The 57,671-nt window shown below is 34.6% G+C and carries 58 protein-coding genes and 2 pseudogenes (2 of these 60 running past the window's edge); 27 read left to right on the top strand and 33 right to left on the bottom strand.

The genetic code is table 11. The annotated features are described in order from the left end of the window. Window positions 1–64, bottom strand: partial view of a DMT family transporter gene (locus ACFSTA_RS01935; RefSeq protein WP_377554874.1) — the 5' end (the start) only. 830 nt of this gene lie to the left of the window's left edge; only the first 64 of its 894 coding nucleotides appear in the window; its start codon is at window positions 62–64; its stop codon lies beyond the left edge, outside the window. 383 nt (window positions 65–447) lie between these two features. Then, window positions 448–1,521 carry a GNAT family N-acetyltransferase gene (locus ACFSTA_RS01940; protein ID WP_377554875.1) on the bottom strand — a complete coding sequence of 358 codons (1,074 nt, stop codon included), beginning with the start codon at window positions 1,519–1,521 and terminating at the stop codon, window positions 448–450. Window positions 1,522–2,132: 611 nt separating this feature from the next. Here ACFSTA_RS01940 and ACFSTA_RS01945 point away from each other — a divergent pair. Genes ACFSTA_RS01945 through ACFSTA_RS01955 form a run of 3 tightly spaced genes read left to right on the top strand, consistent with a single transcriptional unit; the run spans window position 2,133 to window position 4,258 of the window. After that, the gene (locus tag ACFSTA_RS01945; protein ID WP_377554876.1) at window positions 2,133–2,690 is read left to right on the top strand and encodes a GbsR/MarR family transcriptional regulator; all 558 of its coding nucleotides are present in this window, start codon (window positions 2,133–2,135) and stop codon (window positions 2,688–2,690) included. A gap of 4 nt (window positions 2,691–2,694) precedes the next feature. Beyond that, the gene (locus ACFSTA_RS01950; RefSeq protein WP_377554877.1) at window positions 2,695–3,351 is read left to right on the top strand and encodes a cysteine hydrolase family protein; all 657 of its coding nucleotides are present in this window, start codon (window positions 2,695–2,697) and stop codon (window positions 3,349–3,351) included. A 16-nt stretch (window positions 3,352–3,367) separates the two neighbouring features. Beyond that, on the top strand, window positions 3,368–4,258 hold the full coding sequence (locus tag ACFSTA_RS01955; protein ID WP_377554878.1) for a glycine betaine ABC transporter substrate-binding protein: 891 nt from the start codon (window positions 3,368–3,370) through the stop codon (window positions 4,256–4,258). A 235-nt stretch (window positions 4,259–4,493) separates the two neighbouring features. Here ACFSTA_RS01955 and ACFSTA_RS01960 read toward each other — a convergent pair whose 3' ends face one another. After that, a complete protein-coding gene (locus ACFSTA_RS01960) occupies window positions 4,494–5,039 on the bottom strand; it encodes a sigma-70 family RNA polymerase sigma factor (RefSeq protein WP_377554879.1) in 546 nt (181 codons plus the stop codon). 327 nt (window positions 5,040–5,366) lie between these two features. Here ACFSTA_RS01960 and ACFSTA_RS01965 point away from each other — a divergent pair, with 327 nt between their 5' ends. Continuing rightward, window positions 5,367–5,813 carry a GNAT family N-acetyltransferase gene (locus ACFSTA_RS01965; RefSeq protein ID WP_377554880.1) on the top strand — a complete coding sequence of 149 codons (447 nt, stop codon included), beginning with the start codon at window positions 5,367–5,369 and terminating at the stop codon, window positions 5,811–5,813. Between the two features lie 171 nt (window positions 5,814–5,984). Further along, complete coding sequence (locus ACFSTA_RS01970) at window positions 5,985–6,197, top strand: hypothetical protein (protein ID WP_377554881.1); 213 nt, start codon at window positions 5,985–5,987, stop codon at window positions 6,195–6,197. A 143-nt stretch (window positions 6,198–6,340) separates the two neighbouring features. Here ACFSTA_RS01970 and qoxD read toward each other — a convergent pair whose 3' ends face one another. Genes qoxD through qoxA form a run of 4 tightly spaced genes read right to left on the bottom strand, consistent with a single transcriptional unit; the run spans window position 6,341 to window position 10,174 of the window. Continuing rightward, window positions 6,341–6,625: a cytochrome aa3 quinol oxidase subunit IV gene (qoxD, locus tag ACFSTA_RS01975; RefSeq protein ID WP_377554882.1), complete on the bottom strand. Its 285-nt coding sequence runs from the start codon at window positions 6,623–6,625 to the stop codon at window positions 6,341–6,343. Between the two features lies 1 nt (window position 6,626). Next, entirely contained in the window at window positions 6,627–7,223 is a 597-nt protein-coding gene (gene qoxC / locus ACFSTA_RS01980) for a cytochrome aa3 quinol oxidase subunit III (protein WP_377554883.1), read from the bottom strand. Continuing rightward, a complete protein-coding gene (gene qoxB / locus ACFSTA_RS01985; RefSeq protein ID WP_377554884.1) occupies window positions 7,220–9,169 on the bottom strand; it encodes a cytochrome aa3 quinol oxidase subunit I in 1,950 nt (649 codons plus the stop codon). The genes qoxC and qoxB overlap by 4 nt, the downstream gene beginning before the upstream one ends. Window positions 9,170–9,229: 60 nt before the next feature. Further along, window positions 9,230–10,174, bottom strand: a complete 945-nt coding sequence (gene qoxA, locus ACFSTA_RS01990) for a cytochrome aa3 quinol oxidase subunit II (protein WP_377554885.1) — start codon at window positions 10,172–10,174, stop codon at window positions 9,230–9,232. A gap of 437 nt (window positions 10,175–10,611) precedes the next feature. Here qoxA and ACFSTA_RS01995 point away from each other — a divergent pair, with 437 nt between their 5' ends. Further along, window positions 10,612–11,193, top strand: coding sequence for a DUF4256 domain-containing protein (locus ACFSTA_RS01995; RefSeq protein WP_377554886.1), 582 nt, complete (start codon window positions 10,612–10,614; stop codon window positions 11,191–11,193). Between the two features lie 73 nt (window positions 11,194–11,266). Here ACFSTA_RS01995 and ACFSTA_RS02000 read toward each other — a convergent pair whose 3' ends face one another. From ACFSTA_RS02000 to ACFSTA_RS02010, 3 genes are all read right to left on the bottom strand, one after another. Next, complete coding sequence (locus tag ACFSTA_RS02000) at window positions 11,267–11,440, bottom strand: hypothetical protein (RefSeq protein ID WP_377554887.1); 174 nt, start codon at window positions 11,438–11,440, stop codon at window positions 11,267–11,269. Between the two features lie 519 nt (window positions 11,441–11,959). Next, on the bottom strand, window positions 11,960–12,250 hold the full coding sequence (locus ACFSTA_RS02005; protein ID WP_377554888.1) for an RNA polymerase alpha subunit C-terminal domain-containing protein: 291 nt from the start codon (window positions 12,248–12,250) through the stop codon (window positions 11,960–11,962). Window positions 12,251–12,334: 84 nt separating this feature from the next. Then, window positions 12,335–12,586: a hypothetical protein gene (locus ACFSTA_RS02010; protein ID WP_377554889.1), complete on the bottom strand. Its 252-nt coding sequence runs from the start codon at window positions 12,584–12,586 to the stop codon at window positions 12,335–12,337. 456 nt (window positions 12,587–13,042) lie between these two features. Between ACFSTA_RS02010 and ACFSTA_RS02015 the strand changes: the two genes are divergently transcribed. Then, window positions 13,043–13,522 carry an SRPBCC family protein gene (locus ACFSTA_RS02015; protein ID WP_377554890.1) on the top strand — a complete coding sequence of 160 codons (480 nt, stop codon included), beginning with the start codon at window positions 13,043–13,045 and terminating at the stop codon, window positions 13,520–13,522. 203 nt (window positions 13,523–13,725) lie between these two features. On the opposite strand, the gene ACFSTA_RS02020 is transcribed toward ACFSTA_RS02015, so the two are convergent. Then, window positions 13,726–14,460, bottom strand: a complete 735-nt coding sequence (locus tag ACFSTA_RS02020) for a DUF4181 domain-containing protein (RefSeq protein WP_377554891.1) — start codon at window positions 14,458–14,460, stop codon at window positions 13,726–13,728. Between the two features lie 706 nt (window positions 14,461–15,166). Here ACFSTA_RS02020 and ACFSTA_RS02025 point away from each other — a divergent pair. Then, the gene (locus tag ACFSTA_RS02025) at window positions 15,167–15,331 is read left to right on the top strand and encodes a hypothetical protein (protein WP_377554892.1); all 165 of its coding nucleotides are present in this window, start codon (window positions 15,167–15,169) and stop codon (window positions 15,329–15,331) included. A 4-nt stretch (window positions 15,332–15,335) separates the two neighbouring features. Here ACFSTA_RS02025 and ACFSTA_RS02030 read toward each other — a convergent pair whose 3' ends face one another. Then, window positions 15,336–15,476, bottom strand: coding sequence for a hypothetical protein (locus ACFSTA_RS02030; protein WP_377554893.1), 141 nt, complete (start codon window positions 15,474–15,476; stop codon window positions 15,336–15,338). 210 nt (window positions 15,477–15,686) lie between these two features. Between ACFSTA_RS02030 and ACFSTA_RS02035 the strand changes: the two genes are divergently transcribed. Further along, a complete protein-coding gene (locus tag ACFSTA_RS02035) occupies window positions 15,687–15,884 on the top strand; it encodes a hypothetical protein (RefSeq protein WP_377554894.1) in 198 nt (65 codons plus the stop codon). 465 nt (window positions 15,885–16,349) lie between these two features. On the opposite strand, the gene ACFSTA_RS02040 is transcribed toward ACFSTA_RS02035, so the two are convergent. Then, window positions 16,350–17,165, bottom strand: a complete 816-nt coding sequence (locus ACFSTA_RS02040; protein ID WP_377554895.1) for a nuclease-related domain-containing protein — start codon at window positions 17,163–17,165, stop codon at window positions 16,350–16,352. 227 nt (window positions 17,166–17,392) lie between these two features. On the opposite strand from ACFSTA_RS02040, the gene ACFSTA_RS02045 reads away from it, so the two are divergent. The 3 genes from ACFSTA_RS02045 to ACFSTA_RS02055 all read left to right on the top strand — a co-directional run bounded on the left by ACFSTA_RS02045 (window position 17,393) and on the right by ACFSTA_RS02055 (window position 20,660). After that, a complete protein-coding gene (locus ACFSTA_RS02045) occupies window positions 17,393–17,716 on the top strand; it encodes a phosphoribosyl-ATP pyrophosphohydrolase (RefSeq protein ID WP_377554896.1) in 324 nt (107 codons plus the stop codon). Continuing rightward, entirely contained in the window at window positions 17,716–20,142 is a 2,427-nt protein-coding gene (locus ACFSTA_RS02050; protein WP_377554897.1) for a DEAD/DEAH box helicase family protein, read from the top strand. The genes ACFSTA_RS02045 and ACFSTA_RS02050 overlap by 1 nt, the downstream gene beginning before the upstream one ends. 119 nt (window positions 20,143–20,261) lie before the next feature. Then, window positions 20,262–20,660 (top strand): (deoxy)nucleoside triphosphate pyrophosphohydrolase, encoded by a 399-nt coding sequence (locus ACFSTA_RS02055; protein ID WP_377554898.1) that lies wholly within the window; start codon window positions 20,262–20,264, stop codon window positions 20,658–20,660. Window positions 20,661–20,740: 80 nt separating this feature from the next. On the opposite strand, the gene ACFSTA_RS02060 is transcribed toward ACFSTA_RS02055, so the two are convergent. Next, window positions 20,741–23,902 (bottom strand): DEAD/DEAH box helicase, encoded by a 3,162-nt coding sequence (locus tag ACFSTA_RS02060; RefSeq protein WP_377554899.1) that lies wholly within the window; start codon window positions 23,900–23,902, stop codon window positions 20,741–20,743. A gap of 319 nt (window positions 23,903–24,221) precedes the next feature. Here ACFSTA_RS02060 and ACFSTA_RS02065 point away from each other — a divergent pair, with 319 nt between their 5' ends. Next, window positions 24,222–26,537 (top strand): hypothetical protein, encoded by a 2,316-nt coding sequence (locus ACFSTA_RS02065; RefSeq protein ID WP_377554900.1) that lies wholly within the window; start codon window positions 24,222–24,224, stop codon window positions 26,535–26,537. A gap of 409 nt (window positions 26,538–26,946) precedes the next feature. Then, on the top strand, window positions 26,947–27,798 hold the full coding sequence (locus ACFSTA_RS02070; protein ID WP_377554901.1) for a DegV family protein: 852 nt from the start codon (window positions 26,947–26,949) through the stop codon (window positions 27,796–27,798). 113 nt (window positions 27,799–27,911) lie between these two features. On the opposite strand, the pseudogene ACFSTA_RS02075 reads toward ACFSTA_RS02070, so the two are convergent. The 3 genes and pseudogenes from ACFSTA_RS02075 to ACFSTA_RS02085 all read right to left on the bottom strand — a co-directional run bounded on the left by ACFSTA_RS02075 (window position 27,912) and on the right by ACFSTA_RS02085 (window position 32,640). After that, a pseudogene (locus ACFSTA_RS02075) lies at window positions 27,912–29,165 on the bottom strand (MFS transporter). A gap of 1 nt (window position 29,166) precedes the next feature. Next, on the bottom strand, window positions 29,167–31,704 hold the full coding sequence (locus ACFSTA_RS02080) for a ThiF family adenylyltransferase (RefSeq protein ID WP_377554902.1): 2,538 nt from the start codon (window positions 31,702–31,704) through the stop codon (window positions 29,167–29,169). A gap of 723 nt (window positions 31,705–32,427) precedes the next feature. Continuing rightward, entirely contained in the window at window positions 32,428–32,640 is a 213-nt protein-coding gene (locus ACFSTA_RS02085; RefSeq protein ID WP_377554903.1) for a zinc-binding dehydrogenase, read from the bottom strand. Between the two features lie 24 nt (window positions 32,641–32,664). Here ACFSTA_RS02085 and ACFSTA_RS02090 point away from each other — a divergent pair, with 24 nt between their 5' ends. Next, on the top strand, window positions 32,665–32,772 hold the full coding sequence (locus ACFSTA_RS02090) for a putative holin-like toxin (protein ID WP_377554904.1): 108 nt from the start codon (window positions 32,665–32,667) through the stop codon (window positions 32,770–32,772). A gap of 321 nt (window positions 32,773–33,093) precedes the next feature. Continuing rightward, complete coding sequence (locus ACFSTA_RS02095) at window positions 33,094–33,780, top strand: GntR family transcriptional regulator (protein WP_377554905.1); 687 nt, start codon at window positions 33,094–33,096, stop codon at window positions 33,778–33,780. On the opposite strand, the gene ACFSTA_RS02100 is transcribed toward ACFSTA_RS02095, so the two are convergent. Beyond that, window positions 33,756–34,946, bottom strand: a complete 1,191-nt coding sequence (locus ACFSTA_RS02100) for a saccharopine dehydrogenase family protein (protein ID WP_377554906.1) — start codon at window positions 34,944–34,946, stop codon at window positions 33,756–33,758. The two genes, ACFSTA_RS02095 and ACFSTA_RS02100, sit on opposite strands and share 25 nt — an antisense overlap. 19 nt (window positions 34,947–34,965) lie before the next feature. Beyond that, the gene (locus ACFSTA_RS02105; RefSeq protein ID WP_377554907.1) at window positions 34,966–36,378 is read right to left on the bottom strand and encodes a Na+/H+ antiporter NhaC family protein; all 1,413 of its coding nucleotides are present in this window, start codon (window positions 36,376–36,378) and stop codon (window positions 34,966–34,968) included. Window positions 36,379–36,756: 378 nt separating this feature from the next. Between ACFSTA_RS02105 and ACFSTA_RS02110 the strand changes: the two genes are divergently transcribed. Beyond that, window positions 36,757–37,149, top strand: coding sequence for a VOC family protein (locus tag ACFSTA_RS02110; protein WP_377554908.1), 393 nt, complete (start codon window positions 36,757–36,759; stop codon window positions 37,147–37,149). A gap of 191 nt (window positions 37,150–37,340) precedes the next feature. On the opposite strand, the gene ACFSTA_RS02115 is transcribed toward ACFSTA_RS02110, so the two are convergent. The 5 genes from ACFSTA_RS02115 to ACFSTA_RS02135 all read right to left on the bottom strand — a co-directional run bounded on the left by ACFSTA_RS02115 (window position 37,341) and on the right by ACFSTA_RS02135 (window position 41,141). After that, entirely contained in the window at window positions 37,341–37,703 is a 363-nt protein-coding gene (locus ACFSTA_RS02115) for a hypothetical protein (protein ID WP_377554909.1), read from the bottom strand. A gap of 155 nt (window positions 37,704–37,858) precedes the next feature. Continuing rightward, window positions 37,859–38,140, bottom strand: a complete 282-nt coding sequence (locus ACFSTA_RS02120) for a hypothetical protein (RefSeq protein WP_377554910.1) — start codon at window positions 38,138–38,140, stop codon at window positions 37,859–37,861. A gap of 192 nt (window positions 38,141–38,332) precedes the next feature. Beyond that, a complete protein-coding gene (locus ACFSTA_RS02125; protein ID WP_377554911.1) occupies window positions 38,333–38,605 on the bottom strand; it encodes a hypothetical protein in 273 nt (90 codons plus the stop codon). 4 nt (window positions 38,606–38,609) lie between these two features. Continuing rightward, window positions 38,610–39,260, bottom strand: coding sequence for an ABC transporter ATP-binding protein (locus ACFSTA_RS02130; RefSeq protein ID WP_377554912.1), 651 nt, complete (start codon window positions 39,258–39,260; stop codon window positions 38,610–38,612). A 72-nt stretch (window positions 39,261–39,332) separates the two neighbouring features. Beyond that, window positions 39,333–41,141: a hypothetical protein gene (locus tag ACFSTA_RS02135; protein WP_377554913.1), complete on the bottom strand. Its 1,809-nt coding sequence runs from the start codon at window positions 41,139–41,141 to the stop codon at window positions 39,333–39,335. A gap of 168 nt (window positions 41,142–41,309) precedes the next feature. Between ACFSTA_RS02135 and ACFSTA_RS02140 the strand changes: the two genes are divergently transcribed. Continuing rightward, window positions 41,310–42,569 carry a tetratricopeptide repeat protein gene (locus tag ACFSTA_RS02140; protein ID WP_377554914.1) on the top strand — a complete coding sequence of 420 codons (1,260 nt, stop codon included), beginning with the start codon at window positions 41,310–41,312 and terminating at the stop codon, window positions 42,567–42,569. A gap of 399 nt (window positions 42,570–42,968) precedes the next feature. Further along, window positions 42,969–43,670: a DUF2161 domain-containing phosphodiesterase gene (locus ACFSTA_RS02145; RefSeq protein ID WP_377554915.1), complete on the top strand. Its 702-nt coding sequence runs from the start codon at window positions 42,969–42,971 to the stop codon at window positions 43,668–43,670. Window positions 43,671–43,726: 56 nt separating this feature from the next. On the opposite strand, the gene ACFSTA_RS02150 is transcribed toward ACFSTA_RS02145, so the two are convergent. Beyond that, window positions 43,727–44,329, bottom strand: a complete 603-nt coding sequence (locus ACFSTA_RS02150) for a hypothetical protein (protein ID WP_377554916.1) — start codon at window positions 44,327–44,329, stop codon at window positions 43,727–43,729. Between the two features lie 292 nt (window positions 44,330–44,621). Further along, window positions 44,622–44,815: pseudogene (rpsN, locus tag ACFSTA_RS02155) on the bottom strand (30S ribosomal protein S14). A gap of 338 nt (window positions 44,816–45,153) precedes the next feature. Here rpsN and ACFSTA_RS02160 point away from each other — a divergent pair. The 4 genes from ACFSTA_RS02160 to ACFSTA_RS02175 all read left to right on the top strand — a co-directional run bounded on the left by ACFSTA_RS02160 (window position 45,154) and on the right by ACFSTA_RS02175 (window position 47,764). Beyond that, on the top strand, window positions 45,154–45,441 hold the full coding sequence (locus ACFSTA_RS02160) for a hypothetical protein (RefSeq protein ID WP_377554917.1): 288 nt from the start codon (window positions 45,154–45,156) through the stop codon (window positions 45,439–45,441). A 5-nt stretch (window positions 45,442–45,446) separates the two neighbouring features. Beyond that, complete coding sequence (locus tag ACFSTA_RS02165; RefSeq protein WP_377554918.1) at window positions 45,447–45,815, top strand: hypothetical protein; 369 nt, start codon at window positions 45,447–45,449, stop codon at window positions 45,813–45,815. Between the two features lie 308 nt (window positions 45,816–46,123). Continuing rightward, on the top strand, window positions 46,124–47,296 hold the full coding sequence (locus tag ACFSTA_RS02170; RefSeq protein WP_377554919.1) for an MFS transporter: 1,173 nt from the start codon (window positions 46,124–46,126) through the stop codon (window positions 47,294–47,296). Between the two features lie 324 nt (window positions 47,297–47,620). Further along, window positions 47,621–47,764: a hypothetical protein gene (locus ACFSTA_RS02175; protein WP_377554920.1), complete on the top strand. Its 144-nt coding sequence runs from the start codon at window positions 47,621–47,623 to the stop codon at window positions 47,762–47,764. Window positions 47,765–48,082: 318 nt separating this feature from the next. Here the strand turns inward: ACFSTA_RS02175 and ACFSTA_RS02180 are convergent, their stop codons facing one another. Together ACFSTA_RS02180 and ACFSTA_RS02185 are read right to left on the bottom strand one after the other, a co-directional pair. Next, window positions 48,083–49,321 carry an MFS transporter gene (locus ACFSTA_RS02180; protein WP_377554921.1) on the bottom strand — a complete coding sequence of 413 codons (1,239 nt, stop codon included), beginning with the start codon at window positions 49,319–49,321 and terminating at the stop codon, window positions 48,083–48,085. Between the two features lie 12 nt (window positions 49,322–49,333). Beyond that, window positions 49,334–49,894, bottom strand: a complete 561-nt coding sequence (locus ACFSTA_RS02185; protein WP_377554922.1) for a flavodoxin family protein — start codon at window positions 49,892–49,894, stop codon at window positions 49,334–49,336. Between the two features lie 127 nt (window positions 49,895–50,021). Between ACFSTA_RS02185 and ACFSTA_RS02190 the strand changes: the two genes are divergently transcribed. Further along, entirely contained in the window at window positions 50,022–50,933 is a 912-nt protein-coding gene (locus ACFSTA_RS02190; RefSeq protein ID WP_377554923.1) for a LysR family transcriptional regulator, read from the top strand. A gap of 132 nt (window positions 50,934–51,065) precedes the next feature. On the opposite strand, the gene ACFSTA_RS02195 is transcribed toward ACFSTA_RS02190, so the two are convergent. The 4 genes from ACFSTA_RS02195 to ACFSTA_RS02210 form a co-directional block, all read right to left on the bottom strand. Then, entirely contained in the window at window positions 51,066–51,812 is a 747-nt protein-coding gene (locus ACFSTA_RS02195) for an SDR family NAD(P)-dependent oxidoreductase (RefSeq protein ID WP_377554924.1), read from the bottom strand. 152 nt (window positions 51,813–51,964) lie between these two features. Further along, on the bottom strand, window positions 51,965–53,368 hold the full coding sequence (locus ACFSTA_RS02200) for an MATE family efflux transporter (RefSeq protein ID WP_377554925.1): 1,404 nt from the start codon (window positions 53,366–53,368) through the stop codon (window positions 51,965–51,967). Further along, entirely contained in the window at window positions 53,369–53,812 is a 444-nt protein-coding gene (locus ACFSTA_RS02205; RefSeq protein ID WP_377554926.1) for a MarR family winged helix-turn-helix transcriptional regulator, read from the bottom strand. Window positions 53,813–53,946: 134 nt separating this feature from the next. Next, complete coding sequence (locus tag ACFSTA_RS02210) at window positions 53,947–54,654, bottom strand: TMEM164-related integral membrane acyltransferase (protein ID WP_377554927.1); 708 nt, start codon at window positions 54,652–54,654, stop codon at window positions 53,947–53,949. 459 nt (window positions 54,655–55,113) lie between these two features. Between ACFSTA_RS02210 and ACFSTA_RS02215 the strand changes: the two genes are divergently transcribed. After that, window positions 55,114–55,572 carry a putative iron-sulfur cluster-binding metallochaperone gene (locus ACFSTA_RS02215; RefSeq protein WP_377554928.1) on the top strand — a complete coding sequence of 153 codons (459 nt, stop codon included), beginning with the start codon at window positions 55,114–55,116 and terminating at the stop codon, window positions 55,570–55,572. 262 nt (window positions 55,573–55,834) lie between these two features. On the opposite strand, the gene ACFSTA_RS02220 is transcribed toward ACFSTA_RS02215, so the two are convergent. Next, complete coding sequence (locus tag ACFSTA_RS02220) at window positions 55,835–56,743, bottom strand: glycine betaine ABC transporter substrate-binding protein (RefSeq protein ID WP_377554952.1); 909 nt, start codon at window positions 56,741–56,743, stop codon at window positions 55,835–55,837. 441 nt (window positions 56,744–57,184) lie between these two features. On the opposite strand from ACFSTA_RS02220, the gene ACFSTA_RS02225 reads away from it, so the two are divergent. Together ACFSTA_RS02225 and ACFSTA_RS02230 are read left to right on the top strand one after the other, a co-directional pair. Beyond that, a complete protein-coding gene (locus tag ACFSTA_RS02225) occupies window positions 57,185–57,526 on the top strand; it encodes a hypothetical protein (protein WP_377554929.1) in 342 nt (113 codons plus the stop codon). A gap of 137 nt (window positions 57,527–57,663) precedes the next feature. Beyond that, window positions 57,664–57,671 carry the beginning of an RluA family pseudouridine synthase gene (locus ACFSTA_RS02230; protein ID WP_377554953.1) on the top strand. Its footprint extends 676 nt past the window's final position, so 8 of the gene's 684 nt are visible here — the first part of the coding sequence; its start codon is at window positions 57,664–57,666; its stop codon lies off the right edge, out of view.

Consider the following 57,671-nt stretch of genomic DNA (forward strand, 5'->3'; position numbering starts at 1 on the left):
CAAAAGAAGAACCCATTAAAAATGTCGTTAAAAGTATTAATAGCGGAAATTTGAAGGTATTCATTTTTTATCTCCCTATATACTATTTTGATCAATCTATAGTTATTATAACTGCTGGATATTTCAGCTATAATCGAAATATGGAATGCAAATGGAGTAGATTTGAAATAAAATTTGATCAAAAGCAAATTGCAAACGTTGATTTTAGCTTACATATTTTATAAAAAAGGATCACCTTTAATATTATAAATTCAATTATGGTACATTAGCGTTCTTCAGTCCATTTTTCGACTTGTGATGTTCTTGCTCGTTTAGAAATAAAAACGCCCCCATAGATAATATATTCTAAGGGGGTGTTTCTTAGCGACTTTATTTCAAATCCACTATAGCTAGCTTGTTAAATGAAAAAATAGTTCGATACTTTGTTCATCACTTTGATTCAAGGTATTAGTTGCTTATTTTTTTTATAAAATTTTCCCACTCTACTCTGTCTTGAAAAGTTGCAAATCCTTCAAAGTCTAAAAAGTCTTTACTTAAAGATTTTGGCTTTGTTTCTACAAGACATTTAATGTTCTCCATGGACTTTTCCATATTGTTCGCATGTCCCCAACACTCCGCTGCTTGCTCATAATATACGGGTTCCATTCCATTCATTTTTTCATAATGAAGTGCCCATTCACTCCACTGTTCATTATTTAAGTCAGTCACATTTTCAATTGGTGGATATGGAGTGAAACAACTATATTCCTTTATTTTCTTGAATCCTACCCCTTCTGCGATTGTGTAAGAACCTACATTTGAATCAACACAATGCCACCCAATTTCCTTTATCCCATTAGATCTACTAGCACTAACAGTAGCAGCCAAACAGATAGATCCTAATCTTTTTCTTCTAAAATCTTTGAGTGTCGTTATTCCTATTTCAATTCTATCCTCTACGATACAATCCACTAAACACCAGCAAACAATCTTATTGCCTTTTCTAATATAAGAGCCTAAACAATAGTCTTTTACATCATCCATGTTACTGAAAACGAACCAATCTTTTATTTCTTTGCTATTTTCATATTGCAACTCAACTAATTTATCTAAATAGACATACTCCAAAGTGTATTGTTCATTTAAAGTTTCGGAAAAATTTTCAAATAGTGGTTCATCAAACTTGTAATATTTTCTATTGTATTTCTTGATGGCTATATTACAATGGATATCAGGAATTTTTCTTTCCCATTCTATAGTGTCACATGTGACGGTATCAAAAAAATCGAGTTTCTTTTTAATTTCTGCATTAAAAAAATGATTGTTTGCATCACCTGCTACAACATTAGATACTGGTGTCATAATTAGTGTTGATGAAGGGTTCGTTACATTATCTACATAAACTTCTCCTGGTACATTTCCCGTAATTACTGCATAAATAAACAATTCATGATTTGTATTTTTAATCAACTTGGATATTTTACTGTAGACACTATTTTCCAATTGATAAATCATATTAACAACCCCTTTATAGTTTTCCATGCTAAGATAAATCCTTCATTCTTTGATATATCACCTCTCTTCAGGAAGAGAAGAATAACACCGAAGTTTTAATATGTGAACACATTTTACTTTTCAACTTATAGTTAAAATGATAGACATAAAAAAGCCACAGAATTATATTAATAACCCTGTGGCTAAATGTTTAAAACAAAAGCCGTTGCACACAATTGCCAAGAATCTTGTAGTTAAAATTAAAGTATCTTACTTATTCCGCATGAGTGAGAGGCAATCAAATAAACTTCCAAGGTTATTTTCTCTAAAAAATTTCATTGTTTCCTCTCACTCCCCTCACTAATATTAAGAAAATTATACCAATTATTTATATTTAATTCAATCATCAGAACCCTGTACTTTCAAGACCAATTCGTGGCATGAGCTAGATTATGTTTCTGCATGAGAAGATGCAATAGCAGGTAATAATAAGGGGATGATATAACCATGATATATAACTTATTTAACAAGGACCCAAATTAAAAATACTCTCTTGTAGCGAATTCATTCCTATTTTTCAGAGGCGGTTGCATTTATTGTTCATTTAGTTTAATATGTTTAATATAAATTAAATGAATTGTACAAACTGAACAAAAGAGGTGATATTATTGTCCAAAGATATGGAAGCAATAGAACAATCCAGAGATATGATGATCAGTGCAATTGCACAATCCATGGTTATTTATGGAGTGACTCCATCTGTTGGTCGGATTTACGGTGTTCTTTACTTTTCCACTGAACCATTAACCCTGGATGAAATTAAGGATCAAGTAGCGATGAGTAAAGCGAGTGTAAGTAATGGACTAAGAGAACTACTTGAGACAGAAATGGTCACAAAAGTTTGGAAAAAGGGTGACAGAAAAGATCATTATATTGCAGAGAAGGATTTCTTAAGGAATTTCATCACATTCTTTATTAAAAATATACGTCAAGAACGCAACTTAATCATGAAGGCGACCGAACAAGTAGAGCCTACCTTAGAAGGTATTGTTAGTAACACGACAGACCAACATGTAAAAGAAAAGGCAAACAACGATCTCGCTCTCATTCAAGATTCGTACAACTATTTTGATTGGACGATGCGACTTGCAAACGCGATGGAGTCCGGGGATATTTTTGAATATTTGCCTAAAACACCTGAAGGTAAAGGAGAATAACAACATGAAGAAACAAAACACCGCCTTGGTACTCATAGATCTTCAGAAGGAAAGTAATTTTGGACTCCAGCAAATGGACCAAGTAGTTACCAATGCAAAAGAACTCATTGATGGGTTCAGAGAACAAAACATCCCAATCATTTATACGCGTCAAATTAACCGTGCGGATGGGGTTGGCCTTTCTGTAGGTGAACCCTTAAATGAAGATGGGACACCATACTATTACAACTCTGCCAACGAAAGCATCGAAATTTTTGACGAAATAAAACCGCAAGATGGTGACATCGTCATCGATAAATACCGTTGGAGTGCTTTTTACGAAACGAGCCTAGATTTAACACTTCGAAGTCTAAATATAACAGATGTTGTCATTGGTGGAGTGGTGACCGATGGTTGTCTATTAACATCTGTATTCGATGCCTACTTTAGAGATTATAATATTCATCTTGTCAAAGACATTTGTGCCGCTTCCAATGAGGGCTCCCATATGTCATCCCTTATGATGATAGCAAATTGGGTATATAATCTTAAAATCTATGATACTACCAATATCCTCAAACGTATGAGTGGAAAAGAGTATGAATTATGGGAAGCAGAAAAGGCAGATTCCATGCATTATACTCCGGAAAATATGCGAGAAATTTATAATAAATTCAACTAAGAAGGAGACATTTATGATGAAAAAATTCTTATTATTTTTTATAGCGTTCACTTTACTGGCAATATCTGCTTGTAGCAATGATAGCGGGGAAAATAATGCAACAAATGATGATACAGAAAATGAAGAAAAAGAAACCATTGTGTTTGGACAAACTCCATGGTCAAGTACCGCACCACCAACACAAATTGCGAAACAAATCTTAGAAGAACAAGGATATGACGTTAAAGTGCAACAAGTTTCCCAACCAGTTATTTGGGATGGTATGAGAAATAAAGAAATTGATTTCTTTATGGATGCATGGTTACCATATACAGAAGCCGCTAAATGGGAAGAGTTTCAAGATGATTTAGTAAAAGTAGCAACAAGTTATGAAAATGCACAGCTTGGTTGGGTAGTACCATCGTATGTAGAAGAAAACTCTATTGAAGAATTAAAACAAAATACAGAAAAATATAGTGGAGAGGTCGTCACCATAGCTGAAGGTGCAGGAATTGTTGAACTATCAAAAGAACTAATGGCAGGAGAAAACCTAGAAGAACAAGGGTTTGAATTAACCCCTTCTAGTGAAGGTGCAATGATTTCTGTTGTACAAGATAAAATTGATGATGAAGAGCCTGTTGTATTCACTGCATGGAGACCACATTCCATTTTCGCACGTAATGATTTGAAATTTTTAGAAGGACAAGAAGATTATTTCCAAGCAGATAATGTTTATGTACTGTCTTATAAAGGGATAGAGGAAGAGCATCCAGAAGCATATGAGATTTTATCCAATTGGAGCATTTCTATTGCTGAATTAGAAACGATGATTAGTGAAAATGAAGAGAGCGGTACATCCTTTGAAGACTTAGCAGCTGAATGGATTGAAAATAACCGTGATAAAGTTGATCAGATGATCGGCGAATAACCATTTCCCTTAACGATGTCTTCATGAGTATGGACGGGATATCATACCAAATGAACTAGACAGGATATACAAGAACAGATTGGATAAATTATCGTTATTAAAGTAAAAGTAGCCTTCAAGAATATCTTGGGGGCTACTTTTTTTAATTCCTCCAGCAAATTCACAAAACAATAGGTTCTAAGATTAATAGAAAAGAAACCGAATTTTGCTCATATCGACTCCTTTTCCAGTAAAGTTATCGTACTTGATAGATGCCAGAAGCTCTTAATTTCTTCCTCGCTTCCCTACCCCAGCTTTTTACCATATCCACACTAACTCCTTCAATCTCTGCAATTTCTTTCTGTGGTAGCTCTTGAATGATTGCATAATAGATCCATTTATATTGGTTGTCGGTGAGCATTTCCTTTACTTGTTCCCATATCGTATGATCTTCTACCGTAATCTCCTTTGGAGTCACAATAGGCAGGTATGTTGCTGCATGCCGATTACCATGATCTTGATTGATTGTTTCCTCTTGGATGATTATCTCCGCCTTTTCTATGTCTCTACCTTTCGTCCGAATTAAATCGATCATTCGATTTTTAATCATATAGTTGAAATACGTAGACATTGGACCTTTATCCGGTTGATATTTTTTATAAGCCAACCACATCGCATATAACCCTTCCACATAAAATTCTTTATGCGTATCATTGATCTCTAGTTTATGAATGTAGTAGTGAATCCGATTTTCATTTTGTTTGAAGATTTCTTCGAAGGTAAACTGATTATTATTCTTCACTTACACCTCTCCAATTCGCTTTTTTTGTGCCGGCAAATAAAGCATAGTGGAAAGTAAATAACCTGTCACATTGCCTAACTTTACGTTTATTGACTTAAAATTGAAGTTTCTGTGGAGAAAATTGAATTTTTGATGGGTAAAAGTTGGGGAAATTGAAGTTTCTTGGGAAAAACGTGAAGTTAGGTGAAAAATTACATATCGTATAAAAGATCACTTGCTAAGAATACGTAGCAGGCAATAAAGTCATCAAATCTATTACATAAATAAGTTATAATAGTAGTAATATTAAAATTGATGTGCAAATGCGATCTACAAGGAGGACTACTAATGAAAACAACTCGTTTACCAGAAGAAAAATATGAGGAATTGAAAGCATTGTTCCTAGATGTGTTCTCGAATGAACCATGGTTAGACGAATGGGAAAACGAGCACCAATTGGATTTGTACATGCGTGATCTAGTTGATAACAAGAATTCATTGCCTTTAGTGTTGATCGATGAGCATAAGTATCTTGTCGGCGGATCCCTAGGATATGTGTTTAATTGGTGGGAAGGAAAAGAATATTATATAAAAGAGTTATTCATTTCAAGAGACAAGCAAAATCAAGGATTAGGAAAGGTATTTCTTCAACAGATCAATGACTACTTAAAAAACGAAGATATACAACATATTACCTTAATGACCGAACGAAATGTTCCAGCCTATCACTTCTATCAAAAAAATGGATTTATCGAATTGGAGGAATCTGTGTTTTTCGCACGGAAAATAAAGTGAATCTGATGTGGGACAAGGGGTCAGTCCCCTCGTCCTGGGACGGGGGGACTGACCCCTTGTTCCACTTTCCCCTTTTGTCAAGATGTTTATATGTTTTTCATATAATGTTAAAATTAATTTGACAAATTTGTGTACAAATTGAATAATATATAGTAAGGAGGATTGATTATTATGCAATCTAATCCACGTATATTACATGTAACGAAATATGTTTGTGCACCAATATTAGCAATTGGGACTATTTTATTTTTCTATGGATTTGTAAACGATTTCTCTAACATAATTGGAATTGGCTATGGTGCTATTATGGGTGGAGTATTTATTTTTATCATGGGATTATTCTTAGTAGCAACCGAAGAGGTTTTGGAGCGGAATAAAAACTGAAAAATGTAATGAATAACGGAATGAGGACCCTCCAAATTACCCGGCAGATCCTTATTCCGTTAAAAGGAAATATTCCTAGACTATAAAACAAGGCTTAGAGATAGCATCCTCTAAGCCTTTTTACTGTGATTGTGTTGTTTATTTTACATGTATCCCCATACCATTGCTAAAAGGGAACCGAATACGGTAAATAATGCAATAATAATTCCGTAGAGCGTACTTGTATATATAGCACTTTTATCTTCACTTTCTCCTGCATGCATAAATATGACCAACTGAACGGTAGCTTGAATAAATGCTGTCACAAGTAAAATGGTCATCCCTAACTCAAAAGACAGATCCAAGAAATAAACGCTAAGCGCAATAACAGTAAGCAGTAATGAGAATATAAACCCATTTACTTGTTTCAAAGGAAATAATTCTTTCATTTTACATCATTCCTTTCAAATAAATGAAGCTGAAGATAAAGATCCAAACAACGTCTAGGAAGTGCCAATACAATGAGAAAATAAATGATTTATTCGCCGTTTCTGGAGTTAATCCACGCTTTCTGATTTGCAGGATAATGAATAATCCCCAGAAAAGACCAAACGTTACGTGTGCACCATGCGTTCCTAATGTGGTCAACAGGATGGCAGTAAATGCACTTGTTTGCAATGTTGCTCCCACGTGATAGTAATGGGTAAATTCATATATTTCAATGCCAAGGAATGCAGCTCCAAGCAGTAGCGTAATGCCTAAAAATACTAGCATTGCTTTTGTTCGTTGGATACGCATCGCATGAATGGCAAGCCCAATCGTAAAACTACTTGTCAACAGGATAAACGTTTCGAATAAAACAGGTGTGATTCCAAAAATTTCTGCTCCTGCTGGGCCACTTCCGATTCGATCCTCATAAACAAAATAGGACGTAAATAGGGTCGCAAAAAGCATAATTTCTGCACCAAGGAATATCCAGAACCCTAGGATATTCATCTTGTTTTGTTCGGTGCTATATTCAAGAGGCTGCGAGTGATCTATCTTCATTTCTTAGCACCTCCAAATTTTTCTTCTGTCTCTTTTACTTCCTTCACTGGGATATGATACCCATCGTCTTTTTCAAACGAACGGTAAGCCATACAAGTTAGAATCCCTATGCCTGAAATGATGACACCACCCCAAATAAAGAAGACAAATGAGAATCCAAAGATAAAGAATAATCCAGCCATAATAATTGGTAAACCACTATTATTTGGCATATGAATATCTTTTAAATCTTCCTTAAATAACGGATACCCATGTTTCTTGGAATCCCAGAACGCCTGTGATGAATCCACTTGCGGAGTAATCGCAAAATTATATTCTGGTACTGGATTATGGGTTGCCCATTCCAATGTACGTGCGTTCCATGGATCATCTCCAACATTTCTAGGAGCATGACGGAAACTATAATACACGTTATATACAATAAGGATAAAACCAATTGCCATGATTCCAGCACCTGCGAATGAAAGCATATTTAATGGACCGAATCCAGTCGCTTCCGAATACGTGTACATACGACGTGCCTGACCGTCTAAACCAGTGATATACATCGGGAAGAACGCTAAACAGAATCCGATAACAAGATTCCAAAATCCCCATTTCCCGATTCTTTCATTGAGCATAAACCCAAACATTTTTGGCCACCAGTAGGTAAGTCCAGCTAACATAGCAAATACAACACCTGGAATAATTACGTTATGAAAGTGAGCTACCAAGAACATCGTATTATGATATTGGTAGTCCGCACTCGCCATTGCAAGCATGACCCCAGTAACCCCACCAATCGTAAATAGTGGAATAAATGCTACAGAATACAGCATAGGAACAGTAAACGTAATTTTCCCTTTCCACATCGTCAGAAGCCAGTTAAAGATCTTAATCCCTGTAGGAACTGCAATCGCCATCGTTGTAATGGAGAAAATACTGTTAGTAAGTGCTCCATGTCCCATCGTAAAGAAATGGTGTACCCAAACTAAGAAGGATAACAGAGATATAATCACCATCGACCATACCATCGATTTATAGCCATATAAATTACGGCGTGAGAAAGTTGAAATAATCTCACTGTATATACCAAATGCCGGTAAAATTAAAATGTACACCTCCGGATGTCCCCAAACCCAGAATAGGTTTGCCCACATCATGTCCATACCACCATTTACAGATGTAAAGAAATTCGTTCCAATTTGGCGATCGAATGTCCCCATAAGAAGTGCAATCGTTAGTACAGGGAAAGCAAATACAATAATAATGTTTGTGATGAGAGCGGACCACGTAAACATTGGCATTTTCATCAATTTCATGCCTGGTGCTCTCATTTTAAGGATGGTAACAATAAAGTTAATCCCAGTCATTAGCGTACCAATTCCGGAAATCTGCAATGCCCAATTATAATAGTTGACACCAACAGAAGTACTAAAATCAGTACTTGCCAGTGGGTAATAATTCGTCCATCCTGCATCAGGCGACCCGCCGATAACAAAGGAAATATTAAATAGCATTGCCCCAGCAAAATATAACCAAAAGCTAATCGCATTCAAGCGTGGAAATGCTACATCCCGTGCTCCAATTTGAAGTGGAACGACAAAGTTCATTAACCCAATTACAAATGCCATTGCCATAAAGAAAATCATGACAACCCCATGCGTTGAAAAAACTTCATTATAATGCTGTGCATCTAAAAATGCATTATCTGGAACCGAGGTTTGCAAACGCATCATAACGGCGTCTGCACCACCTCGGAAAAGCATCAGTAAAGCTGAAATGATATACATAATTCCGATTCGCTTGTGATCTACGGTTGTTAACCATTCTTTCCATAGATATCCCCATTTTTTAAAATAAGTAATACCTGCGAAAATCGCAATTACGGTTAGCCCAATCGCAACCATTGATGCATAAATCAATGGACTTGGATGTGGGACGGCAAATCTGTCAAAAAATTCCATGTTCCATACTCCTTTCGAGGTATCGATATATAGTCCATCTAGTTGTCTCAAACTCGAATCTTAGTGGTTACTTCCATGATCGTCATGTCCGTGATCTTCATGACCTTCATGATCTTCGTGATCTTCGTGATCTTCTTGGCTTGAATCTTCTTCATTAGAACCATGATGATGTCCACCATGTTCTCCCTCAGGAGCTGGTGAGAAATCTAAATGTGTTCCTGTAAACGTCATTTGCCCCAGATGCCCTGGTTCTAATAATCTATCAAATTCTTCTTCTGTGAGAGGTTCTGCCGTAGCATGGATTTCATCTACCCACGTATCAAATTCATCATGCGATAAGGCTGTAACATTAAATATATTTTCAGCGAACCCTTCTCCACTAAAGTTTGCATTACGCCCCATATATTCACCAGGCACTTCTGCTGCTAGATGTATGGTAGTTACCATGTCACCCATGGCATATTTTTGCCCAGCAAGCTGTGGAACCCAGAAACTAGATATTGGTCCAAACGAATAAAGCTTAAACTCAACTGGACGATCCGTAGGTATAAATACATAGTTTACCGTTTCAATGTCTTCTTCCGGATAACTGAAATGCCATTTCCAGTTTGAAGATGAAGCATAAATCACGAGTGGTTCTTGATCCTCATATCCTTTAGGCACTGATTCAACTTCATACGTTGATTTCACCGATACAATAGAAAGGAAAATGATGATTAACACAGGTATCCCAACGATAATTCCTTCCACAATATGATTTCCTTCGATGTGTGGAGGTTCATAATCTTCACTTTGTTTCGAAGCTCGATACTTAACTAAAATAATCACTAAAAGTGTAAACACAACAATGACAATAACTGCCATGGTTGCTATGGAAAGCCAAATAACATTTGCTGTCGTCTCAGCTTGTGGACCTTTTGGATTCAAAACGAGAACCGGTTCACAACCTGCTAGCACTGTGGATATCGTGATAATTAGTGATAACAAAGCCCATTTGAATTTCATGTAGTTACCCCTCTCCTGAGTTGCGTATATATCGTTTATTGCTGAATTATTACTTATAAGATTTTCTTATACTATTATTCTCACAAGAAAAATACAATAGTTTGAGAAAAACTTCACAAATTCTTCAATAAGGTATGTAGATTTTTTGGACATAAAGAAAACATCTGCACTATTACTCTTTATGCCGAAGAATTTTGGATTGCGTTTACGATCTTAACTCCTCATTTTCAAATTGCAGGATCTATTATTTTTTTATCAATTGTGTGAACCTATTGGAAGTTACTGTTAAAATTAAATAAACGAAGAAGCAAATTACAAGAAGATTAGATAAGAAGTTAGTTGCGAACAAACCTGTCGATAGGTTAGGCATTTGAAAACAATTAATTTTTAGATATACTTAAACCATTATGAGTACAAACATTAAGGAGGAAACGAATATGACACAGGAAAATGAAATCAGTAATAAAAAGGAATTGTCACCAGAACAACGTGAAGAATTACTCAAATCATTGAAAGCACGATTTGAGAAAAATAGGAACCGCCATAAAGATCTAGAATGGGCTAAAGTCCAAGCAAAGCTGGATGCTAATACCGAAAAACTGTGGTCACTCAATGAAATGGAAAGAACTGGCGGTGAACCGGATGTTGTTGGACATGATCAAGAGAAAGACGAATACATTTTTTATGATTGTTCAGCAGAAAGTCCTAAGGGTCGCAGAAGTGTTTGTTACGACCGGGAAGCGCTGGAGTCGAGGAAAAAACATAAACCGGAAAATAACGCTATTGATATGGCAGCTGACATGGGTATTGAACTATTAACGGAAGAACAATATCGAGCGTTGCAGGAACTTGAAAATTTCGATAAGAAAACATCGAGTTGGGTGCAAACACCTCCTGATATTAGAGAACTCGGTGGTGCCCTTTATTGCGATTATCGCTTCGGGCACGTCTTCTTGTATCATAACGGTGCAGAATCTTACTATGGTGCCAGAGGGTTCCGCGGCTCGCTAAGGATCTAAATTTTCAGGTGAAAACGACACTAGGGGTCAGACCCCTGTAAGCATGGTGGTTGGTTGTTTAATTACTAAATGATTATAATGCACCACCACATCCAAGACATCTAGCATAATATGTTGCAGTTATTCCTAGATGTTTATTTGATCCATAATATCCTGCATCATCAGAAGACCATACTCTTTTATCAGAAGTAGGATACTTGGAATTACTTGCATATGCGTATGCCGAACCTTTAACACATAGATCCATAGAAGGTTGCTCAACCACATATAAGCTAAGTATATTGAGGAAGGGAGTATGAAAAGGATGAAAAGGAAATATTCTTGGCAAAATTCTCAGTGGAGTCTTAGTATATATGCTCTCTTGATATGTATTGGGGGGATTATTGGAAGTGTGATAGTAAATCCTGATTTAATCTATGTGTTAGGAGCATTAAGTGGTTTATTATTAATAGTTGTCATAAACCTATTTTTAGTGATTTACAAAAAAATAAAATCGAATTAAAAGAAGTGATGCAAAGGGGCAGGCTATTCTCCTTCTGTATCAATGGATACAGAACTATATGTAAAACTCCAAATGCAAGAGTAATAACTATAGTAAGCTGACCTGTTATAGTTTCAAAAATCATTTCGATTTCCTCCCCAGAACTAATAACTTTACTGCCCTTATTCAACAATGCTCTGAGGGAGTTGAATAACCGATTTATCCCCTCTTTATCTCTTTAGTAACGTCCCCGTTAAGTAAAGTAGGTCACATAGTGTAGGTTATTTATTCTTTAAATGATAACCCTTCTTCTTCTAATGAAGTTCTCATAATAGGTAAGGAAGCTGGTCCAATACCATGAATTTTTAAAATCTCTTTTTCCTTGTACTTTGATAGTTCTTTCAAAGTGTCAATCCCTTCGTGAACCAATGCATTTCTTGCAGGTGAACTGAGTTTTGAAAGGAATCCACTTGTAGGCTTATTCTCTTTATCACAGGTAGGACAACTTGGACACTCACTACTTTTGTAATACTTATGTCCCTTTTCACAGACCCTTAAACTTTTTTCTACTGGCAAAATAATCCCTCCAAACAAATTCGTATCTAGTATTTACATATTTATTGGTTATACAATCTCGATAAAGTAACCGTTAATATATGCCTACTTTATACTGTTGATGATTTTTTTGGGGATAAAATAAGCAATTGTAGCAGAAAGAAAGGCAAAAAATAATGTAAGTAAAAAATTACTGGTACCACCTTTAATAACAACTTCTTGAGATAGATTAGCACTCGTATTCCAAGCCTCTGTTATATCTGGAGTATACATAGTTGTAAGAAGCATTCCAGATAGAATCTCAAATAATGAAAATAATAATATAAAACTAATGGCAAAGATAATATATTTTTTCATTGTTGACACTCCTATTATATTAAATTCTATACTTTACTACGAATTAGTAAGAAAGAAGTTTCACTATTCCACTAACCTACGTCGTTATTTCAACAATATGTGAATGATGCTAGTATAGTTTAATTATATCTAATAATCATACTGCCAAAACCTACATATATTAAGTACCATATACATCCTTTATTCGGTTAAAGTGTTTTAGCACAAAAACATCTTTATCTAAACGTTAACATAAAACCCCATAATCCTTCTATTAATATTTGAAAATCTTATTGAAGAACACGAAAATGATTTTATTATTGTTTTTTAGTTATTAAAATGTTTGGTACTATAAAAACATGAAAACAAATATAAGTAATGTTGATGTTTTTTGAGACTACACAAAACTTTAATTTGTTTTTTGAATTAGTAGTGAATAGGAAGACTTCAAGGATATAAAAAAAGGAGGATGAAATGATGAATGATAATGGTACACTACATGAGTCGAATGATCGTTATGCTTTAAGATTTGAACGATTTTTTCCTCATAATCCAGAAGATGTTTTTCGTGTCATTACGAATCCTAGTTATTTCTCCCAATGGTACCCTTTCGCAACAGGGGAGATGGATCTCAGACTTGGTGGCAAGATTGCCTTCGATGACGGCGAAGGAACGACATATAATGGTACCATTACAGAGTTAGAGGAGCCATATTTATTTGGTTTCCGTGAAGTCGATGATCTTATAAACATTTCATTGCAGGAAGAGGACAAAGGGTGTCGAATGATCTTTACCCATACTTTTAACGATGATTCATGGGCAGTTAAAACCGCAGCAGGATGGCATAGGTGTTTGGATGTATTGGTCCAAATCGTCAATGGTAATCCAATTAAGTGGCACGATAACTCAGCTAAGCTGCGTAAAGTCTATAGTGAAGCATTTAATATGGAACGTTAAAATAATATTAAAAGTTATTCCAATATCGGGAGCGATCGTGGAAGACCATAAGCCTAATTCTTCAGTAAAAATAAGGGGGAATTAGGCTTTTTCACTTTCCAAATCCTTGACGTCACGCCATACGTAAATACGCCGGCAGCAAGTAGTTAATCTCGTGGCAACCGCTGGTAAAAAACATGGCAGAATTGGGGACAAGACCCCTTCTAATCAAAGTTATCCCAATCTATTTCACTTTCTTCAAGCAATTTATACAGATAATTTTCACCTACAACTCTATAATCCTCCGAATCAATGGTCAGATAATTCTCATAAACTGCGATGTAATAAAACTCCCTGTTCCTAATGTTTAAACTGTAGTGATCGGCCCGTTTTTCATAACCAAACAAATTGTTTCTAACTTCAACCTTAGACAGTTCAGAAAATATTTGATCAATTATCTGCTTATCTTCAATTATCGTTGCAGGATAATACGTGATTTCATCTTCATTCCAAGTATCATTTTCTATTTCCAATTGTTCGATGAGCTCAGGATTGAAAGATTCATATTTTTGCATGACTTCATCGAAAGTTGTTGTTGGAAATGTGAAAAACATAAAACCAACTAAAATGATCAAAGACCCAATCATCCAAACAAGACTAATCATATACTCATTTTCTTCTCGTTCATGCTTATATTCCACGTAAGCACTAAACCCATTTTGAATGATGACAAGAACGATAAATATTATCAAATAAATCTCAGTATTTGAAAAAACAAATGCTCCGATTATATTAAAGACCATAAGAAGCTGAAGTATACGATCTACCCATTTTTTGGTGTTGTTTATTGGTGGATACCGATGACTTGTGTAATATGTATATTTTTCCCGTATATAATAAGCCAAGATAGAGGTTAGGATAACGACTAGTAGAATAAATAAAAGAAAAAAGTTAAACATTTAAAAATCCCCCCTTTGATATACGTTCATTAATTTAGTTGATTTATCTTAAAATAACGATGTCATCGCCTTGTATTCCCCTGTCACAATTAATACATGCATGGATTAGGGAGTCAGATCATTTGAGAACCTAAATAATAACGCTTAATCATTTTCAATTCCCATAGTTCGATTATTAACGTTAAACATCTTCTCTAAGATGCCTTTCATTGCTTTTCAATCTAACATATATTTTACATGAAGTTTCGGAAAAGATATTTTTTTTCATTTCAGTACTATAATTAGTCCATAAACAATCTTTTTACAACCAAAATAATTCATTTTGTGCATGAATGTGGTCAAATCCTATGCTTATGGTGCCTTTTCTGCTGTTAAATAGGTCACTTCTTTTACCCGCTTAAACATACCATCACCTACATTTCCGATTACTTATCATCTTTTCTATTAGTTTATCATTTTTTGACGAAAAATAGACTATTGGGGTAGGATAAAATATAGGGAAGAGGGGGAAGACAAGCTACTAATTAGATGATAGTCTACAGAGTAAACATATCCTGGAAAAGATGGTGTAATTCGATGGCATTTCCATAATTATATGATGATAGTTTAAACGATTATGATTTAGGTAAGTATATATAAAGCAAAAACATATTATTGGGGCAATTACATATTTATTATAGTAATAGATAAAAATGAGGTGCAAGACATGGAGAATGGAAAAATTATAAATTTCCCACCAAAAAAGCTTCACCTACCAGATGTAAACGAAACAGTAAACCAATTTAAGGATGAAAGGATTGCAGCCCTTGAAGAGTGGGATAAAGTCGTATACGAAGTATTCAAAGAAAAAAGTGGGATAAATAAAAAGTAATTATTTATTCCACCTTTTTCTTTATGGATTTTCCTAAGATCCTTTTTATTTCTCTTTCATACCTTTTTATTTCATCAAGTCGTTGTTTTCTTTGTTCTTTTACGTGTTCTTTGGGGTTGGGTAATTTAGTTGCTACCTTGGGCATATTGTTTCCTCCTCTTCAATAGAACATTCCCATTTAAGTTAACCTTACCATTTTCTTTTAGCTATCTCTCATATAATATATTTTACCAAAGGTGGACACTCTATAGGCGACTTTTATTGTATAATCATAAACATCGGATTAAGTTAATGCTGTTTCAGATTACATTAGATAATAAATTAGTAACCAAAAACAAAGGGAAATGAACTCAATATGAAAACAATTCATATCCAAGAAAAAAACATACAGGAATTAAGGGCATTATTCCTAGATGTGTTTTCAAATGAACCATGGTTTGATAAATGGGAGAATGGTCAACAAGTCGACCTGTACATACGTGATTTAATAGATAACCAGAATTCATTGTCGTTCATTTTAGTTGATGACCAGGGAAGCACGGTGGGTCACTAGGCTATGTATTCCATTGGTGGGAAGGAAAAGAGTATTTTATTAAAGAGCTATTCATTTCCAGGAAAAAACAAACCAGGGGTTAGGTAAACTATTCCTGGAACAAATCTATGAATCTTAGCAACTGAAAATATAAAGCATATTACATTAATGACGGAACGAAATGTTCCTGCTTATTCCTTCTATCAAAAAAATGGATTCACTGAATTAGAGGACTCCGATTATCTCGTGCGAAAAGTGAAGTGAAGGAATTAGAAAAGGGAGTCCAATGTTGATTCGATTCCCTTTTTGAGTATTTGATGTTTCTCGCTATATGTGCCACCGTCCTAATTAAACCTATATGAAGTGGTTAATAAGATTTTTCTAATTTGGTTATGGTCAATAAGATTGATAGGTATGGCGGTAAGGGGTGTTTGCCTTATAGACAACTCGCTCCTATAAAACCTACTTTTACCTCCAACTGGTTCCTTACACATTCAATGTTTTCTGATGATCATAACAATAAATTTTGCCATTAAACTTTTGATTAGATAGACAATATGTAACAACCTTTTCGGACACTTTTTTACTACAGACTACACATTGCGAATTACTCATTACTACAGCGTTTGATTTCTTCTCTTTAATTCTAGTAGTGTGGGTTTCTCTAGCTTTAGGATCGGTAATGTTTGCGTTCGTAATAGATTCGTATATTACTTGTCTATCTTCATCAGTAAATTGATTATGATTTTTCAATTTTAAAATTGATTCTTTTCTTTGTAAGGTTTCGTTTAGGTAAACATCATAGATTACTAACTCATCAGAGTTAATATCTCTTAATTCCATATCTATCTTTAACGTACAACGCTTCGTAAATGTAATCATCGATTTAAATTTATCATGATAACTCTTATCGATATACTTTTTCAAGGCTTCTATATGACCATAATTTTGAATGACCGGATTCATCATCTTAAACTTCCCATTAATAAGCCAATTTTTTCGATTTTTACTACCATAAATAGTCCCCTGATAATTCTTTGTTTCTATCACATAAATCCCATAAGGAGTAATCACCAAGTGATCAATTTGAGAGTAACCAGATATAGATTTTGGATTTTCAATCATTAGATCGTTTAGGTATTTATAATCTTTTGGAAGTTGTGAAAGCTGTATGTCTATCTTGTATTCACCTATTTCTCCTTTTCTATTTGCAACTTGTTGATTGTAATTTTTCTTTTTAGCCCTCATGTTATTATCGTTATTGGCTATTTTATCCTTCTTCTTAAATAAGTTAAACAGCATGCAACTTCTCCTTAGACTCATTTTTTCAACACATTAATAATATCGGATCTAATTAATAAAACATAAGTATGGTATTAGAAACATTCTGAACCAGTTAAATCTCAAGAATTTTCAAAAGTCTCCTGCGATACTCTTCATATCATTACAACATCTATTTCCTTTCTACGATTTGCTCCAATATTCATTTTTTTATACAATTAAACCAAACAATAACAGGAGGAACTACCATGCCAACATACAACAAACTAGTACGCGACAGAATTCCAGAAATTATCGAAAAAACTGGTAAAGCTTATAAAACAGAGATACTATCAAATGACCATTATGAGCTAGAACTTAAATCAAAATTATTTGAAGAGGTTACCGAATATCAGGAAGCGACTTCAGACAACGAAGCATTAGAAGAACTTGCTGACGTATTAGAACTAATGCATGCACTAGCTAAGATCCATGGTGCATCTATTGAAGAAGTAGAGAAGGTTCGAAAAGAAAAAGCTGACAAAAGAGGAGGCTTTGATGACAAAATCTTTTTAATTGAGGTTGAAGATTAATGAATGATATTTCCTTATATACTAGCAATCTACACAAACAAATAAAAGAAGATATCAGTAGTTCATCTACCATATATATACTTAGCTCTTTTATCATGAAATCCGGCGTAGATGTTATTTTTGATTCTCTTCAGGATGCACTCCATCAGGGTGCTGACATTAAAATCCTGACAGGAGATTACTTGTTTGTCACCCAACCAAAAGCATTACATCGCTTGTTAGAATTAGAAGGAAAGAACGTTGAGATTAGATTGTGGCGCAGTAATGGGATAGCCTTTCACCCAAAAACATACATATTCAAGCATCGAGAAGAAGGAGCTATTATTGTAGGTTCATCCAATCTATCTCGTTCCGCGTTTACTAGTGGTATCGAATGGAATTTACGGATGAAAAGGAATGCCTCTCAACAAACATTTGATGAATCCATTGAATTGTTCATCGAATCCTTCTACTCGGACCAGACGATTGTCATTAATCCAGAGTCTATAAAAAGTTATCAAGAAGATTATGATAGCTTTCACGCAAAAAATGCGGACTTAATTTCAACTTGGACGAAACGGGAAGAAGTTGAACTAACTCTTCCAAGTGCAGATCAGGAATTACCTACTCAGACAAAAGATAGTTTTCAAACATACAAAACAAAGCTTGAACCGCGTCAGGCTCAAACAGAAGCACTGGAAGCTCTTCACTCAACATTAGAAGAGGATTACAATAAAGCGATGGTTGTCATGGCAACTGGACTTGGCAAAACGTATTTGGCAGCATTTTTTGCACAGAGGTTTAAAAAGGTGCTATTTATCGCTCATCGTGAAGAAATCCTAAAGCAGGCAAAAAACAGTTTTGAGCATGTCCTGAATCATACAGGTGGTCTCTTTTATGGTCTTGAAAAAGATAAGAATCATAACATGCTCTTTGCATCTATCTTCACCTTAAGCATTCAAGAACAACTCCAACAGTTTGACCCTCATGACTTCGATCTTATTGTTATAGATGAGTTTCACCATGCAGCTGCTAAAAGTTATTTGAATGTAATTGAGTATTTCCAGCCTAAATTCTTACTTGGTTTAACAGCTACGCCTGAACGAACCGATGGACAGGATGTCTTTGCACTTTGTGATGGGAACGTCGCTTACGAAATTACGTTTATTGAAGCGATACAACGTGGATGGCTGGCACCTTTCACTTACTACGGCGTGAAGGATGACATTGACTACAATGAGATCCGTTGGTTAGGAAATAAATACGATCAACATGAACTTATGATGCACCAACTCCAAACTGACCGTGCGAAAAATATCTACGAGAAATGGAATGAATACAAGCAAACAAGAACTATTGCTTTTTGTTCATCCATTCAACAAGCTGAGTTTTTAGCCACCTATTTTAATGATCAAGGAGCTCATGCTACAACACTAACCTCAGCGACAAAAAATATCTCGAGGCCAGAGGCAATTCGGATGCTGGAAGCAAGAGAAATTGATGTTATCTTCACGGTAGATTTATTTAATGAAGGTGTGGATATCCCATCTGTCGATACACTTTTATTTACAAGACCTACCGAGTCACTCGTGGTCTTCACACAACAAATTGGTCGTGGTTTACGTAAGTTTGCGGGAAAAGACAATTGCGTCATCATCGATTTAATAGGTAATTATCGAAATGCCGATACGAAACTTCAGGTTCTTGATAAAAATCAAGGTGAGGATAAACCAATAACACGGAAAAATGTACTTCCTATTGTGCCAGATGTTTGCAGCATTTATTTTGAGACAGCAGTAATCGATTTATTGGAGGAATTCCGTAAAAAACGTAGTTCGAGAAAAGACCGTGTACTGTCAGACTACATGAACGTCAAAGTAGAACTCGGAAAGCGACCTACTTATAGGAATGTCCATTTAAACGGTACCATAAATTCAAAAGAATACTTACAAGCGTTTGGTGGATATTTTGCATTCCTAAATGAATATGGGCAGTTATCTACCCATGAAGCAGAAGTGTACCAGAAACATTATCCATGGTTAAACAAGGTAGAAAAAGAACAAATGAGCAAATCATATAAGATGGTCGTGTTACAATTTCTACTTGAAAAAGGTCCTGGTCAGTGGTTTAAATCTGTAGCACCAGAAGAAATCGCTCCATACTTTCACCATTTTTATATGGAAAGAACCTATCGTAAGCAAGCTGATTTTTCTAATAAGAATACTAAAAAGTTTTGGGACTATAACGAAAAAGGAGTTGTTAAATTACTTTCGGATATGCCCCTTTCCAAATGGGGAGGAAAAGATGAATTGGTCTTTTTTGACGGGGAACGATTTGGAATGAATTTTGATGTAGAAGAAAAAGATCAAGACATACTTCATGAAATGACACGACAGATATGTGAGTATAAATTGCAGGTATATTTTGAACGGAAAGGTTATAAATAAAGGTTGGTGTGTTGGCATCAACCTTTATCCATATCAGCATTTAATGATTTTGCAAAAATGTTATCATTACGCAATAAATTGTTATCATAAAAGTAGTTTTACATTGAAAGAGGGATTAGATGAAAAAGACAGTAAAAGTAGTTGCAGCAGTAATTAAAAATGACCAAGATGAAATCCTGTGCGCTCTTCGTTCTCCAGAAATGTCCATTCCAAACATGTGGGAATTTCCTGGTGGGAAAGTAGAAGCAAATGAAGATATTTATACCGCTGTGGAGAGAGAAATTGAAGAGGAGTTAGGTTGTAAAATTAAATCTAATGAATTACTAAATGAAAATACCCATGAATATGATACTTTTATTATTAATTTAATTGCTATAAAAGCTACAATTGTTGAAGGTATTCCTGTACCAAGTGAGCATTCGAAATTACTGTGGCTTAAGAGAGATAACTTAGACTCATTAAAATGGGCGCCCGCTGATATCCCAGCTGTTGAAGAAGTAAGAAAAGAAAAAGTATAGCCTCTTTTCTAAGCAATGACTATACTTTAAGTATACTACTATTATTTTATAAAAGAATCCACAGTTATATTCGTTTGGCCCTACATAATACTCTTATTTGCCTTTGCTACTAGCCCCGGTGGCATTTCTTCATTTAACCTCCACTCGTAACTTATAGGTGTTTCACCATAATGTCTAACATATTCACAAGTACCAAGAAAGATAAAAGGTGAAGTATACCCATAATCTTGTTTATACTCACGGACAAACAAAGCTATTTTATTTCCTGTTTGTTTATGGTTAATATAACGTTTTGCTGTTGGACTATTTTCTGTCAAGGTGCTTTGAGATTGCCAATGGAACAGACGATCATTAATAGCGTAATCCTCATACAGTGTAGACGGTGAAAAATCCTTTTCGGATTTGTTCAATGTCGTGAAAAATACATCTAATTTCTTCTCATTAAAATGTTTGACCCCTTCTCTAAATGAAGGACATTTTTCCTCGTTAAAATACCCCAAAGCCGCCATAATTTGTTCCTTCGAATAAACCGAATGAATAGTTAATGGTGTTACAAAATCAAAGTCATTTTCTTTTTCAGTCAGATCTATCGAATTATATTTAAACTTGAGTAAATCTAATATTTCTTTTTTCATCCTCTCATGAGAAAAAATATCAATTAATCCTTCTTCAATAGAGTTAAAACCTTTCTTTTTAGGTTCCTTTTGATAAAAAGAATAATATAACATGTTAACCATTAACTTTTCTTCTTCTGTATTCACTGATTTCTTTTGTCCTTGAACATAACTAATAAAGTATTCAAGCAACTTTTTCGAATTTAAATGAAACAACTTGTGTATTCTCTTTGTAATTAATTCTTCATGTTTACAATTGAAATTGTCTTGTTGATTAGCATCCACTAACATTCGTTGAAAAGATCGATTTCCCCTTTTACCATAAAAATCATAAACAGATAACTTATAATGATTTAAAAAGTTGACAAAGTTTAACTCTAAGTCAGTATCCCGTTTAAAATACATGATTCGATCTACTAGATTACGATAACTGTTAGTAGAAGCTTTAATATTTCTTAATATATAATCCTTTGCCTGTTTTTCAAGTTGAATGAAACTTCCCTTTGGTAAATTGGAAAATCCTTCATCAATATAATGTCTAATCGAATGTTTAGTCTTGCCAAGCAACGCACGAAACTTCTCTTCGAAGTTATAATTTTTATGTGCTTGCCCAACGAAATCTAACACCGTTAAGCACTCTTTCTCTTCAGTTAATCGTAATCCTCTTCCCAGCTGTTGCAAAAAGACTGTAAGACTTTCAGTGGGACGCAAAAATAAAATTGTATTTACATCCGGTATATCGACACCTTCATTGTATAGATCAGCAACAAATATGAAGGTAAGTTCACCGTTTACAAGTTTACTTTTAGCAGATTTTCTTATTTCCTTATCAGTATCACCACTTAAGGCTATAGATGGAATATTTCTCTCATTAAAATATTCCGCCATGTACTTTGCATGCTCTACTCCTGCACAAAAAGCTAGTCCTTTCACTTCTTCAATATCTGTCACGTATTTGTATAAGCTATTAATGATTTGATTGCTTCGTATCTTATCATTTGTATAGACATTTTCTAACTCTTTTAAATCATACCCTTTACCACGCCATTTTAATTGTGATAAATCTACTGTATCACTCACACAAAAATATTGAAAAGGACTCAACAACTTTCGATTAATCGCTTCAGTAAGTCGCATTTCTGAAGCAATTTGACCATCAAAATATGAAAGGACATCCTTTCCATCCATTCGTTCAGGGGTTGCAGTTAGACCTAATAAAATACCAGGCTTAAAATGTCCTAATAATCTTTGATAAGAATCTGCTGCAGCATGATGAAATTCATCAACAATTATAAAATCATAGTAATTACTCGTTATTTTTTCATACAATTTCGTACTATTAAAGCTTTGAATACTAACAAATAAATGATCCATTGATTGAGGCACATTACCTCCTACTAACATATCCCCAAAATTAAAATCACCTAAAATAGCTCTAAAGGTATCCCTACTTTGTTTCAGAATTTCCTCACGATGAGCAACAAAGAGAAGCCTTGCTCTATTACCATTTTGTTGGTAGAACCTACGAAAGTCAAAAGCAGATATTACTGTCTTACCAACACCCGTTGCTGCTACTAAAAGGTTTTTATACCGGCCAAAAATCTCACGCTCGGCTTTTAAGTTTTCTAACATTTCCTTTTGGTAGTAGTATGGTTGAATATCGAAATTGAAATGAAAGTCATTTGTTATCTCTTTGGTTTCCTTTTTAAGTGCTTTTAGAAGTCGGACCTTATCAGTTTCCTTTTCTCTATTAAATGTTTTAAATTCTCCATCATTCCAATAACTTTCATAAACCGCAAGAAATTTCTTAATTATATCTATAGAATCTTTTTCCGTTACTTTTAAATTCCATTCCAGACCCGAAGTTAAAGCCGGGTTTGATAAATTAGAGGAGCCAATGTATGCAGTAGTAAACCCCGTATCACGTTTAAATAAATATGCCTTGGCATGAAGCCGAGTACGGTCAACGTCATAAGAAATTTTAATTTCCGTGTTAGTAAGGTTACTTAATTCAATAATTGCTTTATAGTCTGTAGCTTCCATATATGAAGTCGTTAATATATGTAGTTTCCCACCATTATCAGTAAAACTTTTCAATTCATCTATTATTATTCTAATTCCACTCCACTTAATGAATGATACAAGAAAATAGATTTCATTTGCTGATAATATTTCTTTTTTCAACTCACTCAGCATGTCCGGTTCATAGCTAGATCCGGTAAAGAGTGAGCTTTCAGCAATTGAGGTGACTGGTCGAATAACCTTCCCTTTTTTCACACTTCTAATATTATTCAAACTAGAATGTATTGAAGTTAGTACTTCACCTTCCTCATCAATGGATAACTGCTTTAACTCTTCAACACCCAACTGATTACTTATGTTAGCAATGATACTATTACAAATTTCAATCTGTTCAAGTAACGATTCTTTATCGTCTGAATTTTTTCTATCTCTTACAAATTGCAAAGCCTTTCTAGTAATATTCGATATATATGCGGATAACATTTTTCTAGCTTCTTCAACATCAAGCTTTTCTTTACCTATTTCAAATTTTTCTTTATCAAGTTGATAAAGTTTGTTTTTTAGTTGCTTTGTAATAATTTCTTCATAGATTCCTTGTTTCGTCAAAGTATCACCCCAGTTACAGTTAAATAATAGATCTGTGAGCCTTCATAAGATATAAATGACTTTCTTCTTTATTTTGCTTAATAAATTTATAGTATACGGGCCATGCTTTTCGTCCACTCATCTAATTATCCTACTATTACTATAACAGACAAAATTTTGAAAAACTATTATTAAAAAGTTTTTTCAAATACTACTCCTGTTGTTGTTTTACCAGCGGTCGATCATTAAATAACACCATAGTCCACAGTGCAAAATAGTTACCTAACTTTCCCGTCATAATTTCCCCTCCCAACCAATAAATATTACTGGGGGGATGTATATGTTTACCAATGATGAAATCAAAAGCCTTGGACTAAAACTTGCTAATGCTGAAAAAGAGCAAGAAGTCGATCGAGTTTTAGAAGAATATAATTTACTAGACGATAAACTTTGGAAGCCTTTTGGGGATAATGAGAACAATTTTTCCGTAATTGGCGCACAGCAAAGTTCTCCCGAGGCAGCTTTAGTGGAGAAATTAATCAATAGTGTGGATGCTGTATTAATTAGGAAAGCACTAGAAAATGGAATTGATCCAGAAGGCGATAAAGCACCCAATAATATTAAAAAAGCATTACACCATTTATTCGATATCCACGACGGAAAACTTAGCAACCTTTCAACACATAAACGTGCAACCCTATCTAATAATATTAAACTACTTGCCACTGGTCGAAAAACATCACCTAGCTACTCTATTGTAGACAAAGGTGAAGGGCAAACTCCGAATAAGTTACCTCAAACCATTCTTTCACTAAGTAAATCCAACAAACTTAGAATTCCATTTGTTCAAGGGAAATTTAATATGGGTGGTACCGGCGTGCTACAGTTCTGTGGCAATCAGAACTATCAACTTGTTATCTCGAAAAGATGCCCTTATATTCCAGACAACTTTAATCAATATAATGGCAAAGTAGATACCTCCAAAGACTATTGGGGTGTAACTATCGTAAGAAGAAGCCAGCCGCAACATGGGGCGAAGAGTTCAATATATGAATACTTGGCTCCTAATGATTCTATCCTATGTTTTAAAAGTGATTCACTTGCCATTCATGGTGAATCATTAGAATGGGGTACATTCATCAAGCTATATGATTATAAGATTGGAAGTTTAAAAACAGTTGCAACGCTAAACCTCTATTATGCATTATCCATCCTGATGCCTAGCGTGGCATTACCTATTCGAATTTTGGAAAAAAGGAACTATAGGGGTAACACTTTGGAAACAACCTTGTCTGGTTTAAATTTACGTTTACAAGAAGACAGAAGCAAGAACTTGGAGGAAGGTTTTCCATATGAAAGTGAGCTATCTGTCGATGGACATAAAGTCAAGTACTCTATCAATGTATTTAAAGAAGGAAAAGATGATAATTATCGAAATAAAAATGAAGGGGTTATTTTTGTCATAAATGGTCAAACACATGGTTTCCTACCAAAAAGCATTTACAGCCGTAAAAATGTGGGGTTAGGTTATTTGGCCAATTCTATCTTAACCATCTTAGATTGTACCAACCTTCCCTTAAGAGCGAGAGAGGATTTATTTATGAACAGTCGAGATAAGTTGCGAAATGTCGAGTTGAAGAGAAGGCTAGAAGATATATTAGAAGATCTGTTTAAACAAGATACCCACTTAAAAAAGTTACAACAAGAACGAAGACAAAAAGCGCTTCATGACCAATTGAATAATTCCAAGCCTATGACAGATGTGCTCCAAAATATAATAAAAAGTAATCCAACACTAAAAGAACTTTTACTTGGAGGTGGAAATATTTCTAATCCGTTTGATCCAAGTGATAGCGAGAAACCAAATAAGCCTTTTATTGGAATTCGTTATCCAACATATTTCACACTAGTGAAACCTTCTCAACACCCAAAAATTGTGGCCAAGAATAGAAAAGCCAGAATTAAATTTAAAACGGATGCAGAAGATAATTACTTGGGGCGAAACGACGATCCAGGAATTTTAGATTTGACCTTAAACGGCAACAGTGTATTAGATTACTCACTAAATCAAAGTAACGGTACAGTAACTATTAATATTAAACTACCACCGGCATGTAAGGTAGGAGATGTGCTAAATTATAAAGTTGAAGTAACAGATTCAGTTCAACAGAAGCCTTTTGTAGAAGAAATTACCATACAAGTAGGAGTAAAATTCAAAAAATCCACAGGTGGAAATAGTACACCAAGGAATAGAAGCAAAACACTTGCTCCACCTCAAGTAAAAGAAATAACAAAAAAAGAATGGGGGCAATACCACATGGATGGAAATGGCTCCCTTAGGGTGTTTGACAGTGGAGAAGGAACATATGACTTTTTCATTAATATAGATAACGACCATTTATTTGCTGAACTTAGTAAACATAAAGATGCAGAAAAGATAGAAACCATCAAATCTCAATATAAATACGGAATAGCACTAGTTGGCCTAGCAACGATACAACATTATTTAAATAAAGAGCACGAAGAAGATAATACAGAGGAAGATCGAGATATTTCTGAGGTTGTGTATGAGCATACGAAAATACTATCCCCTATTTTTATACCAATGATATATTCCGTTAGTGGAATTGGTGTTGAGGCTACTGTTATTAGTTAATCTGTTAGGTCTACTCAGGTATTAGAAAGTATACTAAAGCCAATCAGCATTTCTATGACAGCAAGTGTAACTATTGTCCTTAGTAAGCAAAAAGAAGTAACCGCCCCCCTAGACCAGTGCGATAACTTCTTTTTGTTGATTTATTCACCAAACGGTCAACCGCTCTTTATGCGGCTGTAGTTGTAGGTACTGGGTAGTTACCGCTACTCGGTACCTTTTTCTTATTATTAGTATAATTTTTATTAGATATACTGTCAATTACCATTAACAGATCATACCCTCTTTTGATTTTGCTTTTTCGATTAGTTAAGATAATTGTGATAATATAGTTATTATGTAGCAGACACCCATTTAAGGGCTCTGTTAGCTCATTCTTATAAACTGATGCACGAACTATTGGAGGAAGACGATGAAAAAGATCATTTTAACAACAGAGAGTGGAGCAGATTTACCAGAGGATTTAGCTGCAAAGCATGATGTTCAAGTTGTACCAATGCACATCATCATGGATGAAAAGGATTATCAGGATGGTTCATTACCTGTACAAGAAATTTATGACTACTATGACCGCACAAAAAAGATTCCCTCTACAACGTCAACAAATTCACATGAATATCAAGAATTCTTCACAAAGATTAACAAAGATTTTCCCGATTGTACAATTATTCATATTGGCTACACTTCAAAGGCCTCTTCATCCTTTCAACATGCAGTGATTGCATCAGAGGAATTTGACAATCTTTTCCTCATTGACGCGTTGAATGTTACCGGTGGATTAACGGCTATCGTGATGTATGCGGTTAGTCTCTTAGAGCAAGAACCAACGATCGAACCTGGTCGATTGGTAGAAAAAATTAAAGCCGTCGTTCCTAAGTCAAAACTTGCTTTTGTTCCCGGTAGCCTAGAATTTTTAAGAGCTGGTGGCCGTGTAAGTAATGTTGCTTATCTTGGTGGTGCTTTGTTAAAAATAAAACCTCGAATTGAATTGATTGACGGACACCTTGTTTCCAATAAGAAATACCGCGGGAAAATGAGTATTGTTTCAGAAAAACTTATGCGAGACTATCTTAATCAATACAATATTGATCGAAAGCAACTTTATTTAATTTACTCGATTGGTCTTGACGATGGGATTAAACGACGGGCAGAAGAAATTGCAAAGGAACATGGTTTTCAAAACATCCAGTGGATGCAAGCAGGCGCCATGATTTCAACCCATTCTGGCCCAGGAGGATTTGGGATTGCAGGGCTAGAAGTATAGGGACAGGTTCATTGTCCTGCTATTAAATTATGCCAACATCTACATAGTACTATATAAAAAGAAGTAACCGCACCAGCGACTACTTCTTTTTTTAGACATTAAGTTCCTGATTTCTATGCGGATAAACCATAATCCTTTGGATCCAACTTTTCTAAATTGGGTATTCTCCTAAGCTCAGAACTTAGCAACCAGTAAACGCCTATTAATATATTAGCAATGCTACCGAAAAAGAAAACATATTCACTTCCAATGAAGTTTGCAGCTATCCCACCAAACAATGCCCCCAGAGGAAGAGCGATGGAAGCCATACTTGAAACGATGGTCACCACTCTACCCAATAATGCTTCTGACACAATCGCTTGGAGCATGGATTGAGTCATTACATTTATTCCACCTAAAGGAACCATAGCAAGTCCATAAAAAATGACAGAAACATAGCTATTTGTTGCTATAAAAGAAGCAAACCATGCACAGCCTGCAAATAAAGAACCGATAATCATGATCGTGCTAATGTTAAATCGATTAAATGTAGAAGCTAATAAGGAACCGACTAACATACCAACGGATAAAGCAGCCAAATAATATCCGTAAAACACCTCTCCGCCTCGGAAATCAGCGTAAACTGGAAGGATGGCATTGACTGCTCCAAAAAGAAAGTTTGCTCCAACTGCAGCGACCAGGAACTTTGGAATAAAGGAATTTTTCACGTAGACAATACCTTCTTTTAAGTCTTTGGTATAAGACTTTTTAGCAGTACTTATCGTATCTTTCATCCCTTGTTGTGTGGAATCATTTTCCCGTTTGGGCAATGCCAAGAAATGAAAAAGAAGTCCAGCAAATAAAAAAGTAAATGCGTCGATTACAAAAACGTTAATAACGCCTATATATGCAATAATCAATCCGGACAGTCCAAGAAAAATTAAATCGGTACCTTACGCAAAAGACATCAAGGAATTCCCCTTCACCAGCTCTTCTTTCTCTACTATTTTTGGAAGAGCAGTCTGTTGTGCCGGATAAGCGAATTGTTCGATGAATACCGCAATAGGCATGATGGTTAAAACAACCCAAACACTCAGTATATCCAAATAAAACGTAATTGGGATGATTAAAATCAATAATACTTGTATGAATTGTGAATAGACTAAAAGAATTTTTAATGGAAAATGGTCGACTAATGGCCCTATTAAAAAGTTAAGAGCCATAGGCGCCATTGTTAAGGCTCCAGCTATGCCCGTAAAGATTGGATTGCTAGTTAGCTCATAAACTAACCACATAGCAGCAACCGCATATAAACTGTCACCTATATTGGTTATTAGCCTACCTGTAAACAACAACGAGAAATTTCTCTTGAATAGTAGTTGCACCATTTTACGACCCCATTTTAATAGAAGAATTTTCTTCGGTATATTCTTTTAACATTTCAATGAGTCGGTTGGTTACCCCTATGGAATGATGAATTATCTCCTGATTAAAAGACGTGCCAAACATGGAGTGACAGAATGAATCTAGCCTAGTAGATTTATTCGCTAATGCAGTCTTTATTTGATAATCGGTATAATCCTCCCCATGCTTCAAGGAATAATCATAAAGATACATCGCCAAAAGGAATGATACTGGCTCTTGAATATGGTCCTGATAATCAAATACAAATCCAGGATTTAAAAGCACATTTAAGTTTGCATGTTTTCGGTTAATAAAGTTTATATCTTTTAATAGTAAAGCTGGGCTTTCCTCTTGTATTTGTAAAAAGTCTTCTACGGATATTTTCCCATTTGATCTAATATGTTGGAGGGTTTGATTTTCTAATACATAGATGGAATAGGAGGATATAAGAGTCTTATTCATACGGTGAAGATACTCCATCGAGATACCCTTTTTTTGACCGTCCATTCCGGGGGCGTTCATTAAAGCGTGCAAAAAGCTAATTTCTTTATAATTTGCGATCGTTTCATTCACTAGTTTATAACTATCGTCAAAGAAACTATCATTATATGCCTTATTGAAATAGGAATGTCCGATCTCATGAGCAAGAGTGAATAAGGAATTGTAGCTCCCATTGAAGTCAATAATGATTTTATTTTCTTTAACGGGGGGAAAATAAAAAGTACGATTTAAGTTTGAATGATTCTGCTTTACAGCACTTTTGTTTTCAAGCTCTCCAATATGTCTCATGAAAGGATAGTTACGGTCCTTGAATGCATTTCGTAATAGTTGGAAGCCTTTTTCTAGCTCTAAATCAGGAATTTCTTCCTTTTCTTCCTGAAAATACAAAAAGTCAACATGATTGGTTTGATTGTTAGGAAAAATAACTTCATAGATACGTTTTGTTAGACTCTCAAATTGTTCCTGATAGATCTTATTAAAAATATCTAAATGATGATCGGAACACCCAAATACTTGTTCCATGTATTTAGTCGTATTCGCTAGTTCGATAAAAGGCTTTTTAGTTTCTTCAAAGTAATCTAAAATTACATCAGCATATTCTTTGATTTCTGTAAAACATTTCTCTTGTAAAAGCTTCCTTTCTTGTTCATCGCTTATCTGGTTGATCCTACTAAAGATACTGTAAATACCTTCTATTTGATCACCCAGCGATATGTTCATATGATTAATTAAGGACATGTATTTAACGTAATAGTCCTCAGATTGTTCAGTAGGTGAATCTTGCTCATCATCAATCGAATTGATAAGCTGGGTAAAATCCTGATAGACCTTTTCCAACTGAAACGTTTCCAAAGCGTCTATATTGATCAGAAGAGTGAAAAATTGCTGTAAGGAAAGTAATTCTACCTCTAATCCTTGAGGAATTTTTCCTCCTACATTATCTATAACTTTTCTATATTCCGTTACCATTTGAGGTATTTCTTCCAATTTATAAATGGTGTTTAAATCCTTCGTAAATTCATCAACAACTAACTCTTCGATACAATCTAGCATTTGAAATTCCATTGTTTTAACGTTGAATGTATAAGCCTCTTTTCGTTTATGTGGCATGAACCCAGATTCACCTAATAGGATTCTTGTCCCCAAATAAGAACCTATTAAGCTTTGTAGCATCATGCCTCTGTTCTCCGTTATAAGAAAATCACGATCAAAACTAATGATACTATGATCTAAAAAGAAGTTTATGTTATCTTTATCTAAAATATAGGCAACCGTCATATCATAGGCATAACCTAACACAATACATGTGATACCTAATTCAGAACTTTTGTTAATTAGATTTCGGTATAACTCACTAAAACTATCGTCAAAACAGGAATATATGTAATCTACTTTATGCTCTGTAAATGACTGTTCAAGATCTTGAATCTCTTCTACTTTTTTGTCGTATATCACGACTTCTGTATGTGGATTTGCTTCATAAATTTTATTTTTCAACGCCACAACCTTTGAATTACCTGTGTCGTTACAATCATAGACAAACTGAGCTGGTATATTTTTAGCTTCTACATGATCTGAATCGTGTATGATTATTTTTCCTACCCCCATCTTTGCACAAGTGTAAGCGATACTTGCACCAACTGTTCCTGCGCCGATAATGGAAATAGTAAGGCTAGATAATTTATCTAAAATAACATCTGTATTCCATCCATATGTACGAAAGAAATTTAAATTTCTTTTAAAAAATTCGGTATATCGTTCAGCTTTTTCCGATTCTTCTTCCAACAGGTTATTCTCTTTTAATACTTCCATAATTGATTCATATTCCTCGTCCGATACCCCATGCTTGTCCTTCCATGCTTGAATCTTGTTTTGACTGTTAGTTATGCTTAATGCTTCTAAAAGCTCCCAAAACAAAGAGAACTGATCAACAGAAATATCCTTTTGTTCTCCATCATAATACGTCACAAGTGATTGATCTGGGTACCCTCGAAAACTAAGGCTTGTTCTTAATCGATTCATGTTACCCCTCCTCCAATAATTTTTTAATGTAAAAATGAAGGGATATCCCTAGGGATATTCCTTCATTTTGGAGTCACTAACAAGTAAATACACATCCACAAACCGCCTTGTTCTGTGTACTTTTCTTGATTTTAATTTTGATATTCACTGTAATCACCTCCCTTATGTATCTATGTGATTTCCGAGACGAATATTCAAGTTAATATGAAAATTAGTAAAAAAGCAGGAACTCTAGGCCCAATAGACTAGACTTGCTGGAACAGGTTCATTGTTCCCATTGCGTGTTAAGACTATATCAAGACTAGGATAACTAGAAATGAAAATAGTTCTCTAAGAAACTAATATACTAATAAACTAATAAACTACCAATCATCAAGAAAAATCATTAGATGACTGGTAGTTTTGAACAGAGAATATTTACTTATTGTGCTCTCTTTTGCACATTCCTAGCTGTTTCATTAATGATCTTCTTATCTTTTTTACCATACAGAAGAACGGAAGTGTCGTTACAATAGCAACACTTCTTACCGTGTGGTAAGTCCTCCCCTTACAAGTAAAGCAACTGCTCCAATCTATCAACTATTATTTCAATCAGTCCACTGTGAATTCAAATGTACATAACCATCGAGATCGTTAAAAATAAATAGAACAAGGGGCTCCCCTTGTTCCATTTATTTAATATTAATAACTATCTTCCCTCTCGCATGATGACTTTCACTTAAGTTATGAGCTTCCATTATTCCAACTTTCTGATAATGGAAATCGATGTCCGATGGTAACTTTTAATTGATTTTGTTCTAACAGGTCGGCTAGTTTAGCTAGCTGTTCACCATTTGAATTTAACCAAATGAAACCCGCTTTAATATGTTTTTCTTTCGCTTTAACTTCGTCTTGTACAGAAACAATAGAAGCTAGGGTTCCCCCACGGTTGGCCACTTCCTGTGAAAGGAAGTTGTAAGGATGACGACTTACGAAGCATTAAGTTTACTAGTTCAATTTAGCATCTCCATGACAGCAGGATTAACACTTTTTGTAACTATTGTCGTCCTTCTAAATAAAAAGAAGTAACCGCCCCTAGATCAGTGCGATTACTTCTTTTTGGGATATAAACTTCAATTGGTCAACCGCTCTTTATGCGGCTGTAACTGTAGGTACTGGGTAGTTCGCGCTACTCGGTACCTTTTTCTTATTATAAGTATAATTTTAATGAAATATACTGTCAATTAGTACCTACACAAAAAACTGGTATACTACCTATTTTTTATTATAAAATTTAGTTCGGGGTCAGCCCCCCGTCCCACTTATTCATACTTCTAATGCTTTCACCAAGTAAATATTCTATAATAGTAGTAATCATAAAAATTAGAATAATCATTCGAGGGGTAGTTTATGACAAAACAGTCGATGAAAGAATATGTTTATCAAACGTTAAAAACTGCTATATACAAGCAGAAACTTGCTCCGGGGCAGAAGCTAGTTGAAAATGATATATCGGAATCGCTGTCCATCAGCCGTACGCCAATTCGACAAGCATTTTTAAAATTACAGGAGGAAGGTTTCCTGACTATATTACCCAATAAAGGAGCACAAGTAATTAATCCTACAGTGGAAGAGATTGCCCAAGCCTTTACTCATCGTAATCAACTCGAATTATTAGCATCAAACAATATCATGGAATGGGTTACATCAGATGACATTGCTAAATTAAAGGAATTGATACAGCTCGAAAAAGAGAGTTATCTACAATCAGACTTTTTAGCCTATATGGATATGAACAAAGCTTTTCACACCACCCTAATTAGAGGCTGCAACAACCGATTTCTAAAAAACAATACGATCAAGATGATTAACCAAACACATATTTATCTCGCTTTATATGACCATTTTTATCATAATATTAGTCATCAAAAAAAAGACACCCGAGGCTCTAATGAGCATCAGATGCTAGTTGACTATCTTATACAAAAAGATCAATCATCCTTTTCTAGCTTGTTAGCCACACATATTAGTACAACCATTGATGAATACAAAACAAGAGTGAAGAGTTTTCATCAAGCTAGTGAGTTATTTAGTTGACGCTTCTTTTCATGAATCCTAATCCCTCTCTTGCCGATTTCTTCCATAAACAATTCATATGGTATATCGGTAGTCGGCGAGAGTACACCTTTTTTCGTAATCGTTTGATTTCCAATCATTTGTGCCACGATACTTGCGGTATAACCAACCGTTCGATTCATCGCAAATAATCCTGTTTCTACATCCCGCTCATCGATTAGTTCATAGACGAGTTCGATATCCTTTCCGTCTTTTTTACCGCGTATAATATTTTTCATCAATACTAGATCTTTCTCATTTTCCTTGTATTGCAGACGAGGTTCTAAATGCTTCAACATAAACTGATATGGAGTAATATCACCATCCAGTCCAGGAACTGGTTCTCTCTCTAGGAAGCCCAATCCAACCATGTTTCTCCAAAACTGAGCATGCCCCTGCCACCGGATCGTTCTTCGTTCTGTATTTATGACTTCATCCGCGATTCCTAGGATTCTAGCAAACTTCATTGCATTACCGTTTGGAATCGTCTCAAGACCTTCTAATCCAGAGATGGTTATATCTGTAAGCCACTTTTCATTATGTTGGTCATCTGCAGGTATATCGATAATTTCTCGATTACGCATAATTAAGGCTGGCCTTTTATATGACATTAATGTGCTATCAAAGTTCCAGGTCATTTTATATTTCAGTGGGTTATCCGCTGCTTCTGCTGCTGGAATCCCTCCACAATACGAAATTAATTCATGAACTTCGTCAAGTTGATGGACCCCATAGCCACATAGCACCAAATCAATTCCAGGATCTAAGCCAGCTTCTGGCATAATCGCAACTTCTTTTTCCGCTGCTTTCTCAAATACCTCACTGGAAAGCCCACTCGCATAGGAGCAATTCACAAGTGGAACCCCTGCTTCTATCGCTGCCATAGCCGCTATTTCGTTGAATTTTTTAGGTAACAAATCTATGACAACATCAGCACCTTCTTGAAAGACTTCAACCAAATTTTCTTGTGATGTGGCATCGATTTTTCTTTTTGTAATCCTATCCATGTTTAAGTGTTTTTGAAAACTATCCATTCCATGAAAAGAAGCATCTGCACAAACAATCTCCCTTACTTGTGAATTTTTTCCTAAGTCTTGTAATGCTGCCCTCCCCTGTAATCCTGATCCACCTAGTACAACAACCTTCATTGTAAAAATCCTCCTCCGTCTATGATCCTAATAACCCCAGCACCAAGTAGATTGATAGCCCAATACAACCCACTAGGATAGCATATGGGATTTGTGTACGAACATGATCAATATGGTCAACTGCTGCTCCAGTAGAAGCTAAAATGGTTGTGTCTGATAACGGAGAACAATGGTCTCCAAAAACTCCACCACCGGCTACTGCAGCTATGGTTGCTAGAACGACTGTATTGATGTCTCCACCGGCAAATCCAATGGCAATTGGAACTGCAATCGGTATCATAATTCCAAATGTTCCCCAAGATGTACCCGTTGAAAAGGCAATTAATCCTGCTAATAAAAATGTGATCGCAGGAAGTAATCCTGGATTTAACCACGATTCCGTTACCTGAATGAGGTAATTAGCAGTTCCCATCTGCTCACTCAACGCATTAATGGTGTAAGCGAAAACTAAAATCATAATCGCTGGCATGATTCCTTTAATCCCATTCATAGCGGTATTCATAATGTCTTTTACTGGAATGCCTTGCATGCGCATGACGATTCCTAAGAAAATAACGGCAGCTAGGAATGCTTCCATTGTTTTAGCTGATCCAAGACCAATATATGTCCCAACTGCAATGGTAATGATTAGTAAAACTGGTAAAATGAAGTTCCACACGATACTAAGTAAACGGTCTTTAAAATATGGTTCAATACTAGTTAATTCCTTTGATACTAATGGCGTTGAGCCATCACGAATTAATTTTCCTTCCTTTTGAGCTCGTTCTTCTGCTTTTTTCATCGGCCCAAAATCTTTTACAATACCAGTTGCAATGAGACCTACTAGTATTACAGATAACACAGCATAGAAGTTAAATGGAATTGATTTTGTAAATATTGCAATTGCATCCGATTCCGTTTGGATTGGACCCAGTCCGATTAATAACCCAGAGATAAACACTGCCCACCCTGTTATCGGTACAATCACACTAACTGGTGCTGAAGTAGAATCACATATATAAGCCAATTTTTCGCGTGACATTTTTACCTTGTCTGTCACTTTTCTCATTGTTGAACCAACAAATACTGGGCTAAAATAATCGCTAAAAAATACAAACAACCCCATGAACCATGTCGTAGCCCCTATCTTTTTCCTCGATGCCTGCCTTTTACCAATAGCATCGGCAAAGCTTTGAATGGCACCTGTTCGTTGAAAAAATGCAATTAAGATTCCAATAAAAATTTCCAAAAGAAAGATCCAGGAAAAACTCTCATTACCTAAAGCTTCCTTCATTAGATTAGGAAACCCAAGTAATCCACCACCAGCTAATAGCACCCCCACCACACAGGCGATACCTAAGGACAAAATTGTATCCCTTGTCCAAAAAGCTAATACAATTGCTATCAGTGGAGGCAACACCGATATTAGCCCTAACGTTGTTACACCATCCATTTTCACCATCCCCTTTAAAGAAAGCGTTTACATAAATGTATGTTGTACTACAAGATTGTAGTACAATTTTTACGAGAAAATAATTTCAAGGGTGGGGTGACATAACAACTATATTTAATCTGTATGTCAACCTTTCAAAATGCCTAAGGAGAGTCATAGAAAACGTGGCAATTGCCAAGCCTTTAAGGTACATGCTTTCGGTGCAGTTATACAGAATAGAAGAGTTTATACTACCCTACCTACCATCGACCGTTTGCATAGACATACAGAGACTGTTTTCATCTTCTTTTCGATGGATGAAGTCAGCAATATATAAGAAATATCTCTAATCATCAGTGATATCATTGAAGTATCTTTAAATGAGAAAGGGTGCTTTCTATGATTGATAGTACTTGTCAAATTGTTCTATTTGTAAAAGACAAAGAAGAAGCAAAATCATTTTATACTCAAAAATTAGGTTTTATTATTCGAGATGAAGAAGAATTCAATGAAGATTGGAGTTATTTAACTGTTGCACCACATACTAATAGCGAGGTCGTTATAGAACTAGTTGAAGCGGTAACTGATGAGGAAAAACAACTGATTGGCAGACAAGCTGCTAAGCAAGTTTTCCTTATGTTTAAGGTGGATGATATTAATCAAACATATGAAAGCTTGAAAGCTAAAGGTGTGAATTTTTTTGGTGAGCCCCAAGAAGTACCAGGAGGAAAAGGTGTTTGTTTTGAAGATCTTTACGGAAACAAACTTGATCTATTTGAGGAGTATTCCTGAGACAAGGGCTTTAGGTAAAGATGACATGTACGTATAGAGTCTCCCTTGGTAGTTTAGACAAGCGGGTATACATGATGATTTTTCAAACACCTGGGGGAGACTCCATAAAAAATATAAGATTTCAAGGAGTTAGTGATTGCTCATGCTAACATTTGAATTACTAGACTTACGCTCAAAATACATCTTTACATTTATTTATTTGAATTGACTCTTAAGATCGTCCCAGATGGATCCGAAATCCAGTAACCTTCTGAGTTCTCGTGTACTTCCACTTCATCTCTTCTATTAATGTGATTCGCATGTAAATACTCTGCTGCTGTTTTTACATTATCCGTTTGAATCTCTAACCATACATCTTGTTGGGAGTAATTATCCATACAATCCAACCACAGCGTTACATCCCCAAACTGAAAAGCATGGGACTCAGACATGAAACCTAAATATGGCAGCTTGAGCACCTCCTTATAAAAATGAACCGTTTCGGTATACTTATATTTTGGGATCTTTAAGGCAATATTATTTCCACCTTTGAAATCCGTCCTTGTCTTTTCCATTTTGATTACCTCCAGCATTTTTACCTATACTGTACCATTTGCGGCTTTGTTATGTTTCTTCCAGATTGCTTTTTTAACCTGCTCAGCCACAATTTTCCTTAACAGATCACTTCACGAAAAGTACGATGATTCGACCTCACATCCATTAAATCTCTTCAATAGCGTCTTTCAACAGCTTTCGGACTATCAAAATGTAGTAGATTGTTTGGATTTATATCAGTTTCCTTCATTAGCTTTCCGGATCCATCTACTGATTCTTCATTGATTTCATAGGTTTGTTGTTCAATATTATTCCGTTTTTCAATATATTGGTACCTTACAAAGGATTCATCTTCAAAAGTAATCCAGATAGAGTATCTAGGTAAACGGTCAAAGTCCCTTTCTATTAATCTTATATCACTTGAAGAATAACCTTTATCTTCTTGTAAATAAATCATTACTTTTTCCTCAAGTTCATTCAATTTATTTTGTATTAATAAGAAGGGTATCACTAATATAAGTATACAGATTACGAAGGTTATTAGTAGTTTATGTTTCTTCTTAAGTCCTGTTAACATCACAATTCCCACCGTTTACATATTATTTTTTTTTGCATCTCCATTAACAGTGTTCTTCAATTAAGGATGATTTTAAACGATTGCAATTATCAATGAGACAACAGCTACAATCAGAACACTAGTATTTATTAATATCAAATTTATCATTCGGTATTTAAAACCTAAAAGTGAAATCGCAACACCAATTAATCCGAAAAGTATTGGTGTAAATATATATATATTGTTAATAGGAATTCCCCAAATATATTCGATATGTTCTAATACACCTAAAGATATTAGTATCAGCGAGAGATAAGAAATCAACGCGAAGCATAACGATCCCAACACAACTATATTTCTACTCATAAAATTACCCCTCTTCATCTATTTGAACGACTCTTTTGCAAGCATTAGTTACTTCTTTATCATGCGTTACAATTACTACAGTTTTTCCTTTTAGATTTAATTCAATTAGTAATTTCAAAATATCATCTTGATTTTTTTCATCTAAAGATCCTGTGGGTTCATCAGCAAGAATTAATTCACTAGGCTTCAACAAAATTCTCGCTATCGCTAACCGTTGTTGTTCTCCCCCAGATAGTTCATATACTTTCTGGCTAAGGTCATTCGTTAACCCTACAGTAGAAAGTGCCTCTATTTTTAAATCTCTTCTTTTATTTTTGGAATAACCTGTATGTATTAATGGAATATCTAAGTTTTTGTCAATGGTTGTATTATCGATTAAAGCGAAATTTTGAAATAGATAGGCGATCTTATTTCGCAGAAAACTTTTTACAAGTTTACGGTTAGAATAAACATTCTCTTCACCAAATAGTGTAATAGTTCCATCATCTTGTTGTTCAAGTAGGCCGATCATATTCATTAATGTTGACTTACCAGATCCGCTCCTCCCTGTGATAGCTAATAATTCACCTTTAGTTATACTTAAGGATAAGTTTTCAAGTACTTGTTTATTACCGTATCCTTTACTAACATTCTTTAATTCACAAATAGTTTGCAATATAATCCCCTCCACTGGTATTGAAGAACTCTATATAAAATTAAGAGTCAACTATTATTTATCCTCAAATTTCTATATTACAGATTTGATAACATTTACCTTGCTCCTTTTCTCAATAATAATTAGAGAAAGGGTTAATGTAACGATATCGATAATGAGTATAATAATTGCAACGAATAGAAATGATGTGCTAAATGCGCTAGGTATTAAATTGGAACTAGTGAAGATACGTTGATCATTAGCAATCAATGTTAGTAGTATAATAGCAACATAGATCAGAATCATCTTAAGAAAGACTGATTGATAAGTTCTAAAAAAACTGATTCCAAACAATTGCTGAATAACAAACCTTCTTGACTGACTATGGAATTGGATAATAACATTTTGTAAGCTAACCATGATATACAATAATATAAGCCCAAATATTACATAAAGATTTATTCTTATATTCTCATGCTGTGTTTGAATTCTTTCTGTAATGAAGTCATTGATGCTAGAAATTTTTGTACTATCTGCTAAATTATGTTTTTCAAGTACAGGCAATAATTCGTTATAAGCGTCTGAAGAATTCCCATTAGGAAGATTTATTTTCATTGGGTCACTTAGCCCATTTCCTCTAATTCCACCTCGATATAGGAATAAGTGGTTAGAAGTCGTTTTTACTTGTACTACCGGATCTAACACATAATTATTCTCTTGAGGATATACGTTGGGATTCATTGTAAAAGAGCGCTGCCCCTCTTTTATCCAAATTAATTTTATTTCAGGTTCATATTCTTCTGGAATGTAAAAGTCTCTAGTTCCTTCGAAATAATTAATTATCTCTTCTTCCTCGTGCTTGTATTGTTCCGGGATTAAAATAATCCAATTTCCTTCATCTTCCCGTATGTTTATTTGCTCTCCATTCTCGTCTAAAATTGAATACCTATCCAAATAATTCACATTGACAATCATAGAGAATATACCGCTAAAATTTTGATTTAGAAAGAGATTTTCTTCTTCGTATTGTGATGCGTCAATTACGATGGAACCTATATCGTTTAAGTATGGGTAAAGTTCGTATAACGACTGATCACCTTGTGCCAATTCATTCTCTAACTCTTCAAAATTATGCGCTGAAGAATAGCCGATGTACGCCTGGAGTACTCCAAACTCATTTGAAGCATCTCGCCACTCATTTTGTTGTTCACTTACAGTTTGGAATCTTTCTACATCCTTTTTATAGTTGAGATTATATTGAAATGATTCCATACTAAGTAAAATAATAATAACCCCAATAATGACTTTTACTATAGCGTTTATTGTTATAATCCGTCCTGCAGTCTTTTTCAGCATATTAGAAACATTAATATTAGAAATAACAAAATAACATACCAAAGTAGATATAAGTAGAATGAAAAAGGAAGTTCCTATTGGAATAGTAAAATGCAACCAATAAATAATAGGTATTTTAAAGATAAGTGCCATAAAAATGCCAACCAACAATGCAAGTAAAACAGAAATAGTAATCAATCTTCCAATAATTCCCCACCAAATATGAAAGTTAGTCACACCGTGTAATTTCATAATACCTATTTGCTTGGTTTGACTAAATATATAATAAATAAATATTAAGAAGGTAATAGAGAAAATAATATTTCTACTTGTCTCCATTCTGCTAATATCGTGTAAAATGATCAGTTCCTCGTTTAGTAAACTATGTAGGACCGAATATAAATCTTCTGTTTCATCATATACACTATTTGGAATAACAAAGGGATGACCTATTTCATTGTCAATCGTTGCATAATCGACAACTTGTCTATTCTTTATTTGTTCAAAGGAAAAATAGATAGAAAACATGTAACTAATTGCTATCATAAAGATAACTATTTTTTTCATAAAATTAGGATCCCCTTTGCTCGATAGATGTACATATACAACAGGACTACCAAATCGAGATATTACTTAGTTTAATAATATATTTTTTTGAAAAAACTGTCTTTAGTGTATAATAAAACAAAAAAAGTTATCTATTACCACTATATTTTTAATATGAGGGGATTATATTTGCAAATAAACAATAGGATTAGTAAATTACGTAAAAAAAACAATATTAAACTAGAAATTTTAGCAAAAGGCATAGTGTCTACGTCTCATTTAAGTAACATAGAATCTGGTAAATACGAAGCATCTCTTGATATACTAGAATTACTAGCTATGAAATTTCAGGTTCCTGATACATATTTAGTTGAACACAATACTATTGATGAAAATTTGGAACATATATTACTTCAGTTTGAAACAAGCATAATGACCAACGATAGTAAATCTTCAACCATCTATCAACAACTAAAGGACAACTATCCTTATATTAATTCGATCTTTCAAGAGACAAAGTATTATATACTTTTAGCTTGTTATCAATTAAAATGCAATTTAGTTAATGATGCATTACATAGCTATAAAAATGAATTTCTTCCGTTAATTAAAAAATTGAAAATCCCAGATGAAATAGAAAGAGTACAATATTATTTCTTAGGTGGTATTTGTTATTTTGAAGAGAATTATAGTGATAGCCTAGTTTATTACAGGAGGCTATTTGACTATTATAATAATCCTTCAATTGAGGGAATGATTGATTATAATATAGGACTAGTACTTTATAAGTTGAACCTATTAACAGATAGTATCGAATCCACTAAAAAAGCTGCAGAGCAATACTTTCTTGATAAGAAATGGGGAAAGTTAGGTGAAGCTTATAATTTAATCGGCTCTATATATCTAAAAATGGAAGAACTAAAGAGAGCAGAAAAGTACTTTAAGCTTAGTCTAGTTATTTCACAAAACAATTCTTTATCGTTATTAGAATCTAGGACCCTTCATAATTTAGCTATTATCCATAAGAGAGAAAATAATTCTGAAAAAGCAATTCAATTGTTAACGAAAAGTATCGAGATCAAAAAGAAATTAAATGGTAACGATATAGTTCTTAGTTACACACTATTAATTGAGGTTCTGTTAAATAATAGCGAATTAGATAAAGCCTCAGCATATATAGAGGATATTGATCAAATAATTTCAAAACTAACAACTATCAATTACTATCAATTTATCATTGTCAAGGGGAAGTACATGTTAGAAATTGGTGATTTTGATCAATGCCAACATTATTTTGAAGAAGCTGTGGGTTACTTTCTTAAACACCAGCTTTGGAAATACATTAATTTGTATGCAGAGGAATATGGTAATATTTTATTTAACCATCGAAAGTATAAACGCTCATCAGAAATTTATAAGTTAAAAATAATTAGCGAAAAGAAGTTATAAAACAAATGAAAAGATTTTTGGATTCTATATTTAAGTATGCATTACTGGTGAATTATTAAGTATCGTTACCCCTTTATCTGACATACCAGATGTTGGCGGACCACAGACTCCTGTAGAACCACCAGTTGAGAATCTTGAATCGGAAATACCAAAATCAGAGGTACTGTAAACCAATTTCAGTTATTATTTCCATATCAGCAGGATTAACAATTATCGTGTTGGTAAATAAAGTAAATCTTCAATCAGTGTTTTTTTCCACCCTCTGACTGTTAGATGAACGAATCGGACAGTTACGGGCAGTTGATCCCCACTTATTCTTCTTGGTACAAGAATCATTCCAATATGATAGAATGAATTCTAGTATTCTTTAACTGGACGGTGCTTACATTGGGGGAAAAAGTGAAATTGAAAGAGGTAGATTTATACCAACCTATTCAAAAGTATTTCAAACGTAAAGGCTATGAAGTGTATGGTGAGGTAAAAGACTGTGATATCGCAATCATGAAAGAAGATCTCTTAATTATTGTTGAATTAAAATTGAACTTAAGTGTGGACCTACTCATTCAAGCAACAAAGAGGCAACGGTTGTCCGAGCATGTATATATTGCTGTTCCAAAACCGAAAAAGCACAATCCCCGATCAAAAAAGTGGAGAGATACCTGTCACTTATTACGGAAATTAGAGTTAGGTCTGATCCTAGTTTCATTTTCGGAAAAGCGAAAAAGAGTGGAAGTGGTCATAGAACCCACTCCTTTTCATCGTCCAATTAGCATGGGTAAAGCTAAATATCTCAGACAAGCAATCATTAAAGAAATGAATGGGCGAAGTGCAGACTATAATATTGGTGGATCTAGCAGAAAACAGATTATGACCGCTTATCGAGAAAACTGTGTCCAAATTGCTTGTTACTTAGAAAAACACGGTGAACTGTCACCGAAAGCATTAGTGCAAATGGGCACAGGAAAGAAAACACAATCTATATTAAGTAAAAACTATTACGGGTGGTTTATTCGCATAAAAAGAGGCGTCTACATTCTTAGTGAAAAGGGAAAACAAGAGATAAAAGAATACCCTGATCTTGTAGCATATTATCGGCAGTAGTGGGACATGGGGTCAGACCCCTCGTCCCACTTATTGGAACTATTGTCGTCCTATAATTATTTTTCAGTCCCTCTTAACGGTAATTCCTCACCTTGTATGTCAACACGCTCACAAAGGATTTTTGTTATTTTTCCCTTCATTTCATTAGAAATAACAATACAACTAATAGGAAAAAATCCCGCTTTAATAAGCATTTCATACCCACTGTCATTAACCTCTTTAGAAAATCCGTAAAATTTGTGATTGACATTGATCCGTTTAAATTGAATGGATTTAATCTTATTCCAAGGGATAAAACGACTTCCAACTAACAGACCATCATCTACAACAGCAAACATATTTAATAGATCATGAGAAGTCGAGAAAGGCAGCAACATAAATAGAAAGATAGCCCAATTATCAAAATCCTGAACATATGCACCAACAAAGAATACTCCTATCAAAAACAGTAACATAAACGCATATACTATAATTCCTACTCTCTGCCTCTTATATGTTGGGGGATCTAAAATCTTATCCGGATGTTTTCTTATTGCATCTGCTTGCGTATCATTAGCAGGGAATATGATTTTTTCCTTCATTTTTATTAGTAATTGAATAAAGTTAACGAGATGATAAGCAATTATCAAGAAAAATACGATACCTACAACTATTTTCAAGTAGCACACCCCTCCATCTGTTTCTTTTCGAATTATTTATATAGTTAAGGCAATTATAACTTTACTTAAACCAATAGGTCCATGATCATCTACTTTTTCCCCTGCAGCTAAGCATTATTTTACTAGCAAAGTCCCATGCTACTTACACATTATGGGTGCTCTTGACACAGGAGTTATACGATTTCTGATTCAAATACTAAAGCGAAATTGACGTATTAGGATATTTCATTTTCTGTTCTTGATATAGGAGATGAATTTCAGAGTGCAACTTTCGCAGGGAGGTAATTCCCCCCTACCAACTGGATTTCTTCACACCAGGAACCTGCCCTTTATGCGCATACTCTCGTAAAGCAATTCGTGACATGCCAAACTTCCGTATATACCTCTCGGGCGTCCAGTAACTGCACAACGATTTTTTAGCCTTGTTGGGGAAGAGTCGCGAGGTAGTTGTTTCAATGCTTTTGCTACCTTCGATTTTTTTGCCATTTTGATGATCCTCCTTATTATTATTTTTAATACTTATTTAGACCGTTTGGATCGTCCAATCGAATGGATTGCATCCACTACAGTGACCATTGTATCCAGTCTACAATATTTATTTAGATCAATTCCTAATTGATTATCCATATAAGAAAATGTCTGTGCTACTATTAAATGGAACGGAGGGACAGGTCCCTCGTCTCATTTTTTCGCGCGCTTGTTCTCGGAATTATATGTTAGAGTCCCTCTGGTGTACTTTGTGTTAGTATTGAAGTATAAAATATGGAACTATCGAATGATTGTCCAATTATGAATGATATAAAGAGAGGAGAGAAGTGTAGATAATGAAGAGAATTTTTTTTATTGTTTTATTAGCGGTATTATTGATAATTCTTGGGGCTTGCTCTAAGTCCACAGATGAGCGTGTTGAATCATCTGATACTTTGACTACCGTAGATAAAAAGCATGAAAACCCATCAAGTTCAGACAACACTAGTCATGAAATTGATACAGAAACACAAACGGACCATGAATCAGAAGAAAATAATCAAAATACAACTACAAATGAGTCTGAGGATAGCTCAAAAAAAGATCCGATTTTACTTCTGGAAATAAAAACGATAAAAACCTAACTACAATGGAGTCTGATGGTAGTACGAATGACTTTGACGTAGAGAATTACATAAGTGAGAATTATGCGATAGATAACATGCATTATACAACAGATACCTGGGAAAATGAGGATACAGGAAGAACAGAGTATATCGTTAGTATACATCCTGATTCCGAAGAATTAGGGCAAGAGATAGATGGAATTTTTAAGAATGGTTCGCATCTAGATGATGAAAGAACAAGAACTTTGTTCGAAATTGCTGAAGAAATATTGATTGATTTGCCTCAAATAAACAATAAAATTCATATCGAATCTGTTATATGGAAGGCAGATGAGGAAGTAGAATTTCCAATACTTTTGATACAAGATTATCAACAAAGTACTATTGAGTAATAAATGATGAAATGAGGATGGTAATGTATTATCATCCTTTTTTTGTTTTAGGGAGAGTTTGAATGTTGATAAGATCCCAAAGCCATATTTATGTATGTAACTAGGAAGCTATTGTTGAAAGTGAATCTAGTATTGCATTTCAAATAGCGATCCAACCTTCTACAAACTTGCCATCCATTCCCATCACTAGATAGATTTTTTCGCTAGCATTTAGCTCTCACGGTTAAAATTCTACGTAGTATAAAATCCGATCGAAAAGCTCGTCTATTTCCCCCTCGTCCGTCATACATATTCTTGAGGTGAAAAAATTGAGACAAACAGCTGTGAATAAGTTACACATTTTTATGGTAATGTTTTTTATAAGTTTAGTGATGAGTATACAGTCACCGATCTTCACTCCATATGCAGCGACGATGGGGGCATCTAGTGTTTTGATTGGAATCATGCTTAGCATTGCATCCTTTACCAATTTAACGGGGAATTTGGTCGCTGGACCATTATCCGACCGATTTGGTAAAAAAGTGTTTATCATCATTTCATTATTTTTATCCGGAATACTATTCATTTTCCATGCATTAGTATCCAGTTCCATGAATTTAATCGTTCTTCGTGCATTAAATGGATTTTCGCTAGCATTTTTAATTCCATCTGGTTTAGCTTTACTGTCGGAATATGCGAAGAATAGCCACCAGCAAGGAAAGAATATGGCGATTAATGGTATTTTGGGGACCATAGCAAGTATTATTGCACCACTGATTGGAGGTAAATTAGGGGCAACGATTGGCTATGCAAATACTTATCTTGTCATTGGAATATCATTAATTTTAACAGCAATCTACGCCACTTCCTTTATAAAAGAAAGACAACATATGGTTGTAAAAGCTAATCAATCAAACAAATTAAGTTTCCTTCATATATTACAAATGCCACAGTTACAGATTGTATTTTTAACTGGCTTTGCTTTGATGTATATACATGGAGTTATTATATATGAGGTTCCATATCTAACCGTTGAGAGAGGACTTTCAACTACTACTACCGGACAATTATTTAGCTTTATGGGAATTGGAACGTTCTTATCGTTATCCTTACTTTTCATCAATCGTTTTAATCCAATAAAGCGATTAATGTTTGGCTTGACCGGAATGAATATGGTAATATTCATTATTTTAAAAGGATTAATGTCATTACCAGTTTCATTATTCTTCGTTGGGTTCTTTTTTGGTATTATCATGCCTGCAATGGCTACTGCACTTACAGATTCTGTAGCCAGTAGCGGATATGGGCGGGCATTCGGAGTCATGTCTGCTATTTACTCCCTTGGTATGATCACTAGCTCATTTATTACAGGCGTCATTCGCGACTACATTTCTCCATACTTTATCGCTTTTACAATAGGAATGCTGACACTTACGTTGATTGGATATTCAAAATTTCAAACAAACACCAATTCCTCTTCTCATGCACCCACTCAGTATTGAGAACGTTTGTAAACTAAAAGAAGTAACTGCTATGATCCATAGTAGTTACTTCTTTTTAGAATTTAACTTCAATTTCCTTTCTATTCAGGGTTTCTGCCTTCTCTCTTATCAACTTTTTTCTATTAGTCAACAATTGATAGACTATCTCCGTCCAAATCAAGGTACACCGTAACTAAGAATCTACTTGCTGCAACAGGCTGTATAATCAGAACAAGCCCCCCTTTATTGTAAAAATCAAAATAATTGTCATAAAATTGTTAATTTGTGGAAGAATAGTTTCTGAATAAAATGCCGCATTGTTGCGTATGAAAGGAGGAAACGAAAATGGCAAAACGGAAGAAGAATCAAAATCAAGCTCAAACCCAAGCTGAAGTAACTAACAACGCAAGTGATACAGAATTCGGAGCAGAATTTACACAAAGTAAAAAGGCTAGGAAAAAAGCTGCAAGAGAGAGAAAAAATAAGTAAGGTAGTTAAGATGAAATCTTTTTAACTAGACAGGGATATCCATTCCACTTAACATTAGGTGAAATGAATATCCCTCTCTACGTAAAGACAGTATAGTGGGCGGTTTACCATTTCCTGAGATAGAGGTGGTAAATTTAGCATAGTAATGACACTAGGACTTGTAACTATTGTCGTCCATCTATATAAAGGGCTTTGTTAAAATTTAAAGTTGATTATGGTTATATAAAATAGAACTTCCATATAACTAGAAATTCTATTTCATATTATTGACTTATTCAACGCACTTTAAGTGAATAAATTCACAATGTACAATTATTTTTATATAGTATTCTTTGTCTGGTATTTTTTTTCGTTTTTTGTTCTATTTGACCTCATGTATATTACCATGAGATGTATAACAAGTCCTATTAGCATTAATCCACTCAATATTCGAAAGCCCAATCCGGGGGAAAAGCGGTCGATTAAAGCTCCTAATCCAGGAGACAAAATTGCTTGCAACATTAAAGAAATTGCCATCCAAACTGACATCGCTCTCCCCATGAATGACTTAGGAACCATCTCCATGATTGTAGTGTTCATTAAAATTCGTAATGAGGAATTACATAAACCAAAAATAAGACTTCCTAAAAATAGAAATATAATGTAGGTATTTAGTGCCAAAGCAAACAAAAAACTGATTGAGACAAGAAATAAAATTATGACACTTCTATTCCTTGAAAATTTCATAGCAAATGGAGCTGCAAGAAAACCAGATAAAAGCCCCCCGATTCCATAAAACATATCGGATACCCCAAAAACAATAGAACTACCAACTACACTGTCATAAACATATTCAGGAAGTACAACATTATACATCATTGTAGCAACCAACGGAATGATTGCAACAACACCAATGAAGAAAACATTCGGTCTCTTTAATAAATAGTTAATTCCATCTTTGAAGCTGGCAAGATAGGACTCATCTTTATTATCTTTAATAACAGAATTAAGTTTAACTCGAGATATTAACAAACTACTAAGAATAAATGCAATAGAATTTGCTATTAGAATAATTTCAAACCCTGCAATTTGATAGAAGATGCCTGAAATTCCACCTGCAGTAAACATACCAACCTGTAAACTTATTTCAATTAAGGAGTTCCCATTAATGAAATCCTTTTCGGATAGGATTTCTTGTAAAAGACTCCTAGATGTCGACATATAAGTCGTCCATCCCATTCCATTCACAATCGAAAAAAAATAAAGATATCCAATTTTAAATTCGTCTAAAATAAATAAACCTGCAACTCCAAAAACTAATATTGCTTGAATTAAATAGGTCCAATTGATAATTGTTTTTCGATTTAACCGATCCGTTAATGTTCCGATAAGTGGTGAAATAAGAAAACCAGCGATTACATTTAAAGCAAGCATAACTCCAACCGCTGTTGTAGAATTTATTTGGTCCATTAAATACCAATTCGCACCAACCGTACTCATTCCTACTCCAAACGCATAAATGATTTCGGAAAGGAAAAAGTAGCGGAAGTTTCCTATTCTTAACATTTTAAAAATCATTATCCTTCCCCCTTATATGTTATCTGTAGGTAGTAGTTTTAAAGTTTTTCGCAATTGGCAAGCAATCGCCAATGCTTGCTCATCTCGAAGGACGTCATTAGGTTTATTTCCAGAACCAAGTATATATCCCCCAAAGGTTATTCCAATAAATTCAAAGATATATTGAAATTGTTGAATCAAAGGAATTCCCTTCAAAAATGGTTCATCACCTCCAACGGCGATTACATACGCGATTTTAGAAGACATTACATCCTTAAAATTTGCATATCTTTTATCCTTCAAAGTTTGTGACCAACGATCAATAAATAACTTCATGGTTCCAGACATGCTATACCAATAGATAGGTGTTGAAAATATCAAAATGTCATGAGTAATAATACGGTCAATGATTGAGTTATAATCATCGTTTACATTCTGAAATCCTCCTACAACATGTCGTTGATCTTCAATTGGTTTAATTTCAAATTCAGACAAATATATCCTTTCTACTGGTATGTCATGAATTATCTGTTCTGTTAGAACTTCCGTATTCCCGTTTTCTCGGCTTCCTCCATAAATAACTCCAATTGTCATTATTACACGTCTCCTTTGTTATGATTTGATGTTATGTTTCTCCTATCTTATAATGGGTTTATCGATTAATAAAGATGATTATTTTGATTTTAACAATCGAATATTCCGATTTAAGGGGGTGAATAGTTTGGATATAAAACAATTAGTTACATTTAAAACTGCAGCAGAAAACTTGAATTTTACACAAACAGCTAAAATTCTTAAATATGCTCAATCTAGCGTAACCGCACAGATTAAATCTCTTGAAATGGAACTAGACACACAGTTATTTGAGCGTTTAGGGAAGAAATTATATTTAACAGAAGCTGGTAAGGCGTTTAAGAATTATGCGGATAAAATGGTTTCCCTTTCAGAAGAAGCAAAATTAGTTACAAGCGGAATAACGGAGCCTTCAGGTACCCTTGTCATTGGTGCACAAGAAAGTCAATGTACTTACCGTCTTCCTCCTATTCTAAAAGAATTTAAGAATCAGTTTCCACATGTAAAACTGATTTTTAAACCTGCTCATTCTGATGAGATAGCAAAAGAAGAATTACTGAATGGTAATCTTGATTTAGCTTTTATAATGGATATACCTAAACCGAAAGATTCATTAATAACAGAAGAACTTATTCAGGATGAAATGAAATTGGTAGCTTCTCATACCCACCATTTAGCAGACAATTCAAACGTAACTATAAAAGATTTGGAGGAAGAGACTCTTCTTCTTACCGAAAAAGGGTGCTCGTATCGTACAATTTTAGAAGATTCTTTTAGAGAGGCTAATGTTTTTCCAACTAATAAATTTGAGTTTGTAAGTATAGAGGCAATTAAACAATGTGTGATTGCTGAACTTGGAATAGCCCTGTTACCCGCCATGGTAGTAAATCAAGATATAAAGGAGGGTCGAATGATAGAACTTAATTGGGATAACTCTATTTCTCCTATTTTTACGCAAATTGCGTGGCATAAAGATAAACTAATGACAATCCCTTTACAGTCTTTTGTAGCTTTAACTCGAAAGACTTTAAAAGACTCAAATAAGTTAAAAAAAGTATGACACCATTTTTTTCTGGTAGCATACTTTTTTAATCACTTTCAATCTATTTTTGCGATCATTCTTATTGGACTATCGCATCTTTTAATTAAAGTGAACTAATCATTTCTTATAATTATCTACTAAGAATTTTATTTACTCATCTGAAGTACCTAGTGTCATTCCACCGTCTACAACTATTTCTGTACCCGTACAATAAGAGCTTTCATCAGAGGCAAGGAATGCAACGGCTCGAGCAATTTCAATTGGTTGTCCAATACGTCCTAGTGGTACTGAATCGTAATAAACAGGAACATGTTTTCCTTGAGTAGCCATTTCTGTATCTACTCCACCTGGATGGACCATATTTACTCGAATTCCTTTTGGTCCTAATTCAATAGCTGCCGCTTTTGACATTGCAACCACAGATGCTTTTGTCGCAGCATAAACTGAGGATTGGCTAATTGGAGCAAATGCAGAAATCGACACATTGTTTATAATGGAGCCTTTTTGTTGCTTTTCCATTTGTGGAATGACTGCTTGCATGCCCATAAAAACACCAAGTTGATTGACATTAATCAACTGTTGATAATCATCTAAGGTTGTTTCTGTAAATGGCTTGCGTTTTAGAGCTCCAGCATTATTCACTAACACTTCAAGCTTCCCAAATTTATTTATGACCTTATCAACCGCTGATTTCCACTCTAGTTCATTTGTGACGTCTAACTGAACTGGAATGGCTTGATCTCCTCCAATCATCTTAGCCACTACGTTAGCCTCATCATAGTTTCGAGCACCAATCCCTACTTTAGCCCCCATTGTGGCAAGGTGTTGAGCAATAGCCTTCCCCTGTCCTCGGTTTGCCCCAGTGACAAGAATGACATGGTTATTTAAACACGACATATCCTCACTCCTTTTTAATCATTATAAAGCACTGTTTATATGAAACTTTAACAGAGCTAAATAAAAGTAACCACTCCATGACCTAGGTAGTGGTTACTTCTTTTTGGACTAACTTTTTTGGTCAATCGTTTTATACTGTCAATTGGTACCCATTACACCGGAGCAGCAACATCCGGAGAATCCGTTTCATCATCCTTATCTTCATCTTTCCCTTTAACCAAAATGGTATCTCGATCTCGATATAAAAGAACCGAAGCCAAGCCAAAAGATAATACGTCAGAAATTGGGAACGCCATCCACACCCCGATTACGCCAAAAAAGTGAGGTAGAATTAACACTAACGGAATTAGAATTAAAATCTGTCTTGATAGGGATAAAATTAATGCTTGTTTTGGTTTTCCTAAAGCTTGATATAATCCACCTGCAACTACTTGCACACCGACAACAAAAAACGTTAAGAATAACACTCTCATCGCTGTAGATCCTTCTTTGATTACTTCTGGATCTGATGTGAAAATGCGTAAAAACGGAGATGGAATAAACACTAGTAACAACGTAATAGCAATGGCACATACGGTTACGATTTTTAATGTTAGCCATATCGTTTCTCTCATTCGCTCAAAATTCTTCGCACCGTAGTTATATCCAACGATAGGCATCATCCCTTGCATGATCCCGATAATCGGTATGATCGTAAACATTAAAATGCGTTGAATGAGACCATAAATTCCTACATAAAAATCACTACCAAACTGAATGAGCATATTATTGATGGCAATCATCATTAGACTTCCTGCAGCTTGTTGTACAAACGCTGGCATTCCAATTGCCAATACTTCTTTCACAATGTTCCATTTGATAGTTAAATGTTGTATCGCTAAACTTAACGAGCTTTTTCCACTTAGAAAATATTGAAAAATCATCAGCGTTACACTTGCTTGCGAAATAACCGTAGCTATTGCCGCCCCTTGTACCCCCATGTTTAATCCAAATATAAAAATAGGGTCCAATACAATATTAATAACGGCAGGCACAACCATGGTCATCATGGCAAATCTGGCATTCCCCTCGGAACGTACGATATTATTCGTTGCAAAGCCAAACGAGAAGAAAAATGTACCAAACATAATTGGGAACATATAGTCCATCGCATAACCTAATGTAGTTGGTGTTGCACCAAATAGAAGTAGTAACGGCTCTAGTGCAAAGAAGGCAATGATAAGACCTCCTACACTCACAATGATGATCATCGTGATGATGTTTCCAAATACCTGATTTGCTTCATCCCCTCTTTGCTCACCTAAACGACGTGAGATAACAGAAGCTCCCCCCATGCCTAGTGCAGCAGAGACAGCCATCACGATCATCATTAGTGGGAATGCGATCGTCGTACCAGCAACAGCATCAATTCCAACACCATATGAAATAAAGATGGTATCTACTACATTATATAACGTCATCACAAACATTCCGATCATAGCCGGAATGGACAAATTACGAAGCAGGGTTGAAATCTTCTGTGTACCAAGTAATTCTGTCTGTTTTTTTGCTTCCATTTATTTTCCTTCTTTCATTTCAACTATATTTGTCTTTATTTTTTTTAGCCAATGTCTCATCAAAGCGATTTCCTCTGGGGAAAATCCATCTAGTACACAGTCTTCTGTACCAGCCATGTCATTCCATAATCGTTGATCTATGGATCTACCTTTTTCAGTTAAGCTAATCATCTTGGATCGCTTATCATGGACACTCTCGCTTTTTTCAATCAACTGTTTATTTAAAAGGGATTCTATGATTCCATTCATTGTCGATCCTTTTATATATAATTGCTGCTGTAACTCTCCTTGCGATTGTGGCCCTTGCTCGACTAATAAGTATAATACTCTTGCTTGAGCAACAGTCACATCGTATTTAGCTAACTGCTCATTGTATTGATTATGAAATAGATGGGCAACAACTCCGATTTGATACCCAACCTTTTCTTCGATATCTCTTTCCAAAAAAACTTACCTCCCTAACTAAAAACACCTTACTATACTACCACCACAAGTCTTTAAGATCAATATAATTAACTTAAATAAGTTAGCTACCTAAATTGTTTGAAGTACAGTTTCTATTTTTTTACAGGTGCCTGTCACCTGTCGATTTTTGTCGTCAGTCCCCTTCTGATTATGGTTCTTATAATGAAGTATGCTATGGCAAAGCCTAGGAAGGTTACAATTGCTATACTTGGGATATATAGATAATCTGGCCATCCTCTAAAGAATGGCCGATATTTCAAGTAGAAATAGTTTCCATCAACGAGGGGATTAAAAAAGTATACGGACATGAGATAAATTAAAAAGAACCCATAAGCTTTTAATAAACCTATAAAATTCGGCCTCCATCTATAGGCTATGTAAGCAAAATATGGTAAGAGAAGTGTAATCACATGATTCACCAGAAATGAAATCCCAATTATATGGTAGATCGCATAAACTCTTTGCGGATAAAGGAAAGAAGCATACGCAAAAAGACTAAAGTAAAATAAGACATCTAGCACTTTGCTATTTTTTGTAATGAGAAAGTAAATTACTAGCAGTGTATTAATCCTTGAAATATGTAGTGGTAGTGATTCAGAAAGATCAAAACCAGTTTCAAATACATACCATGAATACAGCATTATCTGTTGAAGGATAGAAATAATTAATATAACCATTGCTATTGTATTTCGATTTTCTTTAACCTTCTCTCGTTTTCCTATGAGTAGAACTAACGCAACGCTCACTACGAATATGTAAACGAAATGATGTAAATCAAAAGGCGTAATAAAATTAGCATCCTCACTCCACCATTCAATCATGACAATAAACACCCCTAAATGTGAAAGAAATTTCAAATAGCTTGCAATTAAATTATAATATAAAATCTATTAATGCAATATAAAGTTTATCTTCAATGAGTGAAACGTAATTTTTGTTAAATTTTTAGTTAAAGTAATAGAGAGTACTTGAAATTGAAATGTAAACGTTTAAAAACTTATGAATTCACAATGCGAGTTTATTATTTTACAAGTTTTATGTTCTTATCGAAAAAATCATACCTTCATTCTCAGAGGTGAAAAAATTATGTAAGAACTTGCGTATTTTATTTGTAGTGCGAAAATGGTACGATTTAATTGATGTATCTTAACAACTCATTAGATAAGTCAGAATCTTAGGTAGAATAAATAACGTGTGAAATAACGTTTTTACTTTAAGGCGCTGGTATATGTTTTGGTTATCCTTTTTGCACCACGTAAATAATAAGGAGAGTGCAGTAAATGTCTGATTGTTGTTCTAAAAATGAAACAAATAATGCTTCTGAATTGTGTCCATCTTGTAATTTGAAAGGAAAGAAAGTAAAAATAATTACATTAAAATCAATGCTGAAACCAATCGTTTTAAATAAGTTAAATGCAAGTTTAACTCATTATTTTTGTCCTACACATAACTGTAATGTTGTTTACTATGATACGTGTAAAAAAATGTATTTATTATCAGAAGTAAAAGTTTCTGTACATCAAAAAGATAATTCTTCTAATGTTCCCATTTGTTATTGTTTTGGTTGGACTAAAGAAAAAATAGAACAATATATTGAAAAGGAACTATCACCTTATCCAGTTGACCATATTCGAGAAAATATAAAAGAAGACCGTTGTGGATGTGAGGTAAACAACCCACAAGGTCGTTGTTGTTTAGGAAATGTAACGGGTTATATTAAAGACTTAACTATAATTTAAACTCTGCTTATTTAACAAACGGGTGGCATTATTTGCTTCAAATATGCTGGAATTCCTTTTGTTTATGTAACGTACGGGTTTGGTCAAGTAAGTGAATATGATTATGTTTAAGGATTATGTCGGAGGAACTGATTAGAAAATATATTCACACAAAAAAGAGCTAGGAAAAAAATCCAAGCTCTTTTCTGTGAATATATTATAATTGCAGTGTGATTTTGTTGTGACACCTCACACTAATCCGATATCCGCCTCTAAAACATGGTTATTCTTTTGGTTGTAAATCCTCAATGGATTCAATGTCCATATATTCAGGAACAACCATACCAATTTTTGCCCCTGTTAAGTTTTCACCTAAATCAACCATGTTATCTTTATGTTCCTCATAGAAAGCACCGTGTGTTACAGGTAACCATGGAGCAAACGATACATCACCTTCACCATTAGCTATTGCCTCGAACATTATTGCTGGGTCAACAGGTGTTATTGTTACCTCATACCCTTGTTGTTCTAATACTAGTTTCATTACTTGACCAGAAGCACGTTCTGAATCCCATGGGGTTGATACTATTTCAATTGCTTTTCCATCTACCTTTTCAACGCCTTCTGTCCAATCATTTACTTTATCCTGATTCTCTTCTATCCAATTGGTTGCAGCTTCTTCAAATGGAACATCCTGTGCTTCAAGCATTACTGCTTCCATATCTTCCGGTTCCCAGTAGAATCGATCAAGAATTTTATAAGCATTAGGCATGTCTTCTTCTATACCTTTTCTGGCTATAGTATTTATGTTCTCAACTGCACCAAATGTACCTTTTGGATCCTCTAAATATTTTAAATCATAAGAAGCAAACATCCAGTGCGGATTCCACCCTGTCACAATAATTGGTTCTTCGTTATTAATTGCGTCACCTAGCTCTGTTAACATACCTGAAGTTGAACCTTCTAAAAGTTCCCAGCCTGCTAAGTTTTCATATTCCTCTAAAGTGTTATTCGCAAGATCCATTGTTCCTGCTCCAGGTTCAATACCTATAATCGTATAATCTACCTCTTCACCTATGTTAGTAACTTCGTCTCCTGCGTTACCATTATCCTGTTCTTCATTACCACAGCCAGTTAACAGTAATGAAAAAGATAAGACAAGAGTTATACCAATTAACTTATTTAATTTCATCAAATTTTCTTCCTCCTTCTAACATAAAAAGGACTCTACACGTTGGTATGTCCTAAATGTTTCCAAACATTACTCATGTATGGATAACTTTTTGAAAGCGCAAGTAACATAATACAAGAGATATAGTTTCCAGTAAAATTGGATAGAACTCCGTATTATAGAATTAAAGATAATAGAAGTTCGTTTGATCACGTATACTTTTAAATTCTTACATATTGTCGTTTATAATCCACATTGCGTGAAATATTGACGAAAAATATTATTCTTTCTCTTATTAAAATCTTTGTTAAGACATAAATTTTCCAAAGGTTAATGCCTTTTCTTACTGGAAAATACTTTTCTTTTTCTATACCAATTCCACACGACCTATGATAAATTAACAATAACAATTACATACTACAATTAAGATATAACAACTAGTAATTTGCTGGAGGGAAAACTATGGAAGAGACCATTTCACTTAACGCTTTGAAAGTGTTGGTAGAAAAGAAAATGAAGAAAAAGATCCTGGTAAAAATCATGTGGAATGACAATGAAAAGCTAACGATATTTATTATCCCAAATATGAAAATCAACTCCTTTATATATGACGAAAAAGAAGGGTATTTGTTTTATGATCAGGAAGGAAATCTAGTGGAGTACGCAATCCCATGTATTTTAACCGAAGAATACCTGGTAAACGGAAAAATAAGCCTGGAAGGGATTATAAATAGACAGTTAGTAGTGAACAAACAACCCCTATCGAATGAAGATGTCATGTTTTTAAAAGAATATCATTCATAGCACAACCGTTATTCATACATATGTGTTTTACTTTTATCTTCATTGATGTGAATGATATAAAAATCTACCCTTGATTTCCCCACGGTCTACTATGTTATCATTTTCATAGTGTATCGAAGAAAGGAGTTTTTCCATTGATGAACGT

Source organism: Ornithinibacillus salinisoli, from assembly GCF_042684965.1.
Classification (GTDB): Bacteria; Bacillota; Bacilli; order Bacillales; family Amphibacillaceae; genus Ornithinibacillus; species Ornithinibacillus salinisoli.

What these genes read in the sequence shown, in the direction of transcription:
- ACFSTA_RS01940 (WP_377554875.1), bottom strand. Translation starts at nt 1,521, where the DNA reads ATGGAAAACTATAAAGGGGTTGTTAATATGATTTATCAATTGGAAAAT.
- ACFSTA_RS01950 (WP_377554877.1), top strand. Translation starts at nt 2,695, where the DNA reads ATGAAGAAACAAAACACCGCCTTGGTACTCATAGATCTTCAGAAGGAA.
- ACFSTA_RS01955 (WP_377554878.1), top strand. Translation starts at nt 3,368, where the DNA reads ATGAAAAAATTCTTATTATTTTTTATAGCGTTCACTTTACTGGCAATA.
- ACFSTA_RS01965 (WP_377554880.1), top strand. Translation starts at nt 5,367, where the DNA reads ATGAAAACAACTCGTTTACCAGAAGAAAAATATGAGGAATTGAAAGCA.
- ACFSTA_RS01970 (WP_377554881.1), top strand. Translation starts at nt 5,985, where the DNA reads ATGCAATCTAATCCACGTATATTACATGTAACGAAATATGTTTGTGCA.
- qoxD (WP_377554882.1), bottom strand. Translation starts at nt 6,625, where the DNA reads ATGAAAGAATTATTTCCTTTGAAACAAGTAAATGGGTTTATATTCTCA.
- qoxC (WP_377554883.1), bottom strand. Translation starts at nt 7,223, where the DNA reads ATGAAGATAGATCACTCGCAGCCTCTTGAATATAGCACCGAACAAAAC.
- qoxB (WP_377554884.1), bottom strand. Translation starts at nt 9,169, where the DNA reads ATGGAATTTTTTGACAGATTTGCCGTCCCACATCCAAGTCCATTGATT.
- qoxA (WP_377554885.1), bottom strand. Translation starts at nt 10,174, where the DNA reads ATGAAATTCAAATGGGCTTTGTTATCACTAATTATCACGATATCCACA.
- ACFSTA_RS01995 (WP_377554886.1), top strand. Translation starts at nt 10,612, where the DNA reads ATGACACAGGAAAATGAAATCAGTAATAAAAAGGAATTGTCACCAGAA.
- ACFSTA_RS02000 (WP_377554887.1), bottom strand. Translation starts at nt 11,440, where the DNA reads ATGGATCTATGTGTTAAAGGTTCGGCATACGCATATGCAAGTAATTCC.
- ACFSTA_RS02010 (WP_377554889.1), bottom strand. Translation starts at nt 12,586, where the DNA reads ATGAAAAAATATATTATCTTTGCCATTAGTTTTATATTATTATTTTCA.
- ACFSTA_RS02015 (WP_377554890.1), top strand. Translation starts at nt 13,043, where the DNA reads ATGAATGATAATGGTACACTACATGAGTCGAATGATCGTTATGCTTTA.
- ACFSTA_RS02020 (WP_377554891.1), bottom strand. Translation starts at nt 14,460, where the DNA reads ATGTTTAACTTTTTTCTTTTATTTATTCTACTAGTCGTTATCCTAACC.
- ACFSTA_RS02025 (WP_377554892.1), top strand. Translation starts at nt 15,167, where the DNA reads ATGGAGAATGGAAAAATTATAAATTTCCCACCAAAAAAGCTTCACCTA.
- ACFSTA_RS02030 (WP_377554893.1), bottom strand. Translation starts at nt 15,476, where the DNA reads ATGCCCAAGGTAGCAACTAAATTACCCAACCCCAAAGAACACGTAAAA.
- ACFSTA_RS02035 (WP_377554894.1), top strand. Translation starts at nt 15,687, where the DNA reads ATGAAAACAATTCATATCCAAGAAAAAAACATACAGGAATTAAGGGCA.
- ACFSTA_RS02040 (WP_377554895.1), bottom strand. Translation starts at nt 17,165, where the DNA reads ATGCTGTTTAACTTATTTAAGAAGAAGGATAAAATAGCCAATAACGAT.
- ACFSTA_RS02045 (WP_377554896.1), top strand. Translation starts at nt 17,393, where the DNA reads ATGCCAACATACAACAAACTAGTACGCGACAGAATTCCAGAAATTATC.
- ACFSTA_RS02050 (WP_377554897.1), top strand. Translation starts at nt 17,716, where the DNA reads ATGAATGATATTTCCTTATATACTAGCAATCTACACAAACAAATAAAA.
- ACFSTA_RS02055 (WP_377554898.1), top strand. Translation starts at nt 20,262, where the DNA reads ATGAAAAAGACAGTAAAAGTAGTTGCAGCAGTAATTAAAAATGACCAA.
- ACFSTA_RS02065 (WP_377554900.1), top strand. Translation starts at nt 24,222, where the DNA reads ATGTTTACCAATGATGAAATCAAAAGCCTTGGACTAAAACTTGCTAAT.
- ACFSTA_RS02070 (WP_377554901.1), top strand. Translation starts at nt 26,947, where the DNA reads ATGAAAAAGATCATTTTAACAACAGAGAGTGGAGCAGATTTACCAGAG.
- ACFSTA_RS02080 (WP_377554902.1), bottom strand. Translation starts at nt 31,704, where the DNA reads ATGAATCGATTAAGAACAAGCCTTAGTTTTCGAGGGTACCCAGATCAA.
- ACFSTA_RS02090 (WP_377554904.1), top strand. Translation starts at nt 32,665, where the DNA reads ATGACGACTTACGAAGCATTAAGTTTACTAGTTCAATTTAGCATCTCC.
- ACFSTA_RS02095 (WP_377554905.1), top strand. Translation starts at nt 33,094, where the DNA reads ATGACAAAACAGTCGATGAAAGAATATGTTTATCAAACGTTAAAAACT.
- ACFSTA_RS02100 (WP_377554906.1), bottom strand. Translation starts at nt 34,946, where the DNA reads ATGAAGGTTGTTGTACTAGGTGGATCAGGATTACAGGGGAGGGCAGCA.
- ACFSTA_RS02105 (WP_377554907.1), bottom strand. Translation starts at nt 36,378, where the DNA reads ATGGATGGTGTAACAACGTTAGGGCTAATATCGGTGTTGCCTCCACTG.
- ACFSTA_RS02110 (WP_377554908.1), top strand. Translation starts at nt 36,757, where the DNA reads ATGATTGATAGTACTTGTCAAATTGTTCTATTTGTAAAAGACAAAGAA.
- ACFSTA_RS02115 (WP_377554909.1), bottom strand. Translation starts at nt 37,703, where the DNA reads ATGGAAAAGACAAGGACGGATTTCAAAGGTGGAAATAATATTGCCTTA.
- ACFSTA_RS02120 (WP_377554910.1), bottom strand. Translation starts at nt 38,140, where the DNA reads ATGATTTATTTACAAGAAGATAAAGGTTATTCTTCAAGTGATATAAGA.
- ACFSTA_RS02125 (WP_377554911.1), bottom strand. Translation starts at nt 38,605, where the DNA reads ATGAGTAGAAATATAGTTGTGTTGGGATCGTTATGCTTCGCGTTGATT.
- ACFSTA_RS02135 (WP_377554913.1), bottom strand. Translation starts at nt 41,141, where the DNA reads ATGAAAAAAATAGTTATCTTTATGATAGCAATTAGTTACATGTTTTCT.
- ACFSTA_RS02160 (WP_377554917.1), top strand. Translation starts at nt 45,154, where the DNA reads ATGAAGAGAATTTTTTTTATTGTTTTATTAGCGGTATTATTGATAATT.
- ACFSTA_RS02165 (WP_377554918.1), top strand. Translation starts at nt 45,447, where the DNA reads ATGGAGTCTGATGGTAGTACGAATGACTTTGACGTAGAGAATTACATA.
- ACFSTA_RS02175 (WP_377554920.1), top strand. Translation starts at nt 47,621, where the DNA reads ATGGCAAAACGGAAGAAGAATCAAAATCAAGCTCAAACCCAAGCTGAA.
- ACFSTA_RS02180 (WP_377554921.1), bottom strand. Translation starts at nt 49,321, where the DNA reads ATGATTTTTAAAATGTTAAGAATAGGAAACTTCCGCTACTTTTTCCTT.
- ACFSTA_RS02185 (WP_377554922.1), bottom strand. Translation starts at nt 49,894, where the DNA reads ATGACAATTGGAGTTATTTATGGAGGAAGCCGAGAAAACGGGAATACG.
- ACFSTA_RS02195 (WP_377554924.1), bottom strand. Translation starts at nt 51,812, where the DNA reads ATGTCGTGTTTAAATAACCATGTCATTCTTGTCACTGGGGCAAACCGA.
- ACFSTA_RS02200 (WP_377554925.1), bottom strand. Translation starts at nt 53,368, where the DNA reads ATGGAAGCAAAAAAACAGACAGAATTACTTGGTACACAGAAGATTTCA.
- ACFSTA_RS02210 (WP_377554927.1), bottom strand. Translation starts at nt 54,654, where the DNA reads ATGATTGAATGGTGGAGTGAGGATGCTAATTTTATTACGCCTTTTGAT.
- ACFSTA_RS02215 (WP_377554928.1), top strand. Translation starts at nt 55,114, where the DNA reads ATGTCTGATTGTTGTTCTAAAAATGAAACAAATAATGCTTCTGAATTG.
- ACFSTA_RS02220 (WP_377554952.1), bottom strand. Translation starts at nt 56,743, where the DNA reads ATGAAATTAAATAAGTTAATTGGTATAACTCTTGTCTTATCTTTTTCA.
- ACFSTA_RS02225 (WP_377554929.1), top strand. Translation starts at nt 57,185, where the DNA reads ATGGAAGAGACCATTTCACTTAACGCTTTGAAAGTGTTGGTAGAAAAG.